The sequence below is a fragment of the Flavobacterium sedimenticola genome (assembly GCF_030053345.1).
Classification (GTDB): domain Bacteria; phylum Bacteroidota; class Bacteroidia; order Flavobacteriales; family Flavobacteriaceae; genus Flavobacterium; species Flavobacterium sedimenticola.
On the sequence record NZ_JASGBP010000010.1, the window covers coordinates 1 to 57,671 of the forward strand.

Annotated in this window: 55 protein-coding genes and 1 pseudogene (1 of these 56 running past the window's edge); 20 read left to right on the forward strand and 36 right to left on the reverse strand. The window is 38.8% G+C overall.

Annotated features, from left to right (window positions below):
- Nucleotides 1-1,601, forward strand: a 1,601-nt coding sequence (locus QHT84_RS12375) for a T9SS type A sorting domain-containing protein (RefSeq protein WP_283239879.1), incomplete at its 5' end; no start/stop codon positions are given.
- A 74-nt stretch (nucleotides 1,602-1,675) separates the two neighbouring features.
- Here QHT84_RS12375 and QHT84_RS12380 read toward each other — a convergent pair.
- Complete coding sequence (locus QHT84_RS12380; protein WP_283239880.1) at nucleotides 1,676-2,617, reverse strand: TerC family protein; 942 nt, start codon at nucleotides 2,615-2,617, stop codon at nucleotides 1,676-1,678.
- A 205-nt stretch (nucleotides 2,618-2,822) separates the two neighbouring features.
- Here QHT84_RS12380 and QHT84_RS12385 point away from each other — a divergent pair, with 205 nt between their 5' ends.
- The 5 genes from QHT84_RS12385 (at nucleotide 2,823) to QHT84_RS12405 (ending at nucleotide 8,518) form a co-directional block, all read left to right on the forward strand.
- Complete coding sequence (locus QHT84_RS12385) at nucleotides 2,823-5,012, forward strand: glutamine synthetase III family protein (protein WP_283239881.1); 2,190 nt, start codon at nucleotides 2,823-2,825, stop codon at nucleotides 5,010-5,012.
- Nucleotides 5,013-5,114: 102 nt separating this feature from the next.
- Complete coding sequence (locus QHT84_RS12390; RefSeq protein WP_283239882.1) at nucleotides 5,115-6,002, forward strand: OmpA family protein; 888 nt, start codon at nucleotides 5,115-5,117, stop codon at nucleotides 6,000-6,002.
- 1 nt (nucleotide 6,003) lies between these two features.
- On the forward strand, nucleotides 6,004-6,774 hold the full coding sequence (locus tag QHT84_RS12395) for an OmpA family protein (protein ID WP_283239883.1): 771 nt from the start codon (nucleotides 6,004-6,006) through the stop codon (nucleotides 6,772-6,774).
- Between the two features lie 127 nt (nucleotides 6,775-6,901).
- Nucleotides 6,902-8,080, forward strand: coding sequence for an AIR synthase related protein (locus tag QHT84_RS12400; protein ID WP_283239884.1), 1,179 nt, complete (start codon nucleotides 6,902-6,904; stop codon nucleotides 8,078-8,080).
- 9 nt (nucleotides 8,081-8,089) lie between these two features.
- Entirely contained in the window at nucleotides 8,090-8,518 is a 429-nt protein-coding gene (locus QHT84_RS12405; protein WP_283239885.1) for a hypothetical protein, read from the forward strand.
- Here QHT84_RS12405 and QHT84_RS12410 read toward each other — a convergent pair.
- The 8 genes from QHT84_RS12410 to QHT84_RS12445 all read right to left on the reverse strand — a co-directional run bounded on the left by QHT84_RS12410 (nucleotide 8,515) and on the right by QHT84_RS12445 (nucleotide 13,888).
- A complete protein-coding gene (locus QHT84_RS12410; protein WP_283239886.1) occupies nucleotides 8,515-8,790 on the reverse strand; it encodes an ATP-dependent Clp protease adaptor ClpS in 276 nt (91 codons plus the stop codon). The two genes, QHT84_RS12405 and QHT84_RS12410, sit on opposite strands and share 4 nt — an antisense overlap.
- 56 nt (nucleotides 8,791-8,846) lie before the next feature.
- On the reverse strand, nucleotides 8,847-9,707 hold the full coding sequence (gene prmA / locus QHT84_RS12415) for a 50S ribosomal protein L11 methyltransferase (RefSeq protein ID WP_283239887.1): 861 nt from the start codon (nucleotides 9,705-9,707) through the stop codon (nucleotides 8,847-8,849).
- A 63-nt stretch (nucleotides 9,708-9,770) separates the two neighbouring features.
- Nucleotides 9,771-10,238 carry a hypothetical protein gene (locus QHT84_RS12420; RefSeq protein WP_283239888.1) on the reverse strand — a complete coding sequence of 156 codons (468 nt, stop codon included), beginning with the start codon at nucleotides 10,236-10,238 and terminating at the stop codon, nucleotides 9,771-9,773.
- Between the two features lie 147 nt (nucleotides 10,239-10,385).
- The gene (gene tpiA / locus QHT84_RS12425; protein WP_283239889.1) at nucleotides 10,386-11,138 is read right to left on the reverse strand and encodes a triose-phosphate isomerase; all 753 of its coding nucleotides are present in this window, start codon (nucleotides 11,136-11,138) and stop codon (nucleotides 10,386-10,388) included.
- On the reverse strand, nucleotides 11,138-11,635 hold the full coding sequence (locus QHT84_RS12430) for a TlpA family protein disulfide reductase (RefSeq protein WP_283239890.1): 498 nt from the start codon (nucleotides 11,633-11,635) through the stop codon (nucleotides 11,138-11,140). Before QHT84_RS12430 ends, tpiA begins: the two co-directional genes overlap by 1 nt.
- A gap of 18 nt (nucleotides 11,636-11,653) precedes the next feature.
- A complete protein-coding gene (locus tag QHT84_RS12435; RefSeq protein ID WP_283239891.1) occupies nucleotides 11,654-11,986 on the reverse strand; it encodes a hypothetical protein in 333 nt (110 codons plus the stop codon).
- Nucleotides 11,987-12,229: 243 nt separating this feature from the next.
- Complete coding sequence (locus tag QHT84_RS12440; RefSeq protein WP_283239892.1) at nucleotides 12,230-13,321, reverse strand: MauE/DoxX family redox-associated membrane protein; 1,092 nt, start codon at nucleotides 13,319-13,321, stop codon at nucleotides 12,230-12,232.
- 24 nt (nucleotides 13,322-13,345) lie between these two features.
- Nucleotides 13,346-13,888 carry a DUF1599 domain-containing protein gene (locus QHT84_RS12445; RefSeq protein ID WP_283239893.1) on the reverse strand — a complete coding sequence of 181 codons (543 nt, stop codon included), beginning with the start codon at nucleotides 13,886-13,888 and terminating at the stop codon, nucleotides 13,346-13,348.
- A gap of 124 nt (nucleotides 13,889-14,012) precedes the next feature.
- Between QHT84_RS12445 and folP the strand changes: the two genes are divergently transcribed.
- Together folP and QHT84_RS12455 are read left to right on the forward strand one after the other, a co-directional pair.
- Complete coding sequence (gene folP / locus QHT84_RS12450; protein ID WP_283239894.1) at nucleotides 14,013-14,867, forward strand: dihydropteroate synthase; 855 nt, start codon at nucleotides 14,013-14,015, stop codon at nucleotides 14,865-14,867.
- A gap of 2 nt (nucleotides 14,868-14,869) precedes the next feature.
- Complete coding sequence (locus QHT84_RS12455) at nucleotides 14,870-15,502, forward strand: hypothetical protein (RefSeq protein WP_283239895.1); 633 nt, start codon at nucleotides 14,870-14,872, stop codon at nucleotides 15,500-15,502.
- Here QHT84_RS12455 and rlmH read toward each other — a convergent pair.
- The 5 genes from rlmH to QHT84_RS12480 form a co-directional block, all read right to left on the reverse strand.
- A complete protein-coding gene (gene rlmH, locus QHT84_RS12460) occupies nucleotides 15,496-15,969 on the reverse strand; it encodes a 23S rRNA (pseudouridine(1915)-N(3))-methyltransferase RlmH (RefSeq protein WP_283239896.1) in 474 nt (157 codons plus the stop codon). The two genes, QHT84_RS12455 and rlmH, sit on opposite strands and share 7 nt — an antisense overlap.
- A 6-nt stretch (nucleotides 15,970-15,975) precedes the next feature.
- On the reverse strand, nucleotides 15,976-16,716 hold the full coding sequence (locus tag QHT84_RS12465) for a shikimate dehydrogenase family protein (protein WP_283239897.1): 741 nt from the start codon (nucleotides 16,714-16,716) through the stop codon (nucleotides 15,976-15,978).
- The gene (locus tag QHT84_RS12470) at nucleotides 16,717-18,117 is read right to left on the reverse strand and encodes a tetratricopeptide repeat protein (RefSeq protein WP_283239898.1); all 1,401 of its coding nucleotides are present in this window, start codon (nucleotides 18,115-18,117) and stop codon (nucleotides 16,717-16,719) included.
- Nucleotides 18,118-18,248: 131 nt separating this feature from the next.
- Nucleotides 18,249-19,433: an aspartate aminotransferase family protein gene (locus QHT84_RS12475; protein WP_283239899.1), complete on the reverse strand. Its 1,185-nt coding sequence runs from the start codon at nucleotides 19,431-19,433 to the stop codon at nucleotides 18,249-18,251.
- A gap of 75 nt (nucleotides 19,434-19,508) precedes the next feature.
- Entirely contained in the window at nucleotides 19,509-21,155 is a 1,647-nt protein-coding gene (locus QHT84_RS12480; RefSeq protein ID WP_407649247.1) for an OstA-like protein, read from the reverse strand.
- A gap of 171 nt (nucleotides 21,156-21,326) precedes the next feature.
- Between QHT84_RS12480 and QHT84_RS12485 the strand changes: the two genes are divergently transcribed.
- Nucleotides 21,327-23,207, forward strand: coding sequence for an alpha-amylase family protein (locus QHT84_RS12485; protein ID WP_407649248.1), 1,881 nt, complete (start codon nucleotides 21,327-21,329; stop codon nucleotides 23,205-23,207).
- A gap of 57 nt (nucleotides 23,208-23,264) precedes the next feature.
- On the opposite strand, the pseudogene QHT84_RS12490 reads toward QHT84_RS12485, so the two are convergent.
- From QHT84_RS12490 to QHT84_RS12570, 17 genes and pseudogenes are all read right to left on the reverse strand, one after another.
- A pseudogene (locus QHT84_RS12490) lies at nucleotides 23,265-23,402 on the reverse strand (adenylosuccinate synthetase); the annotation flags it as partial.
- Nucleotides 23,403-23,581: 179 nt separating this feature from the next.
- A complete protein-coding gene (locus tag QHT84_RS12495; protein ID WP_283239900.1) occupies nucleotides 23,582-24,685 on the reverse strand; it encodes a DUF2931 family protein in 1,104 nt (367 codons plus the stop codon).
- 43 nt (nucleotides 24,686-24,728) lie between these two features.
- Nucleotides 24,729-25,322 (reverse strand): hypothetical protein, encoded by a 594-nt coding sequence (locus tag QHT84_RS12500; protein WP_283239901.1) that lies wholly within the window; start codon nucleotides 25,320-25,322, stop codon nucleotides 24,729-24,731.
- 5 nt (nucleotides 25,323-25,327) lie between these two features.
- Entirely contained in the window at nucleotides 25,328-25,666 is a 339-nt protein-coding gene (locus QHT84_RS12505; protein WP_283239902.1) for a hypothetical protein, read from the reverse strand.
- A 267-nt stretch (nucleotides 25,667-25,933) separates the two neighbouring features.
- Nucleotides 25,934-27,046: a DUF2931 family protein gene (locus QHT84_RS12510; protein ID WP_283239903.1), complete on the reverse strand. Its 1,113-nt coding sequence runs from the start codon at nucleotides 27,044-27,046 to the stop codon at nucleotides 25,934-25,936.
- 173 nt (nucleotides 27,047-27,219) lie between these two features.
- The gene (locus tag QHT84_RS12515) at nucleotides 27,220-27,963 is read right to left on the reverse strand and encodes a hypothetical protein (protein WP_283239904.1); all 744 of its coding nucleotides are present in this window, start codon (nucleotides 27,961-27,963) and stop codon (nucleotides 27,220-27,222) included.
- 231 nt (nucleotides 27,964-28,194) lie between these two features.
- Complete coding sequence (locus QHT84_RS12520) at nucleotides 28,195-29,466, reverse strand: adenylosuccinate synthase (RefSeq protein ID WP_283239905.1); 1,272 nt, start codon at nucleotides 29,464-29,466, stop codon at nucleotides 28,195-28,197.
- A gap of 44 nt (nucleotides 29,467-29,510) precedes the next feature.
- A complete protein-coding gene (locus QHT84_RS12525; protein ID WP_283239906.1) occupies nucleotides 29,511-29,963 on the reverse strand; it encodes a Fur family transcriptional regulator in 453 nt (150 codons plus the stop codon).
- A 96-nt stretch (nucleotides 29,964-30,059) separates the two neighbouring features.
- Nucleotides 30,060-32,279, reverse strand: coding sequence for a RelA/SpoT family protein (locus tag QHT84_RS12530; RefSeq protein ID WP_283239907.1), 2,220 nt, complete (start codon nucleotides 32,277-32,279; stop codon nucleotides 30,060-30,062).
- An 88-nt stretch (nucleotides 32,280-32,367) separates the two neighbouring features.
- Nucleotides 32,368-33,912 carry a serine hydrolase gene (locus QHT84_RS12535; protein WP_283239908.1) on the reverse strand — a complete coding sequence of 515 codons (1,545 nt, stop codon included), beginning with the start codon at nucleotides 33,910-33,912 and terminating at the stop codon, nucleotides 32,368-32,370.
- A 20-nt stretch (nucleotides 33,913-33,932) separates the two neighbouring features.
- Complete coding sequence (locus QHT84_RS12540) at nucleotides 33,933-34,724, reverse strand: TrmH family RNA methyltransferase (protein WP_283239909.1); 792 nt, start codon at nucleotides 34,722-34,724, stop codon at nucleotides 33,933-33,935.
- A gap of 33 nt (nucleotides 34,725-34,757) precedes the next feature.
- A complete protein-coding gene (locus QHT84_RS12545) occupies nucleotides 34,758-36,089 on the reverse strand; it encodes a DUF58 domain-containing protein (protein ID WP_283239910.1) in 1,332 nt (443 codons plus the stop codon).
- 2 nt (nucleotides 36,090-36,091) lie between these two features.
- Nucleotides 36,092-37,096 carry an AAA family ATPase gene (locus QHT84_RS12550; RefSeq protein ID WP_283239911.1) on the reverse strand — a complete coding sequence of 335 codons (1,005 nt, stop codon included), beginning with the start codon at nucleotides 37,094-37,096 and terminating at the stop codon, nucleotides 36,092-36,094.
- Nucleotides 37,096-38,295 carry a DUF4350 domain-containing protein gene (locus QHT84_RS12555; protein WP_283239912.1) on the reverse strand — a complete coding sequence of 400 codons (1,200 nt, stop codon included), beginning with the start codon at nucleotides 38,293-38,295 and terminating at the stop codon, nucleotides 37,096-37,098. Before QHT84_RS12555 ends, QHT84_RS12550 begins: the two co-directional genes overlap by 1 nt.
- Entirely contained in the window at nucleotides 38,292-39,053 is a 762-nt protein-coding gene (locus QHT84_RS12560; RefSeq protein WP_283239913.1) for a DUF4129 domain-containing protein, read from the reverse strand. The genes QHT84_RS12555 and QHT84_RS12560 overlap by 4 nt, the downstream gene beginning before the upstream one ends.
- Nucleotides 39,046-39,987, reverse strand: coding sequence for a hypothetical protein (locus QHT84_RS12565; protein ID WP_283239914.1), 942 nt, complete (start codon nucleotides 39,985-39,987; stop codon nucleotides 39,046-39,048). The genes QHT84_RS12560 and QHT84_RS12565 overlap by 8 nt, the downstream gene beginning before the upstream one ends.
- A complete protein-coding gene (locus QHT84_RS12570; protein ID WP_283239915.1) occupies nucleotides 39,987-40,955 on the reverse strand; it encodes a stage II sporulation protein M in 969 nt (322 codons plus the stop codon). The genes QHT84_RS12565 and QHT84_RS12570 overlap by 1 nt, the downstream gene beginning before the upstream one ends.
- Nucleotides 40,956-40,975: 20 nt before the next feature.
- Between QHT84_RS12570 and QHT84_RS12575 the strand changes: the two genes are divergently transcribed.
- A complete protein-coding gene (locus QHT84_RS12575) occupies nucleotides 40,976-41,719 on the forward strand; it encodes an RDD family protein (RefSeq protein ID WP_283239916.1) in 744 nt (247 codons plus the stop codon).
- Here QHT84_RS12575 and QHT84_RS12580 read toward each other — a convergent pair whose 3' ends face one another.
- Complete coding sequence (locus tag QHT84_RS12580) at nucleotides 41,720-43,453, reverse strand: gliding motility-associated C-terminal domain-containing protein (protein WP_283239917.1); 1,734 nt, start codon at nucleotides 43,451-43,453, stop codon at nucleotides 41,720-41,722. It lies immediately after the preceding gene.
- Between the two features lie 174 nt (nucleotides 43,454-43,627).
- Here QHT84_RS12580 and QHT84_RS12585 point away from each other — a divergent pair, with 174 nt between their 5' ends.
- The 6 genes from QHT84_RS12585 (at nucleotide 43,628) to QHT84_RS12610 (ending at nucleotide 51,253) form a co-directional block, all read left to right on the forward strand.
- Nucleotides 43,628-44,605 carry a GNAT family N-acetyltransferase gene (locus QHT84_RS12585; protein WP_283239918.1) on the forward strand — a complete coding sequence of 326 codons (978 nt, stop codon included), beginning with the start codon at nucleotides 43,628-43,630 and terminating at the stop codon, nucleotides 44,603-44,605.
- Entirely contained in the window at nucleotides 44,602-45,681 is a 1,080-nt protein-coding gene (locus QHT84_RS12590) for a DegT/DnrJ/EryC1/StrS family aminotransferase (RefSeq protein WP_283239919.1), read from the forward strand. The genes QHT84_RS12585 and QHT84_RS12590 overlap by 4 nt, the downstream gene beginning before the upstream one ends.
- A gap of 3 nt (nucleotides 45,682-45,684) precedes the next feature.
- Entirely contained in the window at nucleotides 45,685-47,154 is a 1,470-nt protein-coding gene (locus QHT84_RS12595; RefSeq protein WP_283239920.1) for an O-antigen translocase, read from the forward strand.
- Between the two features lie 2 nt (nucleotides 47,155-47,156).
- Nucleotides 47,157-47,885, forward strand: coding sequence for an acyltransferase (locus tag QHT84_RS12600; RefSeq protein WP_283239921.1), 729 nt, complete (start codon nucleotides 47,157-47,159; stop codon nucleotides 47,883-47,885).
- Nucleotides 47,886-47,971: 86 nt separating this feature from the next.
- Nucleotides 47,972-49,258 carry a hypothetical protein gene (locus QHT84_RS12605; RefSeq protein WP_283239922.1) on the forward strand — a complete coding sequence of 429 codons (1,287 nt, stop codon included), beginning with the start codon at nucleotides 47,972-47,974 and terminating at the stop codon, nucleotides 49,256-49,258.
- Nucleotides 49,259-49,264: 6 nt separating this feature from the next.
- Complete coding sequence (locus QHT84_RS12610; protein WP_283239923.1) at nucleotides 49,265-51,253, forward strand: S8 family serine peptidase; 1,989 nt, start codon at nucleotides 49,265-49,267, stop codon at nucleotides 51,251-51,253.
- Between the two features lie 54 nt (nucleotides 51,254-51,307).
- Here QHT84_RS12610 and QHT84_RS12615 read toward each other — a convergent pair whose 3' ends face one another.
- Nucleotides 51,308-52,435 (reverse strand): glycosyltransferase, encoded by a 1,128-nt coding sequence (locus QHT84_RS12615; RefSeq protein ID WP_283239924.1) that lies wholly within the window; start codon nucleotides 52,433-52,435, stop codon nucleotides 51,308-51,310.
- A 142-nt stretch (nucleotides 52,436-52,577) separates the two neighbouring features.
- On the opposite strand from QHT84_RS12615, the gene QHT84_RS12620 reads away from it, so the two are divergent.
- Both QHT84_RS12620 and QHT84_RS12625 read left to right on the forward strand, forming a co-directional pair.
- Complete coding sequence (locus QHT84_RS12620; RefSeq protein ID WP_283239925.1) at nucleotides 52,578-53,663, forward strand: glycosyltransferase; 1,086 nt, start codon at nucleotides 52,578-52,580, stop codon at nucleotides 53,661-53,663.
- Nucleotides 53,660-54,073 (forward strand): sugar 3,4-ketoisomerase, encoded by a 414-nt coding sequence (locus tag QHT84_RS12625; protein ID WP_283239926.1) that lies wholly within the window; start codon nucleotides 53,660-53,662, stop codon nucleotides 54,071-54,073. Before QHT84_RS12620 ends, QHT84_RS12625 begins: the two co-directional genes overlap by 4 nt.
- On the opposite strand, the gene QHT84_RS12630 is transcribed toward QHT84_RS12625, so the two are convergent.
- From QHT84_RS12630 to QHT84_RS12640, 3 genes are read right to left on the reverse strand one after another with little or no spacing between them, the layout of a single operon-like run.
- The gene (locus tag QHT84_RS12630) at nucleotides 54,050-54,976 is read right to left on the reverse strand and encodes a glycosyltransferase family 2 protein (protein ID WP_283239927.1); all 927 of its coding nucleotides are present in this window, start codon (nucleotides 54,974-54,976) and stop codon (nucleotides 54,050-54,052) included. The genes QHT84_RS12625 and QHT84_RS12630 overlap by 24 nt on opposite strands.
- A gap of 3 nt (nucleotides 54,977-54,979) precedes the next feature.
- The gene (locus tag QHT84_RS12635) at nucleotides 54,980-55,723 is read right to left on the reverse strand and encodes a class I SAM-dependent methyltransferase (RefSeq protein ID WP_283239928.1); all 744 of its coding nucleotides are present in this window, start codon (nucleotides 55,721-55,723) and stop codon (nucleotides 54,980-54,982) included.
- Entirely contained in the window at nucleotides 55,716-56,612 is an 897-nt protein-coding gene (locus QHT84_RS12640; protein WP_283239929.1) for a glycosyltransferase, read from the reverse strand. The genes QHT84_RS12635 and QHT84_RS12640 overlap by 8 nt, the downstream gene beginning before the upstream one ends.
- 56 nt (nucleotides 56,613-56,668) lie before the next feature.
- On the opposite strand from QHT84_RS12640, the gene QHT84_RS12645 reads away from it, so the two are divergent.
- Together QHT84_RS12645 and QHT84_RS12650 are read left to right on the forward strand one after the other, a co-directional pair.
- Nucleotides 56,669-57,502, forward strand: a complete 834-nt coding sequence (locus QHT84_RS12645; RefSeq protein WP_283239930.1) for a 2OG-Fe(II) oxygenase — start codon at nucleotides 56,669-56,671, stop codon at nucleotides 57,500-57,502.
- Nucleotides 57,499-57,671, forward strand: partial view of a glycosyltransferase family 39 protein gene (locus tag QHT84_RS12650; protein WP_283239931.1) — the 5' end (the start) only. It continues 1,087 nt past the right edge of the window; only the first 173 of its 1,260 coding nucleotides appear in the window; it begins with the start codon at nucleotides 57,499-57,501; the stop codon falls past the right edge of the window. The genes QHT84_RS12645 and QHT84_RS12650 overlap by 4 nt, the downstream gene beginning before the upstream one ends.

The window sequence follows — 57,671 nt, forward strand, 5'->3', positions numbered from 1 at the left end:
GCGGATGTGCTCCAAGCGGCAGCTTCACCGGACAACCGGTAGCACCAAGCTTGTGTGAGGGCGGCACCACTACAGTAGTTTACAATGTAAGTGATAAATGCTACAGTGGTTCGGTAACCAGAACCTTTACCATTACAGTGGCTCCTGCATTAATTGTCAATTCACCGGATTCAGCAGTGGTTAGTTCTTGTGATTATACCGACCAGGCAGCATTGGATGCAGTATTTGCCACATGGTTAAGTCAGTTTAATGTTTCCGGAGGTTGTGCGCCAGTAGGTAATTATGGTTCACCAATAGCTCCGCCATTATGTAGCGGAGGAACAACTACGGTAACTTACGTTGTGAATGATTTGTGTTCTTCTCCTGAAGTGACTGAGTCGTTTACTGTGATACCGGCACAAAAACTTGAGATTAACTGCCCAGCAGACAGAACAGTAGCTTGCGGTGAAGATGCTAATTTCATTTTCAATGAATGGAGAAATTCATTTGGTTACACCGGAGGTTGTGCCAATGCAACAGTAACTGACTTATCTCAATTACAATTACCTGAACCTGGAGTACCATTGGTAGTTACATTTACAGTGACTGACAATTGTCAGGTTGTTTCTTGTACCGCCAGATTCATGGTGGCACCATGTGCTAATTGTACGTATACTCAAGGATATTATGGTAATGTGAATGGCGCTGCTTGTACTCCGGAGGGAGAGACTTCAAATGCTAAAACAATCATGATGAATGCGGTTAATAGTGTAGGAGGAACTGTAAACTTTGGTAGTACTGTAACCGGTAATTATTTCACGTTGACAATAGATAATATTACTAGTAATAATATCTTTAAAATGTTGCCGGGAGGTGGTACGCCGAGAGCTTTAGTTGGATTTGCTACTTATGACGATTATTCAACATGGTCAGACAGCAATCCGTTGAGTACTAACAGAGCAAAAAGAGGCGGAATTAACAATGTGTTGTTGAGTCAGACCATGACCTTGTTCTTCAATATGCAATTGAATGGTGAAGATTTAGCAGACTTTAATTTGTCAAGTACTTTTGTAACAGCTGATACTCAAACATGTGGTTCTAGTGTGCCGGTTGCCGGAACTGAACAACTGTTTACCATTCCTCAGGCTGTCATCAATTACTTAAATGCGAATGGTGGAGCTAATGTGGGTAATTTATTAGTATTAGCTAACAGAGCCTTAGGAGGTGAGAGTATCGGAGGTTTAACACCATCTCAGGTGAACCAAGCGGTAGATGCTATCAACAGAGGATTTGACGAATGTAGAGTATTTGTCGGAACTTCAATGCCTTCTACAGAAAGACAAGAAGATGTAAAAACAATTGCTAGCGTTGAAGCCGGTATGGGTGTTAGAATATATCCTAACCCTTATTCTGAGAACTTCAATGTAGTCTTGACGAATGCTAAAACAACTAAAGTGACTATTGCAATTTATGATATGGTAGGTAGACTTATCGAAACCAGAGAAGTTAATCCTGCTGAAACATCAGAAATTAAAATAGGTGAGCGTTATCCGTCAGGAGTTTATAACGTAGTTGTTGGTCAAGGTGATGAAGTAAAAACACTTAAAGTCATCAAAAGATAAAACTTTCCGACTATAATTTAACAAAAAAACCTCTTCATTATGAAGAGGTTTTTTATTTTAAAAGGTATTGCAACCTATTTTGATTCGCTTCTTTTGATGGAAACAATAATTCCGATTAATAACGAGAATGCGATGAAACCTAAGGAGACCCACTCCGGAAATTTATAGTAATGAATAATGAGCATTTTAACGCCAACAAATGTCAATATAGCAATCAAACTATATTCCAAATAGCTGAATTTTTCGAGCATGTTGGCCAAAAAGAAATACATCGACCGAAGTCCCAAGATTGCAAAAATATTAGAGCTAAACACTAAAAAAGGATCAGAGGTAATCGCCAAAATAGCAGGAACACTATCCAATGCAAAAAGCATATCCATTACTTCGATAACAATCAATGCAACAAAAAGTGGTGTTGCTGCAGTGATGTGTCTTCTTTTTACAAAAAAATGTTCCCCATCGGCATGACTCGTAATCGGCATTATTTTTCTTAGATTTCTGTATACAAATGATTTTTTCGGATTGAACTCTTCTTCCTCTCCTTTAAATAACATTTTGAAAGCGGTAAAAATTAAAAATGCTCCGAATAAATAAGTCATCCAAGAGAATTTATTAATCAGAATTACGCCAAAGAAAATCATCAATCCTCTAAAAACAATAGCGCCAATAATTCCCCAAAACAATACCCTGTGCTGGTATTTTTGCGGAATTTTGAATGAAGCAAAAATGACCGCAATCACAAATATATTGTCCACACTCAACGAGAGTTCTATCAAATAACCCGTTATAAACTTCATCGACGCTACCGCTGGCTTAATACCGGTTGGATTGGCAATGTACTCATTGCTGTATAGCCAATTCACTACAATACTGAATATGAATGAAAGTGTAACCCAAATGGCGGTCCACATTCCGGCCTCTTTGGGTTTAATGATGTGTGGATTTTTATTAAAAACACCCAAATCGAGAGCCAGAAAAAGAAAAATAAAGCCAAGAAAAATAATCCAAACGGTCATAATGTATCTATTTAGTTGCTACAAATATAGTGGTTTGTATTTTCAATGCTGTACAATTAACGAGTCCTAAAGAAAATAAATGGACACAAAAAATGTTTAAAATAAAATACCCCTAAAAAAAATAGGGGGTACTTTATTTTTAAAAACAAATATTGCTATATTTGCATCAAAATATTAAGGGTATAATTAAAAAAAAATAATTTTTATGTCAACTTTACGTTTCCAAGCATTAAAAGATGCAGCAGACAGAAAGCCTGTGAAATTTGAAGAAACCGATAAAAAATCGGTTATCTTCGGTTCTAATGTGTTTAATGATAAAGCCATGAGGCAGTTTTTAACTCCCGATGCTTATAAAGGTGTAAAAGATGCCATACAGCATGGAACTAAAATTGACAGAAAGTTAGCCGATTATATTGCCATGGGTATGAAAGAGTGGGCAGTGGCCAAAGGTGTTACACATTATACCCACTGGTTTCAACCCTTGACCGGAACAACTGCAGAAAAGCATGATGCTTTTTTTGAAACTTCCTACGATGGTTCCGACCCGTTAGAAAAATTCGGTGGCGGACAATTGGTACAACAAGAGCCGGACGCTTCTTCTTTCCCGAACGGCGGTATCCGAAATACGTTTGAGGCTCGTGGGTATACGGCTTGGGATCCAACGTCACCGGCGTTTATCTTTGGCACAACCTTATGTATTCCAACGGTATTTATCAGTTATACCGGCGAGGCTTTAGATTATAAAACACCATTATTGCGCGCCTTAAATGCAGTGGATGAAGCCGCGACAGAAGTGTGTAAGTATTTCGATAAAAATGTAAAAAAAGTAACCGCTACTTTAGGTTGGGAGCAAGAGTATTTCTTGGTAGATAGTTCATTGGCCAATTCTCGTCCCGACTTACTGTTAACCGGGCGTACCTTGTTGGGTCATACTTCTGCTAAAGGACAACAATTAGACGATCATTACTTTGGGTCTATCCCGTCTCGTGCCTTAAATTTTATGCGAGAATTAGAGGAAGAGTGTATGTATCTCGGTATTCCGGTAAAAACCCGTCACAATGAAGTGGCGCCTAATCAGTTTGAGTTGGCTCCTATTTTCGAAGAAACAAATTTGGCCGTAGATCACAATTCTTTATTGATGGATGTAATGTCGAAAGTAGCAGAGCGCCATGACTTTAAAGTGTTATTCCACGAAAAACCTTTTAAAGGAGTAAACGGTTCCGGAAAGCACAACAACTGGTCATTGGCTACCGACACCGGTGTCAATTTATTGTCTCCGGGCAAAACACCCATGAGCAATTTGCAATTTTTGTCTTTCTTTATCAATACCATCAAAGCGGTACAAGAATATGAAGAATTATTAAGAGCTTCTATTGCTACGGCCAGCAATGACCACCGATTGGGAGCTAATGAAGCACCTCCGGCCATCATTTCGGTATTCATCGGAGCGCAGTTAACCAAAGTTCTTGAAGAATTGGAAGGTGTTACCAAAGGAAAACTGTCTCCGGAAGAAAAAACCGATTTAAAATTAAATGTAGTAGGTAAAATTCCGGACGTATTGTTAGACAATACCGATCGAAACCGAACCTCTCCGTTTGCTTTTACCGGAAATAAATTTGAATTCCGCGCCGTTGGTTCTTCAGCCAACTGTGCCAATGCCATGACTACCTTAAATTCTATTGTGGCCAAACAATTGAAAGAATTCAAAAAAGAAGTGGACACTTTAATTGAGAAAAAAGATTTAAAGAAAGATGAGGCTATTTTCAACGTGTTGAGAGAATACATCAAACAAACCAAGAATATTCTTTTCGAAGGTGACGGCTATAGTGATGCTTGGGAAAAAGAGGCTAAAAAACGCGGCTTAAGTAATCATAAAACGACTCCGGCTGCTTTAAAAGCGAAGGTTTCTAAAAAAGCATTGGAATTGTTTCACGATTTGAATGTGATGAATCATGTAGAAGTGGAAGCGCGATACGAAATTGAATTGGAAGAATACACCAAAAAAATCCAAATTGAGGGTCGCGTTCTAGGGGATATTGCTCGTAATCACGTGATTCCAACCGCTATCCGTTATCAAAATACGCTTATCGAAAATGTGCGTGGCTTAAAAGAAATCTTTGGTAAAGATTTTGAGAAAATTGCCAAAGAGCAAATTTTCTTAATCAAAGAAATTTCTGCCCATATCGAAGGTATTAATACGAATGTAGAAGCCATGACTGAAGCTCGTAAAAAAGCCAATGCTTTAACCGATGCTCAAAAAATGGCCGAAGCCTATTGCGATAAAGTCAAGCCTTACTTTGAAATTATCCGCGAGCATTGTGATAAATTAGAACTCTTGGTTGACGACGAAATTTGGACATTAACCAAATACAGAGAACTGTTGTTTACCCGATAATTTTTCTGATTCTACAGCTTATACACCCGACAGTTTTTAAAATTGTCGGGTGTTTTTATATTAAAAATGGCGTAACTTCGTTATACTAAATATCTCTAACCCATGTTACGCAAAATCAGTATTCTTTTTATTCTTATTTGCGGTGTAGAATTGTCTGCCCAAGAACAGATTAGTTTCTATTTCGACAGCAATAAATTTGAGCTGAATAAAAAGGAGACGAATAAGTTAAACCAATGGATTTTAACCAATAACAACAATAAAATTGTTGCCATTCATGGGTTTACCGATGAAGACGGTACCACCGGATTCAACGATACCTTGGCCCGCAAAAGAGTCGATTTTGTTTACGGAATTGTCAAAGGTCAAATCAAAATTCGAGACGATTTTAAAACCTTGAGTTTTGGTGAAAAGTTTCAACAGTCGGCCAATAAAGCCGAAAACCGAAAGGTTACCGTCTATTATATTTTAGAAAAAGATATTCTTCGGGAAAATGAGATTTTGGGAATTCAAGAAGAAAAAGCACCGGAAGAAGCCAAGCCCGAAATCAACTATCCCGAAACCTTGGTTTTTGAAAATCCCAACGGCACCAAGTCAGAGTTTAAACTCGATCGTGCGTTTATGAACAAAGTCGGTCATGCACAACCCGGGGAAAAACTCAAAATTGACAACCTCAATTTTATCGTGAATACTTTTGCGGTTGTCCCCGAATCCCGTGGAAAAATGTATGAACTGCTATTGGTATTGCAAAACAATCCGCAATTGAAAATAGAAATTCACGGCCATTTGTGTTGCATGCCTACTGATCGCCTCGATTTGTCTACGCAACGGGCTAAGGCCATTTATAATTTTTTGGTGGCCAATCAAATTTATCCGGCGCGTCTTTCCTATAAAGGTTTCGGAAGTACACAGCCCATTTATCCGTTACCCGAGAAAAATGAAGCCGAGCGAGCCGCCAATAGACGTGTGGAAATTTTAATTGTAGCGAATTAGCATGAAAAAAATCGCGGTTATATGGATTTTATTGCTGCCGCTTTTGGGATTTTCTCAAAAGCAGTTTGTAGTTTTTTTCGATTTCAACAAAGATTTTCCCAATCCGAGTTCGATACTCGAGCTCAATCAATGGATAGCCAACCATAGAAACATTGAAATTACCAAATTGCAAGGGTTTTGCGATAGTATCGATACCAAAGATTACAACAGGAAGTTGGCCGAACGACGCATCGAAAGTGTGCGCGAACTTTTGGAAAAAAGTGGTTTGAAATTCAGTCAAGTATTAGAAAAAGTAGCGTTCGGAAAAGAATTTAAGCAATCTAAAGTCCAAGCCGAGAACCGAAAAGTCACCATTTTTTACACTGAAGCAGCGCCCGTAGTTCCCGAAAACGAATTGATTAAAAAGATAAAGGAATCCAAAGTAGGCGAGACCATCAAGTTACCTAACCTATACTTTTTTAATAATTCGGCGCGAATTGTGCCTAAATCAGAAACTACCTTGTATGATTTGCTCTGTGCGCTCGAGGAAAATCCAAACATCAAAATCGAAATCCAAGGTCATATTTGTTGCCAAACGGTGGAAGACAGAAATGACGTTTCTACGGCAAGAGCGCGAGCGATTTACAATTATTTGCTGCGCAATAAAATCGACAGAAAGCGAATGAAATTCAAAGGCTATGGCGTTTCACGTCCGATTCATCGTATTCCCGAACGAACCGAGGCGGAAGCGGATGAAAACCGCCGTGTCGAAATTTTGATAATTGAAAAATGATTTGAGAATCGGAGGATTTGAGAATTTGAAAGTAATATCCATTCAAATAAATGAAATTTCATCTTCAAATCTTCCAATTGACACATTTTCAAATTATCTTTGCGCCACAACAACACAACACTACACAATGAGTTCTGATAACAGCAAACGCTACAATCTGCGCGGAGTTTCGGCTTCCAAAGAAGATGTGCACAATGCCATCAAAAACATCGATAAAGGATTATTTCCCAAAGCTTTCTGCAAAATTGTTCCGGATTATTTAACCTATGATGAGGATTATTGTTTGATTATGCATGCCGACGGAGCCGGAACCAAGTCGTCTTTGGCGTATCTGTATTGGAAAGAAACCGGGGATATTTCGGTTTGGAAAGGAATCGCGCAAGATGCCCTAATCATGAATATCGACGATTTATTGTGCGTAGGTGCTACTGATAATATTTTGTTATCCTCTACTATCGGAAGAAATAAAAATCTAATTCCGGCCGAAGTCATTTCGGCGATTATCAACGGGACTGAAGAGCTAATCGCAGAGCTTAAGGCATTTGGAGTAACCATCCATTCTACCGGTGGCGAAACCGCCGATGTGGGCGACTTAGTGCGCACCATCATTGTCGATTCTACTGTAACGGCACGCATGAAGCGCAGTGATGTGATTGATAATGCCAACATCCAACCCGGTGATGTGATTGTGGGTTTGGCTTCTTTCGGTCAGGCTCAATACGAAAAAAGTTACAACGGTGGTATGGGAAGTAATGGATTAACTTCGGCGCGTCATGATGTTTTTGCGAAATATTTGGCCCAAAAATATCCGGAGAGTTTTGATGCGGCTGTACCGACCGAGTTAGTATATTCGGGAACTACTAAATTAACCGATAGCGTGGAAGGTTCCCCTATCGATGCCGGGAAATTAGTGTTGTCGCCTACCCGAACCTATGCGCCGATTATCAAAGCTATTTTAGATAAATATACCCCAAAAGACATCCATGGCATGGTACATTGCAGTGGTGGTGCGCAAACTAAAGTGCTGCATTTTGTCGACAATGTTCATGTGATTAAAGATAACTTGTTTCCGGTACCGCCGTTGTTCAAATTGATTCAAGAAAATTCCAAAACCGATTGGAAAGAAATGTACCAGGTATTCAATTGTGGACATCGCATGGAATTATATGTACCGCAGGAAATAGCCACTGATATTATAAGTATTTCAGAGTCCTTTGGTGTCTCAGCCAAAATTGTTGGAAGGGTAGCGGCTTCTGAAAATAAAAAACTCACCATAAAAAGTGAGTTTGGAACCTTTGAATATTAAAAGTAGGTTATGACAATCCATCTCAAAAACGGTATCGAAAAGTTACTTTTCGGAATGCAACAAAACCATGTGGAGGCTATTTACGGCAAACCCGATAAACAGTATAAGGATGAAGATGGGAATGTGATAGTAATGTACAACACGTTCCAATGGAGTTTGACTTTTTATGCCGATGAAGATTTTCGTTTAGGCTATATCAGTTGTTCGAACCCTGAAGTGACTATTTTAGAGCAGCAAGTAATGGGAAGAAAGACTGAAGAAGTGAAACAATCATTGCCTTTTAAAGCCTGGTCTGTTGAAGATTTTGACTCTTTTGAAAATCATTTCAACGAAAGCAATTGGCTTATCTTACAATCAGAGTACGGAGTAGTTATTCGAGTAGAAATCGGAGCCATTATCAAAGACAACGACGAATTTGACTGGAAGTTTAAAGCCTAAATAATCTCGGCACTCAAACCGGCTTCCAATAATTGGGTGCATTGTGGTTTGAGTTCATCATAAGCACCTGTTTTTACGGTACATTTTCCTTTATAATGTACAATTATAGCACATTGCTCGGCTTGTTCGGCAGTGTGTTGGCATACGCGAATTAAGGTGTCAATTACATGATCAAAAGTATTTACATCGTCATTGTACAACACAATTTCGTTGTTGGTACCCACTAATTCTTCTACTAATACGTCTTCTTGTACTTTTTCTATCGTGTTCATGTATTCGGTTTCGAGTTTAAGGTTTCGGTTCGATTGGCTAAACTAGGAACGTTCTGTTAATAACGGTATTTCAGAGAAACCCAATTGTTTTTTTCGAATTGCTTAACAAAAGTCAATCCTTTTTCGGTACAAGACGTGTCAATAAAAGGAATGTCTTCAGTGTAAAATCCACTCAACAACAGGATACCATTTGGGTTCAAACAATCCACATATTGTTGCATGTCATTTAATAAAATATTGCGATTGATATTGGCAATAATGAGGTCGTATTTTTTACCTTTCAGTAATTCGGCATCACCTTCGTACACGGTTATTTCTTGGCAATTATTGCGTTCGGCATTTTCGATGGAATTCAAATAACACCAGTTGTCAATGTCAATGGCATCAATAGGTTTGGCGCCTTTCATTTCGGCTAAAATGGCTAAAATAGCTGTGCCGCAGCCCATGTCTAAGGTTTTCATTCCGGTAACATCGGTTTCTAACAAGTGCTGAATCATCATGTGTGTAGTTTCGTGATGACCGGTACCGAAACTCATTTTCGGTTCAATCACAATATCAAACTCGGCGTTGGTTTTAGGATGAAAAGGCGCACGGACGTGGCACTTGCCGTCCACATCAATGGGTTCAAAGTTTTTTTCCCATTCTTCGTTCCAATTCACTTGATCGATTTCTTCAATAGTGAATGAAATGGTAAACTCGGGAGAAGTTAACAGAAAAATGTCATCAAGAATATCTTCAGTCCAAAGATCTTTCTGAATGTAGGCACTAAAACCATTATCGGTTTCAATAAAACTTTCAAACGGTTTTTCACCCAATTCTGCGATTAAGATTTCCGAACCCAATTGCTTCGCCTGTTCGCGATTGCTCGGGTCTTTGGGTTCCACCGAAAAATGATACCCTAAATAGCTATTTGACATGATTCACTTTTTTGCAAAGGTAACTATCAACGCCATTTGTGTAAAGTCATTTGCTAAAAACTTTTAATCCGTTTTTACGATGGCCTTCAAGCTGGCATTAGGGAATTCATCGGGTGAAACAGTAAAGATCATTAGTTTGCGGTACCTTTTATTATCGGCATCATACAAGTACGTAATGGTGTTTTCTTTAGCGTTGTACGTTAATTTGGCTCTCATATATTTGGAACGAATGAGCCAAGTACCTTCATTTTCACTGGTTTGTGCAAACTCATATATCGAGCCGTGATGCAACCGAGCGACACCGTTATCAATCATACTGATTACAATGTAACCGTTGGTTTTAGAACCGATTTCCCGAATGTCAATCACCGTGTTTTCGTATTCGGTTTCAATCATTTCGTATTTTTCATGCTCAGCACTCCAAACATAGTACTTTCTGGAATCAGACTGGAATCGCTTTTGGGTATCAATTTGAGCCAATACGGTACCACTAATGGATAGAAAAAGAAACAGCAAAAGTTTTGTTTTCATTGTTTTGTGTGATTTAGGGTGCCGTAAAAATAGAAACATAATCGATTAAATGCAAATAAAACCGATTAAATACATTAAAATAATTTTAAATATAAAAAAAACCTTTCATTTTATTGAAAGGTTTATGTTTAAAAGAGGTAGGCTGTATTATATAGCGCTGACGATAGCGGCAAAGTCATCGGCTTTCAGTGCGGCACCACCAATGAGTCCACCGTCAACATCGGGTTTAGAAAAAATTTCTTTGGCATTCTCCGGTTTCACGCTACCACCGTACAAAATTGAGACATTTTCGGCAATATCGCTACCGTATCTTTTACGAATGGTTTCACGAATAAATTCGTGCATTTCCTGAGCTTGTTCTGGCGTAGCAGTTTCTCCGGTTCCAATGGCCCATACGGGTTCGTAGGCCAAAACAATTTGTTCCCAATCGCGGTTTTCAATATGAAAAAGGCCATCGCGTAATTGGTTTTCCACTACATTAAAGTGTTGTTTGTTTTGTCGGTCTTTTAATTCCTCTCCAAAACAAAAAATAACGTTCATATCGTGTTTGAGTGCGGTGGTTACTTTTTGAGCCAGGATAGTATCCGTTTCATGAAAATAAGCTCTTCTTTCGGAGTGACCTAGAATCACAATATTAACTCCAACGCTTTTCAGCATATCGGCAGAGATTTCACCGGTGTAGGCACCGCTTTCATTTTGATGCATGTTTTGTGCGGCCACGCCTATATTGGTAAACTCCAAATGGTCGACAGCAGAAGCCAAATTGATGAATGTTGGCGCCACTATGATTTGTGCTTCCACATCGTTGGGTAGTTTGTCAATTAATTCATTCAATAAATCTTCGGTCTCTTCGGCATTTTTGTGCATTTTCCAATTACCGGCAACAATCTTTTGTCTCATTATTCTAACGTTTTTAGGGTGGCATTGATTTGATCGAAATCAGTTTCGATAGCTCTGTACGTAATTATTTTTCCTTTTTTATCTAAGATAATGTATCTCGGAATCCAATCTAAGTCGATTGATTTTCCGAATGCTCCTTTCATACCATCGGTTGCCCAGTAATGTGCTCCTTTCAATTCGTGTTTGGCAATACCGTTTTTCCATTTATCAAAAGCTTTGTCCATGGAGATAAAAACATAGTCCACTTTTGGGTGATTGGCTTGCATGTCTTTTACTTTGGGCATGGCTTTCACACAATCGCTGCACCAAGAAGCCCAAACTTCTATGACGGTCGTTTTTCCTTTGTGTTGGGCTAAAATCTCTTTAAAAGTTATTTGTGTGCTGTCGGACGTTATGAGTTTTTGACTTAAACTCTCTTTGGAAAATTCTGTTTTTTGTTTGTTAGTGAAAGCAAACACTGCGACTACAGCAATAATTATAAAAAGTACTTTTTTCATTTTCAGTCAGTTATTTGGTTAAAGCGACGCATTCGTTTTGGTCTTGCTTTTTGATCGGCTTCGGTTGGAGTCCTTCAGATAAAAAAGCTTATGATTTCTCCGTTTTCGCTCTTTTCGTTCTTTTCTTTTTTTGTTATCATACATGTATTTCAAAATCAGAATAACCCCAAGGATGGAAAGGAAGGTCAGGGCACTTCCGATTAGAATGTAAATAGTGTTTCCCAGAGGCGGATCTTCTAGGGTAGAAACGTGATTCAGCACAAAGTAGCCCAAAACAAAAACAATAATGCAAAGACCAATACCGATGAGGCCTCTTTCATTTACTCTTCGGGACATTATATATTTTATCATACAGTAAATATTAAAATTATTTACGAAACAGTTTTTAGTCGATTAATTCACTTCAGCAAAGCAACCTTTTTATAAAAACACCTGACAAACCAATCAGTATTTAAAATGGAATTCCGGCAATTTTAGTTTCATCGGGGCTCATGGTAATCAAATAATTCCCAATACCATGAACAGCAATGCCATAAAAATATTAAAATAAATCGAAGCTTTTTTTACAATATTAACTTCAATCTTAAAATGAACTTACTTTTTTAATTCAGAGTAGGTCTTATGAATTAGTTTCTCATAATCTACCGGGTCAAATTTGTTGTCGTTAATTCCCCAATAGTATTTGTATTCATTACCGTTCCACAAATATTTCACACCCGGTGTATCTTTGCCCGAACCCAAGACTTTCCAAAACGGAATTACCTCTATAATCTTGTACGGATATTCGGCTCCGGCTTCTTTGAAGAAGGCCGGAATTAAATCGGCTTCTTCATTCATAAAAATAATAGAGATTTCCGGAAAGTTTTTATTTTTCTTTTTGAGTTCGGTAAGTTCTTTGGCAGCCACTCGGCAATGATCACAGCCCGGCACAAAAAAACAAAGTGTTTTTCGACCTTTGTCAATATGAGAGAAATAGGAAGCATACCCCGATTTTTTCGGAGCGGGTTCAGTAGGTTCCGCTTTCACTTCCACCGCTTTTTCGATTTCTTTTTTTGCTGTGTCTATAGTAGGTTTTTCAACCTCTTGTGGTAGGGTTACCGGGGCCGTTTCGGTAGTGTCTGCTACTGTTTCTTCAGGTGTTGAAACCGAAAAATCAGATTCCACCGGTTGGATAGGAGCCAACATAAAAAGCATCAATATAGCCGCGAAAGTTGTGGTGGTAAGGACCCAAAAGTTATCGTGTCTTTCGTTGGATTTCGGCATAATGATGACCAACCAAATCAATAAAATGATAGCAACTACGTTTTTGACGATAGCCTCTATAGGAGTCATTGGTAATAGGCTTCCAAAGCACCCGCAGTTCCCCGAATTGCCACCGTTTTGAATGGTTTCAATCATTAAATGCGTGGTAAAAACTGCCAACAATAAAATCGTGGCCGGGATGACGATGCTTCGTAAAAAGTTTTTTTGCAGAATTAAAATACCCAAAGCGAATTCAATTCCGATTAAGATTCTGGAAAAGAAAGGGGCAAATCCTTCTGAGAACCCCATCGGGTACAATTGTTTTACTTCAAAAGTGGAAATCGCAAAGTAAGGCGACGGATATAACTTGGCTACTGCCGAAAGTAAGAAAAGAATAGCAATGATCCATCGTATTCCCCAAGCAATGTTGTTTTTTGAATTCATAGTGTTATAATTTGGTGCGTATAGTTATTGTCCGAAACCCATCAAAATTAAGGCAAAGACCGAATAGTTTATCATGTCTTGATAGTTGGCATCGATGCCTTCCGAAACCAGGGTTTTTCCCTGATTGTCTTCAATTTGTTTGACCCGCAAAAGTTTTTGTAAAATCAAATCGGTGAGCGAACTTACACGCATGTCTCGCCAAGCTTCCCCATAATCGTGGTTTTTGGCTTCCATAAGCGATTTGGTCAGCGCCACTTTGGCATCATATAACTCCGTAGCTTTGGCCACATCCAAATCGGGTTGCTCTACCACGCCCAAATCCAGTTGAATTAAAGCCATAATGCAATAGTTAATAATCCCAATAAATTCTCCGGTTTCATCTTCATCCACTTTGCGGATTTCATTTTGCTGTAAGCTGCGAATGCGTTGTGCTTTGATAAAAATTTGATCGGTAAGCGACGGTAATCGCAAAATGCGCCAAGCACTACCGTAGTCTTTCATTTTATTGATGTAAAGTTGTCTGCAAATTGCAATAACCTTATCATATTCTTGAGCAGTTTTACTCATTTCAGTGTATCTTTGTGTCAATTTTTTAAAAGGATATCTTCCAAAAAGAGAAGGTACCGTGTCAAAAGTAAAGAATAAAGATTGAAGTTCAAAGGACTTCATCTTATAACTAACTTAATTTGTGATGACCATTAACTGTCGCGGAAAATTAATCGATTTGTCGTTGCCCAAAGTCATGGGGATACTGAATGTGACACCCGATTCTTTTTTTGACGGTGGAACATACAATAACGAAAAAGCCATACTCCAACGTGTCGAAAGTATGCTGGCAGTCGGTGCAACTTTTATCGATATTGGTGCGTATTCGAGTAAGCCCAAGGCCGATTTTGTTTCGGAGGAAGCCGAAATCGAAAGATTATTACCCATCGTAAAATTGGTGTTACAGCACTTCCCTGAAGCCTTACTTTCTGTGGATACTTTTCGTGCTGCGGTGGCCCAACAAGCCTTAGATTATGGCGCTTGTATGATTAATGATATTTCAGCCGGACATTTAGACGATACCATGTTGTCCACGGTCGCGGCCTATCAGGTACCTTACATTATGATGCACATGCGAGGAACCCCGCAAACCATGCAGCAGTTCACAACCTATGATGATATCCTGAAAGAGATGTTGTTTTATTTTTCCGAGAGAATTGCGACAGCCAGACGTTTTGGTATCAACGATTTGATAATTGATCCCGGATTCGGATTTGCCAAAACCACCGCGCAAAATTTTGAAGTGATGCATAATCTCGAACTATTTCAAAACCTTCATTTGCCTATGTTGGTGGGTGTTTCGAGAAAGTCCATGATTTACAAAACGTTACACGGAACCCCCGATTCGGCACTTAACGGCACTACCTTTCTCAATGCCGTTGCGTTGCAAAAAGGGGCACAAATTCTCCGTGTGCATGATGTGAAAGAAGCAGTAGAATGTGTTACTTTGTTCCAAGAATTATCCCGAAACTTCGAAGCCCAAACAGAAATCCCAAATTGATTATGAAGAATATTGCCTTACTACTAATTACAATGCTGTTCCTTTCTTGTGGTGACGATAAGGAAGTACTATTGCCGGTAGCCAAAGAGACTTTGGTGGCGGATGTTAAAGACCATTCGCCGATTTATTTCTTTTTTAAATTAGAAGAAAAAGATACCATAGTCGATGTAAACCGAAACAACTCCATCAGTTCCACCAACTGGTTGTTTAACATCGACAAGCGATTGCCGTTGCGCAAAGTTATTTTGGAGGTTAAAAAACTACAAAACAAAAAAGAAGGCAGTGCCCACAAAAATACCCTTTCTGAAAATTATTTTACGTACACCGACACCGTGAAAAAGAGCTTGGCTTTTATGCCGTTTACCAAAGTTCATTTCAAATTGGAAAAACCCGATTTTAACATCGTATATTTTCATTTGGATCGAAATGACTTGGTGCATTTTAACGAATTGGTTTTTGCTAAAAGTCAGCTACAGGAATTCATCAATAAGTTACCCAAACAAAGCCGAATTTATTTTTCTTTTGACAAAGGCATGTCTTTCGGAAAATACATCGAATGGACTTTCTTTGTGAAGCAACTCGATTACAAGGAAAACAGCATCAAAGTCAACGAAAAAAGAGTCTACATTTATTGATGATGGTAAGGTTCGTTGCGCAATATGGTGAAGCCGCGATACAATTGTTCGATAAAAAATAAGCGCACCATTTGATGTGAAAAGGTCATAGCGGATAGCGAAATTTTGCCTTGCGCTTTTTGATACACCGCTTCGCTAAATCCATACGGTCCGCCAATCACAAAGACCAAGGTTTTGATGCCTGAATTCATCTTTTTTTGCAAATAATCCGAAAAGCCTACACTTGAAAAAGTTTTGCCGTTTTCATCCAACAGAACCAACTGGTCTGTTGGTGTTAACTTGGCCAAAATCAATTCGCCTTCTTTTTCTTTTTGTTGGGCTTCCGATAGATTCTTGACGTTCTTGATATCGGGAATGAGTTCTAAATCAAATTTGATATAAAACGACAATCGCTTGGTATAATCGTCAATCAGCGTTTGTAATGCTTTGTTGTCAGTTTTGCCTATGGTGATTAATTTGATGTTCATAGCGACTTATTTATTCCAAATTTTCCATGCTTTTTCGGCTTGTAAAACCAACATTTCATAACCGTTTTTGACAATTGCACCATGTTGTTTGGCCTTTTTCAAAAAAACGGTTTCCTCGGGATTGTAAATCAAATCGAAAGCAATGTGTTTGTCCGTGAAATAGTCATACGGAATAGGAGGAAAGGCTTTCGTATCGGGACTGGTACCCAACGGTGTGCAGTTGATGATAATGTGGTAATTGTCGAAAGTAGTGGCATTGATCCGATTGTAATCCATATGACCTTCTCCGGCATTTCGGGAAACAAAAGTGTACAAAATACCGAGTTCATCTAACGCAAACGCCACCGCTTTGGCCGCGCCTCCGGTACCCAATAGCAGTGCTTTTCGATGATGCGATTGCAACAAAGGTTGTAACGATTTCATAAAGCCGTAGTAATCCGAATTATAGCCTTTCAGCTTTCCGTTTTTAGTAAAGCGAATGACATTGACCGCCCCGATTTGGGCCGCTTTTTTGGAAAGTTTATCCAAGTAGGGAATGACCGATTCTTTGTACGGAATCGTGACATTTACTCCTTTTAAGTTGGGATGATGCGCTACGATTTCGGGAAATTCTTCGATAGAAGCGATGTCAAAGTTCTCATAAGTGCAATCGGTAAGTGCACCCGAAGCAAACTTTTCGGTAAAGTATTTTTTGGAAAACGAATAGGAAATGTTTTTTCCAATCAGTCCGAATTGTCGTGTCGACATTTATTCCGGTTTTGTGTGTTTGGCAATATATTCCTGTACTGATGGTCGTTCCCACACCATCGGAAACAATTCTTCCAATACGGTTTGGTGTTTCGAATTCAAACGCAAGGCGTTGTTCAGGTGAAAGTTTCCTTTTTCGGTTTCGTTGAGCATTAAGTGCAATCCGGCCATACGGTATTCTACCTCGGCTTCCTCCGGAAAATATTCGGAGGCCTGCATTAAGGTTAAAATAGCGTTGTTGTATTCGCCCATGTTTTGCATCATGTCGACCCAAAACAACCAAGTGTCTAATTGGTAATCGCCAAACTCCACGGCTTTTCGGTAGCCGAACTCGGCTTCTTCAAACAGCTTCATGGCCTTATTGATGGAGGCAAAACGCTTCCAATACAAACGGTTTTGGTCGTCTATAGCCAACGCTTTATTGACATAAAACAAGGCTTTTTGGTAATTTTTTTGACGTACATAAAAATCGGTAATGGCAATCCAACCTTTGTCTAACAGCGGATCTTCGTGTACCGTTTTATTGAAAAATTTTAAAGCTTCGGCTTTGTTACCCAATTTTTCATGACATTTTCCGATGCGCAACAGCGCGTAAGAAGTTGGATCGTCCAACTCGATAGTTCGGTTATAGCTTTCAATAGCTTCCTCATATCTTTTTAAGCGCTCTAACGATTTTCCTTTTTCGAGATAGGCTCCGATGAATTCATCATCAATATAGGTGGCAAACTCAAAAGCACGCACGGCATTTTCATAATCTTTCACGCCATAATATAAGCGTCCCGATTGATGCCAGGCGATTTCGCTGTACGGATTTCGATCGATGTAGGTTTTAAGGTATTCGATAGCTTCTAAATTTTGGTCTAAAAATTCAAAGCAATATACCACGTTGTATAGGGCGGATTGGTCTTCAAAGTCTTCTTCCAAACATTTGATAAAGTTTTCTTTGGCCAACTCTAAATTGTCCATAAAAAGATATTCCATGCCGATTAAGTTATACACATCGGCATAGTCTTCCGTATACAAAAGGGCCGTTTGCAATAACTCAACGGCTTTTTCGTGATGGTCTCTTTTGGAGTAAATATTGGCTTTTTGGATAAAAATTTCCTCGTTGGTCGGTTCGATGGCGTACAATTCGTTTAATAATTTCTCGGCCTGATCCAATTTGTCTTCATACACCAACATTTCTACTTGCACTAATTTTAATCCGGTAGATTTCGGGTGTTGCTCCAGTCCTAATTTCAAGGCTTTTTTGGCCAAATTAGCTTTCCCTATGTCGAGATAATGCAGTATGATTTCCTCGAATTCCTCTGAATCGAAAAATAAAACTTTGTTGGTTTTTAACATCGATTCAAATTTCGCTAAGGATAAGTTGTAATCTTCTTCGTCGTGATCCAGGTGCATAACAGTAGGGTTTAAAATTATCCTTAATAAAATTAGGCAAACACAATTCTTTTTTTATTTCGGGCAGGTATTGTTGTAAACAATTTAATTAACAATTTTTTTGGTTTTGAATCCGAATAGAATTCGGAATTCTAACCGGCCATTATTTCATTCATCGCTTCGATGATAATACCACAACCCTCTCTGATTTCGGCTTCGGAAATCGTAAGCGGAGGCGTGATTCGGATGGCGCAACCTTCAAACAAGAGCCAGAATAAAATCAATCCTTTTTCTTGGCATTTGAAAATCACTTGATTGGTGATTTCCGGATTCTCGGTCATGGCGGCCAGCATTAAGCCTCGCCCTCTTACTTCGGTTATCAAAGGATGTACCAAAAGCTCTCTAAATAACTTTTCTTTTGCTAAAGATTGCTGGGCATAATCTTTTTCTAAGATTTCTTCTAAGGTAGCCAAACACGCAGCGGCAATTACCGGATGTCCGCCAAATGTGGTAATATGACCTAATTTCGGGTCATGACTCAACAAATCCATGTGTTGCGCATTGGCAATAAAACCGCCTACGGGCATACCGCCGGCCATTCCTTTACCTATAATAACTACGTCGGGAACCACATTATAGTTTTCAAAACCGAATAATTTTCCGGTGCGACCAAAACCCGGCTGGATTTCATCGATAATCATTAAAGCCCCGACTTCTTCACACCTTTTTTTAACCTTTGCCAAAAAGTCATGTTGCGGTTCGATAAAACCGGCACCGCCCTGAATGCTTTCTAAAATGATACCCGCGGTTTTAGTGGTAATTTTTTCCAAATCGGCTTCGTTGTTAAATGTGATAAAATCCACATCGGGAATCAACGGGCGAAAGATTTGTTTGCGCTCTTCAAAACCCATAACGCTCATCGAGCCCATAGTATTGCCGTGATAGGCGTAGTGACAGGAAATGAGTTGACTTCGGCCGGTCACACGACGTACCAATTTCAAAGCACCTTCGGTAGCCTCGGTTCCCGAGTTCACTAAATATACTTTGTTCAAACTAGGCGGGAGATTTTCGACCAACAATTTACAGTAGGCTACGGCAGGATGCTGCGCATATTCGCCATACACCATTACGTGAGAATACCGATGCAATTGGTCGATAATGGCTTGATTGACTTTAGGGTGTTGATGGCCTAAACTACAAGCCGAAACACCGGCTACAAAATCTAAGTATTTTTTGTTTTGGGTATCGTAAATATAAGAACCTTTGGCATGAGATACTTCCATACCTAACGGATAAGGTGACGTTTGCGCTTGGTATTTTAAGAAATCTTCTTTCATCAATGGGTTGTCAGTTGTCGGTTGTCGGTCATGAAATAAATGTTGAAATCTGTTGACATTGACCGAATACGGTGACTATTTTACCTTAGGTTTCGGGTTGTTTTTATCGTATTCCAACGTTTCCTTGGAAGGCTCTAAAGGTTTGTCTTCTTTGGCTTTTTCAGCGTTGCTCTCAGCCTGAATCTTGGCGTCCAATTCGTTTTCTTCCGGCGGAAAAATATCGTCTTTCGATTTGATGCGTTCGTCGCCACGCCAAATGAACCCGCGCAATTTCCTTGCATTTTCGGGCAGTTCGGCTTCCGGATAAATGTCGCCATCGACTTGATTGTAATTGGTAATGGTTTCTATGGTATTCTTATCCAGAATCATATTGATTTTACTGCTCACACTTTTGTTGATACCGATTAATTCTTTTTGGTCATTGCGCATGTAGTAAATGACTTCGGTGTTCTTGATAATATCGACTTCCTTGAGCTTATTGTCTCTGAATTTGCCGTAAAGATTTTGTCCTTTGACCTGATTGTAGCCGGTACTCAGCGTGTCTTTAGAAATGATAAAGGCATTGTTCAACACCTTAAGCGAATCCAATTTTTCTGTTTTTTTGTCGCCTATCAAATGCATGATATCACCGGTCATTTGGTTTTCGTAATTCCAAAGAATCGGATTTTTGATGAGTTTGGTTAAGGCTGTTTTTTGATCCGAATGAATGGAGTCGCATTTCCCGCTCATGTCGGTTTTGTAAAAGCGAACGTTGTTAAAGGCACGTACGATGCGTTCACCCGGTTTTCCGGTGATGAGCATTTTTTTGCCGTGTACATACATCGAATCGTTTTCCACCAAAGTAATGGCTACGGCTCGCTTGGTAATCATCATCGAATCTTTCTCGGTTTTCAGATTGCGAAATATTTCGGCATAATGCCCTTTGATGATGCCTTTGTTGATGGAATCGGTAATTTTTACATTATTGGTGGCCGAAGCAAATTCACGGTTGCGATCGTAATACAAACTGTCGCCTTCAATGCGGCGGTCTTTGTATTTGATATAGGATTTTCGTTTGAAATAGGCCAGGTTTTTTTTGGTATCGTAGAATCCTTTTTCGGTGTAAATGTAATTCTCTTTGCTGGTGATGGTAGACGGCCCAAACAAGTACGAATGCCCCGAATTGGTGTAATAGTCCAAATGATTTGATTTAATCGTGTATTTCGGATTGGTAATAGTTACGGCGGTCAGAAAGCGAAACTTTTTTTCGTTGGCATAGTAACGCCCCGATTTGCTTTTCAAAGTGTTTTCACGATTGGTGATGGTGCCGTACGTATTGTAAAAAGCTTCCTGTGTATTGCGGTCAAAGTTAATGGTGTCGGTCACTAAGGTCGATTCCGGAGAACGCATAATGACATTTCCGGTGGCAAAAGCTTTTTTAACTTCACCATTGTATTCGGCGTATTTACTGTTGAGATAAAGCGTGTCACCTTGCACCATTTGCACGTCGCCAAAGGCTTTGATGTAGTTTTCTTTTTGAAAATAATAAGCTTTATTGCAGGTAAAAACCACGCCTTCATGACTTACCCGAACGTTACCGCGCAACAACAAGGCGTCCGGAATTTCCGTTTGATTGATATCGGCAAAATCAGAATATTCAACTTGGATAGGCGATTTTTTTTGAGCCACTGAAACCAGAGTGGAAAAAAAGACCAGTGTAAAATATAAGTGTAACTTTTTCAAGTGTTTAATTTTATTTTGTAGCATTACTGCCAAAACGGTAATAAGCCTGCAAATTTATGAAATTAGCCTCAATGAACACGGTTATTAAGAATAATTTATACCTTTCTAATTACAATCATTTCTTTATATTTGTCCATAGGTCTTGTCACTCAAACGACAGCTGTTTTTATTATGAAAAAAAGTATTCTAATAGTATTGTGCGCCATTGGTACTCAAAGTACCATAGCCCAAAATAACATCAATGTCCCTATGATCAAAAATACCGTGACCATCAATCAGCCTAAGAAGACTGTTGTGTATCAAGTTTTTACCCGTTTGTTCGGCAATAAAAACACCACTAACAAACCTTGGGGAACTATTGAAGAAAACGGGGTAGGGAAGTTTAACGATTTTACCGATAAAGCCTTGCAGGAAATCAAAAAGCTGGGCGTAACCCACATTTGGTATACCGGAGTGCCGCATCATGATGTGATTCGAGATTACACGAAATACGGCATATCCAACGACGATCCCGATGTGGTAAAAGGACGAGCCGGCTCGCCTTATGCCGTGAAAGACTATTACAATGTGAATCCCGATTTGGCGGTTGACCCGGCCAAGCGTTTGCAGGAATTTGAAGCCTTAATTGCGCGTACCCACAAGAACGGATTGAAAGTGATTATCGATATAGTGCCTAATCATATTGCCCGAAATTATAAAGGATTGACTAATCCGCGTGGTGTGAGAGATTTTGGTGCCGATGATGATACTTCGGTAGAATATGCGCGTAACAATAACTTTTATTACATCCCGGGAAAAGCGTTTGAAGTGCCCACCTCGCCCGATTATAAACCCCTCAATGGGGAACCGAATCCGTTGAGTGACGGAAAGTTTTCCGAGTTTCCGGCCAAATGGACGGGTAATGGTTCTCGTGCGGCCAAACCCGATATCAACGATTGGTACGAAACGGTAAAGGTGAATTACGGGATTCGTCCTGATGGGAGCAAAGATTTTCCGGAATTACCGGCCGGTTATGAAAACAAAGGCTATAAGGAGCATTTCGACTTTTGGAAGGATAAAGACGTGCCGAATTCCTGGAAAAAATTCCGCGACATTGCTTTGTATTGGATTGGCAAAGGGGTCGATGGCTTTCGTTACGATATGGCCGAAATGGTACCCTATGAATTTTGGAGCTACATGAACTCGGCTATCAAAGTGAAAAATCCCGAGGCGTATTTGATGGCCGAAGTCTACAATCCGAAAGAATACCGCAACTATATTAAGTTGGGTAAAATGGATTATTTATATGATAAAGTAGAAACGTACGATCATTTAAAAGCGGTGATACAAGGCAATGCCTTGCCCGATGCCCTTTCGGAAATTCAGGAAAGTATGGCTGATATCGAACATCACATGCTCCATTTTTTAGACAATCACGACGAGCAGCGTTTGGCCAGTCCGGAATTTGCCGGTACACCCGAAAAAGGGAAACCGCTTATGGTGGTTTCGGCAACCATCAGTTCCTCGCCAACGATGATTTATTTCGGACAAGAAGTCGGTGAACCCGGGAATGAAGATGCCGGATTCGGGAAACGCTCTCGCACCAGTATATTCGATTATATCGGTGTGCCACACCACCAACGTTGGATGAATGGCGGTAAGTTTGACGGTGGGCAGTTAACGCCTAAAGAGAAAGAATTACGCGATTTTTATAGTCGTTTGTTAAACTTTACCTTAACGAGTGATGCGATGACCGGAAAGTTTGAGGAAATTCAGTCCTTTAATCGAAGAGAGACCGAAAATTACGATTCGGGTTTGTACTCCTACGTTCGGTATACTCCGAAAGAGAAGCTCATCATTACAGCCAATTTTTCATGGGTTACCTCGAGTACTTTTCAACTGAGAGTGCCGTCGGAGATTTTGAAAAAATGGATGCTGAAATCGGGAGAATATCCCTTAACCGATCAATTGTACGGAAAAAAATATACCATGCGAATTGATGAAAATGGCGTTGGACTGATTAAAATGACGTTGAAACCGAGTGAATCTTTGATTCTGAAATTAGAATACTAAGTAAAAAGCCTTCTGTATAAGAAGGCTTTTTTGTTTATGAATTGAATATCTTGATTCTTATCGCACAATGGTTTGCTTTCTATCCGGTCCAACCGAAACAATTTTTATCGGTACTTCGACAGCTGCTTCAATGAATTCGATGTAGTCCTTTAACTCTTTCGGTAAAGCTTCATAACGGGTCATTCCGGTTAAATCGGTGACCAATGATATTCTTGTCTAATACTAAAACCAAACGAAAAGATTCGTTCGTTATCGCGGGAGTCCGAAGCTCGTTCTTAGGCTGCGAGGACTTGGAAATGATGGAAAGTTGGTTTTGAGAGGGATTTGGGAGTTTTGAGGATAGCACGGATTGCAAATCCGCGCTATCCGGGGTATTAATAATATTCTACTTCTGTGGCGTAACTGCCCCTATTAAGGTATTTACCTCTCTCATCTTTCAAGGATGGTTTACCTTTAAATCTCATTATCTTCTCTTGTCTTCCGGGACCATCAAGCCAAACAATACAGTGTTCTCCATCTTTTTCAACACCGAACACTATTCTGTTATAGTTTGACTTCTTTTTTGTCATCGGATTTAGGTATCGTTTTGAAAATTTTTGAGATAAATCTGCTGATATGGTAAATTTTGTATCAAAATGTTTATTTTCAGATTGCCATAATATTTCAACATCAACCGGCATAAAGAACTCATGAGTTTTCTCGTACTCATTAAATTGTTGATAGCTGGAACCCAATAAATCAGGTTTTTCCCCAAAAGGTTTCCCCCATTTAGTGATGTCTATTTGTTGGTTGAATATGGCATTTCTTACTCCTTCTTTTGAAATTGTATAAATAGCACCAAGCTCAGCAACTGAATTTTCTGAACAGAAACCATAGTCTAAAGAATATCTTTTGTCTGGATGCTCCCAATTTTTATAATTTATCGGATGGTGTTTTAAATAATTCATAATCTCAGTGCTATCCTCAAAAATCATAACAGGGGATTCATGATATGTTTCAATTTGATTTACTTTAAAACGTGTGATTTCTATATGATTGACCCAAACACAAACTCTTCCACCAGGAGCTAAACCTGTTGTTATACAATTAAATTTATTTTTCTCACCATCAAAAACATACCCAACTTCAAACAATTTCTTGATTCTTTCAACAGGCAGTTTACCTCCTCCTTCAAAAGTACACATCTGAAGCTTTTCATTAAGACCACCATAATTTACGGCTATGCTATCTGGGAATAGATCTATAAGTCCAGTACTTATATTATTTGTTGGATAACTCCATCCAAAATTTCCAATATCCGTAAGTGTTTCACTTATAGCTATTACTTTTCCTCTATGGAAATAAACTACTTTAGGACCTTCTATCGGATGAAAAACAGGACGGCTAATGGCTGCATACCATTCTGTTATAACTTCTCGTTTTTTACAAGAAACCAAAGTTATAACAGTGAGAAAAAAAATAATTAGCTTCAGTTTCATAGATCAATTTTAAAATGCTGATAAGACTTTTTTGTGTTATCATTCAATAAATATAGTCAAATATACTTTCTATGTCTTGTAGTCTAGGCAAAGGTCTAATGAGTTTTTTTTCTTTATGTATGGTGGTAGTTTCTTTTTCGGTATGAAAAGTTTTTGTTATATAACGACCGTTAGTGAGGTTAAAATCGACAGTCGTTTTTTCCTCAGCAGTTTCATGAAATTGGGTAAAACCTATCAATTCAAAATTTTCGTTTTGAAATCTGAATTTGTGTTCAAAATAGCCTTTAAGTGTTTGGTATCTAAAAGTGATAACCCCTTTTTTTGCAGTGACGCTTTCAAAACCACCGGGTTCTTTATATTCACCTTTGCCGTTTTGGTATTGGGCTTCAATTACATTAGTCGAGGAAACTGTTAATTTGAAGGTACCGTCTGTTTGAGCAAAAAATATTTGTAGGCTAAAAGGAGCATAATTATCAATAGTGTCCTGAGTAACAATAACTTTATCCTCCAATTGGTCTTTATTTAAATCACCCTTCACCTCTGAAATAAGAACTGAAAAGTTCAATTCTAAGCTATCGCTTTGTGCTAATGAACTCAACGGTATTAATGCTAAGATGGAGTATAGTATTTTTTTCATTGTTTTTACCGTTGTTTTATCAAGACAATATATTTTGTGCCACATTCTCCCAAAATAGTATAATAATTCATCGAGTTGCCGGTGTTTTGGATATACAAGGTGTCTTTACCTATAAATGCCGATATGTCTTTTGGGTTGTCTCTATCATTTTCGTCACCGCTCCATTCGTCATCTTTTAGTTCTTTATTGATGTCTCCGGCATATTCGTCCCAAGGAATTCCCTCTAAGATGAGGTAATGATTGTTTGGGCTGTCCGATTCAAAATGAATTTTTCCTTTTACATTTCTTTGGGAAGTTTTTAATTGATAATAGTATTTTTCATCCTTGTTAGAAATACGCAGCATAATATTACAATCAGTAAGAGAAGCGGATTCTGTTTGTTAAACTCCTGATATCGTATCTTTTTTAGGAACTTGATTAGCCGTTACTTTATTAGTTTGAATAACGGAGCTTTTTTGATTGCATGAAATTGCAAATAACAGTAGGAGGAGTGCGCTTTTCATTATTGTTTCAGATTTTTCTTTACAGCTAATGTACAAAAAAGCAGTAAAGCAAGAAACCATCTCGCCAGAGGCTTTTGGATTAATAGGGTTTAATGATATAAACTGCTGTTAGCCATTCGATTTTTTGAAAAGATATTCAATTTCAGGATAATAGAATTCTGAAGTATCTCCATCTTCTTTAGAGATATATTTCCCTGCTTTGAAACTTAGGATTTTTTCCTTCTTCCCAGGACCTTCAAAATAAACTGTTCCATGAGTTCCATCATTCTCTATTCCAAGAACTATCATTTGATAGTTAGAACTTTTACCAGTTTCAGCATTTATATAAGGTTCAAGAAAAAATCCTTGGATATCTTTCGATAAAATAATATTAGCTTGATAAAAATCTTTTCCATATCTCCATACATATTGAAGTTCCTTGGGCATAAATTGGCTCTCATTATCTAAAATAATTCTATTAGTCTCATTTTCTTTTTTTAAAACTTCATCAAAATTAAAAGACTTATTCCGTTCTCTTTTTTTAATCATTTGCTCATAGATAATTTTCCTGGCTCCTTGGTTTGAAATTACCCAGAAAGCACTAGATATAACAGACTCATTTTCTGACGTAAATCCAAAATCTATATCATGTTTTTTTTCTGGTTTTTCCCAAATACTATAGTCAATCGGATGATGTTTTAAATATTCGTTAACCTTTAATTTATCCAAGCTATCTCCAAAAAAAATGATAGGTTCTTCACTATAGACATCAACCAAATTAACTTTAAACCTTTTGATTTCAACAAAATCTACCCAAACACATACTCTACCTCCGGGAGCTAAACCTGCAGTTATATAATTAAAATTATCCTCTTTGCCATCACACACATATCCTTTATAAAATAACTCTTTTATTCTATTTACAGGTAATTTAGCTCCTCCCTTATAATGGCACATTTGCAATCTATCATTCAGACCGCCGTAAGCAACACTTATGCTGTCCGGAAAAGCGATTCCATATCCGGAATTTCTTGCAGAATCAGGATGTCCCCAACCAAAATCACCTATTGAAGTCAGAGTAGAAGTACTGTTTATCAATTTCCCTTTTAAATAATAATTAACTCTTGGACCATCAATCCTATAAGAATATGGAGCACTCATTGCTGCAGACCATTCCCTTTCCTTAACTTCATTTTTGCAGGAAATAACGAAGAAAAAAAATAAAAGTGTTGTATATTTCATTGTCTTTTTTTAGATGGTTGTCAAAACTGACGGCTAACTCTCTGATATGTGTTAGCACCATCTATTCTAATGCTAATATACAAAAAAACACTACAAAAATAAAGCTCTCTCGAGGCTTCGGGACTGAAAGGGTTTATTGTTACAAAACTACTATCACTAGTACTTTCTATTCTTTATAGATTTCTCATATTGATTTCACGGAAGATTTCCTTGTAAAGTTTGATTTCGTCAATAGAATCATAATCTCTGTAAGTAGTTTTGTTTATACTATTGCCAATTGACATAATCACAACTTCATTATTTTTATTTAACCAAAAGGTTGATATGTAAGTTTCATCACCTAATTTAACTTTTTTTAAAGTAATGATTTCACCTTCTCGCTTAACAATAACATCTTCTACGTAAACTAAAGGAACGTTCTCTATATAACCTGTAAGTTTGAATGAATTAATAAGATTTAGCGTGGCTATTTTCCCTTTTCTTGAATAGTCGAGTGTTGAAAGGTAATATGATAAAAATGAAAAAGGGATTGTTGGAAATTTAGTAATAAGTGTATCAACTTTGGTTCTGGATTTATAAGTCCAAATTTGAAGGCTATCTTTTTGTTTTACATTTACGTAAATGCTGTCCAACCTCATAAGTTCTCCTTTTTGTGCAAAGATTTCATAATCTATTTTATGTGTAGTTAATGAAGTATTATTATAACATTCAATACTTTCAGTCACTGTATATTTAGTATCTTCTAATATGTTTTCAGAAACCATTATCGATTTTAAGGACAGAGAATCTTTCGAAATATTTACTTCCCCTTTGCCGGATTTATCACTATATGATTTCAAAGTATAGCGACTAACGTTTGATTGGCCAAAAGCAAATTGAAAGAACATAAAAAAAAGGATTATCATTTTTTCTTTCATAAAGTTATAGAATTATTGTTAACTAACTAGTATGAAGAATTCTCCATCTATCCTGGATACTAATATACAAAAAATTAGGACAAAAAGAAAAACCCTCTCTCCCGAGGCTTCGGGGCTAAAAGGGTTTCTAAATTAGCATTGTCATTTTGAACGCAGTGAAAAATCACATAACACCAAGTTAATGAGATTTCTCTCCCGAAGTGTCAGGATCGAAATGACAAAGAGACTGTTTTATCTGGTAATCGTCTGTTTCCTATCCGGTCCAACCGAAACTATCTTGATGGGCACTTCGACTTCACGCTCTATGAATTCGATGTATTCTTTTAATTCTATCGGTAAAACTTCGTAACTGGTCATTCCGGTTAAATCGGCTTGCCAGCCTTTGAATTCGGTATAAATCGGTGTTACATTTTCTTCTTCTATATTGTAAGGTAAATGGTGAATCACTTGGCCTTTGTAGTTGTAAGCGGTACAAACTTTCAGCGTGTCAAAACCCGAAAGCACATCGCCTTTCATCATCATTAATTGCGTTACACCGTTGATTTGGATGGCGTATTTTAACGCTACTAAATCCAACCAACCGCAACGTCTTTTTCTGCCGGTTACCGAACCGAATTCGTTCCCTACTTTTGCCATGATATCGCCGTCTTCGCCGAAATCCTCCGTAGGAAACGGTCCCGAACCGACACGGGTCGTGTAGGCTTTGAAAATACCGTATACTTCTTTGATTTTATTCGGGGCAATGCCCAATCCGGTGCATGCTCCGGCAGCTGTAGTGTTGGAAGAAGTAACAAAGGGATAGGTACCAAAATCCACATCAAGCAAAGAACCTTGAGCGCCTTCACAAAGAATGGATTTGCCGGTTTTTTGAGCTTGTGCCAAATATTCTTCACTGTCGATGAAAGTGAGTTTTTTCAAATCTTCAACCGCTTCGAAAAATTCTTTCTCCAATTCGGATAAATTGTATTGAATATTCACGTCGTAAAACGCAATCATCGCTTCGTGTTTGTCGGCCAAAGCGCGGTACCGTTCTTTAAAATCGTCCAATTCGATATCGCCTACGCGGATTCCGTTGCGACCGGTTTTATCCATATAGGTTGGCCCGATTCCTTTTAACGTAGAACCGATTTTGGCTTTGCCTTTGGCGGCTTCCGAAGCGGCATCTAACAAACGATGCGTGGGTAAAATTAAGTGCGCTTTGCGCGAAATCAATAATTTCGATTTAATATCCATATTGAATTTCGCCAAACCGTCAATCTCACTTTTAAAGACTACCGGGTCAATTACGACGCCGTTGCCTATAATATTGATATTTTTGGAGTGAAAAATTCCCGAAGGAATTGTTCTCAAAACATGTTTAATTCCGTCAAATTCTAAAGTGTGTCCGGCGTTGGGTCCGCCCTGAAATCGTGCAATGATGTCGTATTGTGAAGTGAGAACATCTACGATTTTTCCTTTTCCTTCATCGCCCCATTGTAATCCGAGTAGTAAATCTACGGTCATTGTGTTGTTGGTGTTGATTATTTGTAGTTAGTAGTTGTGATTTTTTATTCTTTTTTATTCGCATAGAAATACAACGAGTGGTTGTGAATTTCAATCCCGAAAATTTCTTCGATGGTTTGTTTGATGGTTTGAATTCTCGGGTCGCAAAATTCAATGACTTCGCCGGTATCAGTCATAATAATATGATCGTGTTGCTTGTCGAAGTATGACTTTTCGTAATGCGCTTGGTTTTGACCGAACTGGTGCTTGCGAACCAAACCGCAATCCAGTAAGAGTTCAATGGTATTGTACAACGTAGCACGCGACACACGGTAGTTTTTGTTTTTCATTTTGATGTACAAATTCTCGATATCAAAATGTTCCTCACTATCGTAAATTTCCTGAAGGATAGCGTAGCGTTCAGGGGTTTTGCGATGTCCGTTATTTTCCAGGTACATCGTAAAAACGTTTTTTACAATCTCCTGATTTTTGGCGTTATCGTTAGCGATTAATGTCATGTGGCAAAGGTAATTTTTTTGTTTAAGGTTTCAAAGTTTCGCGTTCAAAGTTTCGGGTTTCGGATAGAACGGTTACTAACCGCTACCGGAACCTGCTTAATTGGTGTACACTCGGGTTACTTTATCCACGCCGTCTATTTTTTTAATGTTATCAATGAGTTTTTTCAAAATACTGTTGTTTTGAACAATCACCGAAACCTGTCCGTTAAAAATTCCGGCTTCACCACTGAGCGAAATACTTTGAATGTTCACGTGCATGTTATTGGAAATTACTTTGGTTAACTCGTTGGTCAATCCCAAACTGTCCATTCCGGTAATTTTCAGAGTGGCTTTAAATTCTTGTTGGGTCGAATCAATCCATTTGGCCGGCATAATGCGATAGGCGTAATTGGATTGTAATGTGATGGCGTTCGGGCAATCTTTTTTGTGCACTTTGATACCCTCGTTGATGGTAATAAAGCCAAACACATCATCGCCCGGTATCGGGTTGCAACAGTTGGCCAATTTGTAATCGAGTTTGTCTTGTTCGGTTCCGAATACCAATAAATCGTAATTTTTACTCAATTCCGGTTTGTTAATTTCATCCGGATTCGTACTTGGCGAACGCTTGATTTTACTTTTGAAGAAGTTCATCAAGGTGTTGCTTTTTTGCGCGGCAAAATCTTTCAATTGTTGGTTTTCAATAGAACCGATACCTACGCGGTAAAACAAATCGAGACTGGTTTTGAGTTTGAAGAAATTGACCAATTCATTGACCACCGATTCGTTGAGAGTGATTTTGAGATGCTTTAATTTTCGCGTCAGCAACTCTTTACCGTCTTCAGCAATTTTTTTGGTGTTTTCGTTGAGAACATTTCTGATTTTATTCTTGGCTCTTGATGTCGTCACATAATCCAACCAGTTGATGGTTGGTTTTTGATGCGGCGAGGTAATCACTTCAATTTGATCCCCGCTTTTCAATTCGTGGTTCAGCGGAACCAACTTTCCGTTCACACGCGTTCCTCTGGTTTTGATGCCGATTTCCGAGTGGATGCTGAAGGCAAAATCCAGAGAAGTGGCACCTTTGGGCAGCGATTTGATTTCGCCTTTCGGGGTAAAGACAAAAATTTCTTTAGCATACAAATTCATTTTGAAGTCTTCCACAAAATCAACCGCATTGGTTTCCGAACTTTCGAGTGCTTCTTTCAACAAATTCAACCAAACATCCAATCCGCTTTCTTCGGTAGCACCTTGTTTGTATTTGTAATGGGCTGCGTACCCTTTTTCGGCAATTTCATCCATACGCTCGCTTCGTACCTGAATTTCAACCCAACGGCCTTTAGGACCCATCACGGTGATGTGTAGCGCTTCATAACCGGTTGATTTGGGCGACGAAATCCAATCGCGCAAACGGCTCGGGCTAGGACGGTAGTGATCGGTGACAATCGAGTAAATCTTCCAAGCCAAAAACTTTTCGTCGTGCAAGTTCGATTTGTAAATGATGCGCAAGGCGAATTTGTCATAAACTTCGTCAAAAGTTACATTTTGTGCGGCCATTTTTCGACGGATGGAATAAATCGATTTCGGTCGGCCTTTGATGGTATATTCAACGCCTTCTTCGTCTAACGATTTCTTCAATACATCCGAAATGGTTTTGATGTAAGCGTCTTGTTCTTCTTTGGTTTCTTTGATTTTACTGACAATATCGGCGTAAACTTCGGGTTCGGTATATTTTAATCCTAAGTCTTCTAATTTGGTTTTGATGTTATACAATCCCAAACGATGCGCCAAGGGCGCGTAAATGTACAAGGTTTCGGAAGCAATTTTGACCTGTTTGTAATCGGGCATCGAATCCATGGTTTGCATGTTGTGCAAACGATCGGCAATTTTGATGAGAATCACCCGAACATCATCGTTCAATGTCAGCAGCATTTTGCGGAAATTTTCCGCCTGCATCGAAATGTTCATGTCTTTTTTAACCTGAGCAATCTTGGTTAAGCCTTCCACCAAATGGGCAATCTTAGGATTGAACATACGCTCAATGTCTTCCAAAGTCACATCGGTGTCTTCCACCACGTCGTGCATTAGGGCTGCTGCGATACTGGTGGCGCCCAATCCGATTTCGGAGGCCACAATTTTGGCTACACCAATCGGATGAAAAATATAGGCTTCGCCCGATTTGCGGCGTTGGTCTTTGTGGGCATCAACGGCAACGTCAAATGCCTTGCGAATCATTTTTTTATCGGCATCTGTCAGGGTTTGGTAACTAATGCGGAGTAATTCTTTGTATTCTCGGGCAATGGCTTTTTTTTCTTCTTCTAAATCAATCTCAGTCATAGCATATTCTTCAATTCTCTAAAAATAAGAATTATTGGTTAAAATTACAACAATAAAATTCTTAAATCCGTATTAAATTCTACCGGGATTAATTGACCCGATTGAAATCCAAATCATGAAAATCGTAACTGAAATCGGTTAGTGGTGAGATGGCTTTCATTGTAAAATGCGAAACGGATCCGTTATCCGATTTATCGAAAAAAATATGGGCATCGGCGTTAAAACTTCTGACATTCCATTTTACCACAAAATTTTGGTCTTTATAAAAGAATATTTCACCGGTTAATCGAGGTGAACGTTTGGAAGCGAAATACAATTTTCCTTTTTTCTCGGTAATCACCACTTCTCCGAACCAATTATCTTTGAAAGTTCCGATATAAGGAGTGAAGTCGATTTTACTTTTTTTATCGTTCAAATTTCGACTCACTACAGCCCAAACTTCATCCGTAATTTTGTCGGCATTATCTACCTTTTCTCTTCTTTCCTGACCCAAATAAGCCAAGTGATCAAATTTCGGCAAACCCAAATAACGGTCTTTTATGGTGTTGGAAATCACATTAAAAGCAGCTCCGGTTTGTTGGTTGGTGAGGACTATGATGCCCAATTGTACATCGGGAATCATTAGGGTTTGCGTCACAATGCCATCCAAGCCGCCGGTGTGTGAGACTTGCAAATGACCGTTGAGGTCGGTGAGTTGCCAACCCAACCCATAGCATTTAAAATTAGAAGTATACGGATAGGGATTTCCGGTCGGCAAAATGGTCTGCGGTTTCCACATTTCTTTCCATTGTTTTTCACTGAATAACCTTTGGCCGTTGCCGTATTTTCCCTGATTCATCTGTACAATCAACCACTGACTCAAATCGTTTACCGAAGCGTATAAGCCGGCAGCGGCGTCAAAAATAGGGTTGGTGTAGCGCGGAATTACTTCCAGTTTATCTTTCATGGGTACATGAGGGACAATAATGTTGGTGGTATCTTTTAATCGAGACCATGATGCAGCGCTTCGGTTCATGCCAATGGGCTTCATCAATCGTTCCTCCACAAAATCACACCAACTTTGGCCCGATACTTTTTCGATGACTTCTCCGGCAATCACATAGAGTAAATTATCGTAGTCGTATTTGGTTCGAAAACCCGAAACGGGTTTCAAGTAACGGATGTTTCTAACGATGTCCTTAGGTGTAAAATCGTGGCCGTCGGGCCAAATCATCAAATCACCGGCGCCTAAACCGAGTCCGCTTTTATGGGTGAGTAAATCGCGAATCGTAAATTCGGCAGTCACATACTCGTTATACATTTTGAATTCGGGCAAGTAGGTAACCACTTTATCGTCCCAATTGATTTTTCCTTCATCCACTAAAACAGCCAAGGCGGAAGCCGTAAAAGCCTTGCTGTTGGAGGCAATACCAAATAGTGTATTGGCATCTGTTTTTTGTTTTGTTTTGATGTTACGCACGCCATAGCCTTTGGCTAAAACCAATTTGCCGTCTTTTACAATACCTACCGCTATTCCGGGAATATTGAAGGTTTTCAGCGTGTTTTCAACCAAGGTGTCGAGTTCGGATTCCCTAATTTGGGCATGGAGCGATAGGCTTGTCAGTGCAAGCAGCAACGATACTTTAAAATTCATACGTTTTAATTTACATAATGCTAAAACCCTCTTTGGCGTTTGGCTTCAAAAATCAGGATGGCAGCCGCCACAGACACATTCATGCTGTCTATTTCGCCCTGCATCGGAATGATAATGTTTTGGGTCGCCTTATCCCGCCAAAGTTGGGACAGTCCGGTGGCTTCTGTGCCAACAACCAAGGCCGTAGGAGTAGTGTAGTTTTGGGTATGGTATGCCGTGGCATTTTGCAGCGTAGCACTGTAAAATGAAATGTTGTTTTGAATCAGATACGAGATAACGTCTTCGGTGGATGCCACAGCAATTTGATTGGTAAACAAGCAACCCACGCTCGAACGAACAATATTCGGATTGTATAAATCGGTTTTGGGATTCGCCAAAATTACCGCATCAACCCTCGCGGCGTCGCAAGTGCGTAATAGCGCGCCGATATTCCCGGGTTTTTCGATGTTCTCCATCACGACAATGAGCGGATTTTCGGGAAGTCGTAAATCGGATAGTTGCAACGACTTGGTTTGGGCTACCGCCAATAGTCCTTCGGTCGTGTCGCGATACGCTAATTTCTGATAGACTTCTTTAGAAATCGCAATCACTTCGGCCGGGCCGGAGCCGATAATTTTTCGGAGTTGAGATTCGGAAATCAATTCGGGCCAAAACAGCACTGTTTCCAATACATAGCCGCCTTTGAGTGCCAATTCGATTTCGCGTTGCCCTTCAATTAAAAAAGTCCCGGTTTGCTTACGAACCTTGGCTTTTTCTTGTAAAAGCACTACCGATTTAATAAAAGGATTTTGAGCGCTGGTGATTTGTTTCATGATTGGCAGCAAAACGTCAAAGGTACTGACTTTTTACAAAATACCGCGGGCTTTGATTTCGAGATACTTGTTGATGGTATCCAAGGTGAGGTTTTCGGGTTGGGTAAGTACCGAATGGATGCCGTATTTTTTCAGTTCGGTGACGATGAGTTTTTTCTCGAAAATAAACTTCTCGGCAATGACTTTATCGTACACTTCCTGTATCGTTTCGGCTTTTTTATTGGTGATTTGGTTAAGCTCTGTATTTTGAAAAAACACCACGACCAACAAGTGACTTTTGGCGATACCTTTCAAATAGGGCAATTGACGGTGCAAACCATCCATCGTTTCGAAATTGGTATACAAAATAATCAAACTGCGTTGGTTGATGTTTTTCTTGATATCGGCATACAATCGCGAGTAATCGCTTTCGAAAAAATCGGTTTTTACACTGTAGAGGTTTTCCAGAATTTTTTGCATTTGCGAAGTGCGTTTCTCAGCCACTACGCGATTCTCCACTTTTTTGGAGAACGAAAACATACCGGCTTTGTCTTGTTTTTTCAGAATGACATTCGACAATACCAGCGTAGCATTGATGGCATAATCCAATAAGCTCATTCCGTTAAAAGGCATTTTCATAACACGCCCTTTATCGATAGCCATGTAAATATTTTGCGATTTTTCGTCCTGGTATTGGTTCACCATCAAGCTGTTTTTCTTAGCGGTGGCTTTCCAGTTCAACGTTCGGATATCGTCGCCGGGCACGTATTCCTTAATTTGTTCAAACTCCATGGTATGCCCGATTCTCCTGATTTTTTTGACACCGTATTGGAATAAATTATTGGAGAAAGCAATCAAATCGTACTTCCGCAACTGAATGTATGACGGATAAGTAGGCACCATTTGGTTGTGGTCAAATCGGTATCGTTTAGAAACCAATCGCAATGGCGAGGCCACATAAATGTTGAGGCAACCGAAAAAATATTCCCCGCGCTCGGTAGGACGTAAATAGTACTGAAACTCGTCCTGCGCCGCATTTTTTATCTTACGGATAATTTCAAAATCCCTTATCTGAAACTGCTCGGGAATTTCATCAATTACTTTCGCCTGAATTGAAAAGGTGTAATAATTTTTAAGGGTGATAACTATAGGATTGGTATCGCCGTTAGACAGCTTTTCGGGTGTGGTTCGATGCGCTTCGATTCCTTTTTTATTGCTGAATAAAATCAAGACATCCAACACAAAAAAGACCAAAATGATAAATAAAAGATACCAAGTAGCGCTGTACAACACCGGAAACATAAAGGCACAGCAAAACAATACTATGATGCCGATAAGCAAATAGAAAAAGAAATTGTTGAGGTACAGTTGTCTAAAAAAGTTCAAAACTATCTTGGGATTTCGATGCTTTCAATAATTTGTTTGATGATTTCCACGCTGGTTAAACCTTCCATTTCGCGCTCCGGCGTTACAATAACACGGTGCTGCAATACCGGAATCGCAGCGTCTTTGATGTCCTCGGGTGTTACAAAATCGCGTCCTCTGATGGCCGCAAAACCTTTGGCCGCATTCAAAATGGCAATCGAAGCTCTCGGCGAAGCACCCAAGTACAAAAACGCATTTTCACGGGTATTCACGACCAACTTGGCAATGTATTGCAATAGGTTAGGTTCTACTAAAATTTGTTTCACCAAACCTTGATAGTTCATAACATCGTCAGCACTCAGTATCGGTTTGATATGATCTAACTTACCTGTATTTTGAAGGTTGTGTTCTCTGTGGATGATATCGATTTCTTCATTTAATTTCGGATAATCAATGTTGATTTTGAATAAGAAACGGTCTAATTGGGCTTCCGGTAAACGATAGGTTCCTTCTTGCTCAATCGGATTTTGCGTGGCCAATACAATGAATGGTTTGTCGAGTGTATAACAATGCCCGTCGATGGTAATTTGACGTTCTTCCATGACTTCAAACAAGGCCGCTTGTGTTTTGGCCGGCGCGCGATTGATTTCGTCAATTAAAACCAAATTCGAAAATACCGGTCCTTTTTTGAATTCAAATTCCGATTTTTTCAAATCGAATACCGAAGTTCCCAGGATGTCTGAAGGCATCAAATCGGGTGTAAACTGAATCCGGCTGAAATCGACCGAAATGGTTTTGGCAATAATTTTGGCCGTCATGGTTTTGGCCACGCCCGGAACACCTTCAATAAGCACGTGTCCGTTGGCTAAAATAGACACCAACAATTGGTCGATCATTTTATGCTGACCTACAATGACGGTTTCCATTTCGGCTTTAATTTTATCTATGCTTTCACGAAGCGGCTCAAGGTTTAATCTTGACTGAAAGTTGACACTTTCATTGCTTTCGAAGTTTTCTGTATTTTCCATTAGTTGATAATTTTTTCTATTGCATTATTGATTTCAATTAAATCACTTTCTATACTTTGATGGTAGCTTTTTCGCTGATAATTAATCAAATATACCAAGTGTTCTATATCTTTTAGGTCTTTTCCAGTTTTTAAATGTAATTTTTTGATAAAATTTTCATCCAAAACCGTAGTGTCAATCAGGTATTCGTTGCGTACTCTTTCCAAAAAGTAAATGATTTTTTTATCAATCAAGTTTTGATGATTGCCTTCCTGATAGTATAAATTACCGATGGTTTTGGTAAAATCGACGGTAGTATTGGGCAACGGTTTAATAATCGGGATAACGCGTTGTCTTCGTTTGGCGTTAAAAATCATAAAGACAACAATACCTATCAAGAAAGTATACCACGCATACCGCAACGCCGGTTGGCTTAAAATATAGCGGAACGGTGAGCCCGATTCGGAGATGCCGGTTTGGGCTTTGGTAAACCAAAAGAGGTCACCTTTGGGTACATAAGAAAGGACTTTACTCGCATAGTCGGCGTGATTGTCTTTGAGCAAATGGTAATTGGTAAAAGCCACCGGCTGTAAGTGAATGATAAAGTTTCCTTTTTTGTACGGGATTTTGATGAAATTGACTTTTTTATTGGCATCGGTTCCCTGATACCCTAAAACCGTGGTGGTTAAGGTGTCAAAGCTCGAGAAGAAATACGTGCCGGCACCTTTGCTGAGGTCGTATTTCTGATTCCCCAATTGGGTATTGGCCAACCAACAATCGGTTTTGTTATCGATGTTGAATGCTGATTCTAATTTTATCTTTAGCGAATCGGTGAAGATTTTAGGCAAATGTTGGACACTCAAAAAAGCCGTGTTTCCGTGACTCACAAAGTAGAACATCTCATTGGTTGATTCGTCGTCAATGACATATTCATCGCAGATATTCATCAGTGTTCCCTTTATTTTATACCCATTTTGGTTGTCGTAATCGTATTGACGGTCCAAAAACTCATAAAAGGTGTTGTTGATTTTTTTAATCTTAGTACCGCCCAAAACGTTTTCGGCTTCCTGATCAAAAACATACAACCCGAACGGCACTTTGTCTTTAATGATATAGCTTGGTCTCCAATCTACCGGTTTGGGTCGTACCGCATCAATATAAATGACAATGCCCAGCAGAACCACCAAAAAGAAGATGTATATTTTTAACGTTCTGCTCATAGTCGTAGGGATTGTATGGTGGTTTCAAACGCTTTCTTTGCATGGCGAAACGTAGGCTCGGTCATCTCAAATTCACCGTACCAAATGTAATTGTACAGGTAGGATAAATATTGGAAATCGGATCTCAAATCGGACGATTGAATTTCGTATACATAATCGGTGTTGGTTTTATCGGCATGCCATTCGATAATACTTTTTTCCGACATCCGTTTTAAAACCCAGAGATAGTAATAGCGCACCGCCAAACGATTGTTGCCTTCTTTTAAGGTTTGAGCAATCAATTTTTCGAAGTCAACGTGCACTAAGTTTTTCTCAATATCGTCATCGTGAATGATTTTTTTGGTGGTCGATTTGCCAAACACCCATTGTCCTTCTTTGTTAAGAATGATTTTTACAATAAGGTAAATCACATAAATGACAATCAGCGCTGCAATGACTTTAAGCGTGATTTCGACATAATTTTTGGAAACGTTCATGTCCGATAGCCCGAAAATCTTACGAAACCAGTAGGCAAGCCATTCTTTAAATTTATCCCAAAGACTTTTCTCTTCTAATTGTACTTCGTATTGAAAGTCACTGTCTTTGTATTTTTCCTTGTAATCGGAAGGGAATTTTGTGGGGATTACCACGGAGTTTTGGTCAATGCGAATATCATTTTCGGTATAGGTTACAGTTTTCTTTTCGGCGGTAGCCAAAGAATCTTGCGCCCATAAAGGAGCGGCTGTCAGTAACCAAAAAAGAAAAAGAAATTTATTCACTGCCGATTAAATCTATAGAATGATCTGCGCTTTTGTTTTCATTGTGTTCGATTCGGCTGTAATACACCAGGCCTTGGTTTATCATCAAAATGTTGTTCATGATGTAACTCATCAAAATAGAAATCACCATCACTATGGTCATCATAATGCGGAAGGTAGAAAAGGCATCACCGTCAGCCTCCATGTTTTGGGTTGATGATACCATAGAGACAATTCCGAACATGTACGGAATCATCGTAAAAACGGACATCGTAATTTGAATGATGATGTAAATTACCATGGTCGAACCTACAATAGGGAAGTATTGACTTAAAATACTGCGAAACCCTTGTCCGTAGGCTGAAAACAATCCTTTGTCTGTATTTAAATATTCGAAGAAACTCAAGGTAATCCAACTGAATGCCGTAGGAATGGCAAACAACAATAGCGGAATCCCAATCAAAATAAAACACAATAAAATCAATACAACAAATACTAAAATGAGTAACGGCGTGATAATAAAAAGTGTTCCCAAGAAGAAAATCAGAATTTTTCCGAAACGACTTTTGAACTGTTGTAAAATTTCTTTGGAACTAAAAGAATTGCCGTTATGTTTATCGTATAAATCAAAATAAATTACCGGTATCGCATAGCTGAGCATACTCATAAATACCAAGAACAGGAAAAAGAACAGGGCTACGGCAACCACCACTAAAAAGTTATTGGAAAGGTAATTTTCAAGATATTGTGAATTATCCATACCGTTGCGATCGAAGCGCAAGACAAAGTCGAAATACACTTGGAACAGGAAATACGATAAGACCACCATAATCAAAAGCAGCGGACCACTAATGGTAAAATAATTTTTCAAATAGTGCTTGCCGGTTTGTCTGAAAAAACCAAAGGTATCGCTCACGTAATCGCCAAAATCTCTTCTTTTAAAAAGTGTAAACATCAGGTAGGAGGATTTAATTTTTTAAACACAAAAGTAGGATATACCAAAAAGTAAAACCCGATAATCGATAGCGTGCCCAAAATAATGACCACATTCAACCAGCCCGGCATTTCGATGGCATATCGGGTGATAAAACCTTCCAAAAAACCGGCGGCTATGGTAAACGGTATGGTACTTAAAAATATTTTTAGACTGTCTTTAAAGCCAATTTTAAAGGAGTTCAGTCGGGAATACGTTTTCGGAAAAAGAATAGAAGCGCCCAAAATAAAGCCACATCCGGCTTCAATCACCATTCCGAAAATCTCCATGGAACCGTGAATCCAAATACCGCTCACACTTTGCCAAAAAACACCTTGTTGGTAAAAGAAATATTGGAAAGAGCCAAGCATAATGCAATTTTGAATCAACACCAAAAAAGTACCGATTCCTCCGAAAACACCATAAATATAACACCGCGCTCCTACATAAAGGTTATTGAGCGTAATTCCGATAAAGCTTCCCCAATTGCTGCCCGACTTATACACCGCAACCGGATTGCCTTCTTTGATGTTTTCCAAAGTCATGTTGACATAACTATCGCCCAAGATCAAACGGACAAAGTTTTCGTCGTATTTGGCAGAAACCACGCCAATAGCTACGGAAGCAAAGAATAAAATAAAGGCATATTTAAGGTATCTTTTGTATTGGTATACCAGCAACGGTACTTCGGTCGAAAAAAAATAAACCAATCTATTTTTCTCTTCGCGCTTGGTTTTGTATATTTTCTGATAAATTTGTGACGCTAAATAATTGAGGTAAACAACGGTCTTGCTTTTAGGGTAGTACGTTTGTGCGTAGGACAAATCGTTAACCAAATGAATGTACAAACTGGCCATTTCATCCGGATTTTTTTTAGCTTTACCAAAAATAGCTTGCTCAAAGTCGAGCCATTTTTGTTTATTTTGTTTTATGAATGCAACTTCCCTCATCGAATGCTAAAATAGGAATTATGACACAACTTTCCATAAATACCACTCAAAATGTTATTATAAATTTTACAGCGGCTTCTGTAGGGGAACGTATCGGTGCCTATGTGCTTGATTTTCTGATTAAAACAGCCTATATCATAGTGGTTTTTTATATATTCTTTTACACACTCAACCTCAATCTGATTATTGAACAACTCGACAGATGGTCGCAAATGGCCATTTATATGATGTTTTTTTTGCCGGTTGTATTTTACTCTTTAGTGCAGGAATCGTTGTTGGAAGGACAAACGTTAGGCAAAAAATTAGTCAAAATAAAAGTGGTGAAAATTGACGGCTATCAGGCCGGTTTCGGTGACTATTTAATTCGATGGTTATTTCGTTTGATTGATATTACCATGGCCAGCGGCATTATCGGGTTGGTTTGTATGGTGGTCAACAAGAAGGTACAGCGTTTGGGTGATATTTCGGCCGGAACGGCAGTCATCACGCTTAAGAATAAAGTCACCATCAACAGCACCATTTTGGAAGAATTGGAAGAAGAATACAAACCGAAGTATCCTTTGGTTATCAAGCTTTCGGATAATGATGCCCGAATTATTAAGGAAACGTTTCATAGCGCCGTTAAAAATGCCGATTATGTTATTTTAAACAAATTAACGGCAAAAATTGAACAAGTTACCGGCATCAAGAATGATTTGGGAAGTACTCGTGAGTTTATTCAAACGATACTGAAAGATTACAATTATTACACGCAGAACATGTAATTAGTGAATAATATACAGGTATCCGGTTAAAGGTTCCGGATAATCGGGGTCATTGAGAAAAAGTACATAAAAATACGTGCCGTCGGGTGCATTTTTACTGCCCAAGCCTTCCTTGATATAACCGTCCCAATTTTCGGTATTTTGATCTCCGGTCCAAACTAATTTTCCCCAACGGTTGTACACTTCCAATTTGAAATTGACAAATATGTCGCGCAAACCGGCGATGTAAAACGTATCGTTGAGTGAATCATTATTGGCCGAAACAAAATTGTATACGGTAGGCGGACAATTTCGGGTGGTCAATAGAAAAGAAGTTACCGCATAGCAATTTTCATTATCAATGCGCACAAAAATTTCTTTGGGTGTCGTTACAGCCACATAACTGGTTGTGTTTAGTATTGGGTTTAGTCCAATGGCTGCGTCTTCAGCGGTTTCATAAAAATAAACGGTGTTCGCAAAATCGGTTTTGACCGCATCTTCATAGGCTGAAAAATCAAAGGTTCCTTGTGTAAGGCCTTCATTACAACTCACTAAATTTTCCAAAATGTTGAAAGTAGGCGAAACGCCCAAAACTTCATTCACGGCAAAGGCATTATTGTTCTCAATCATTTCAGTGACTATGCCGGTACCGTCGCCTTTGTCATCCACTACAATGCGAATTTCAAAATTGGACGGAATCGTATCAGGCAGCGTCAAACTGATTTGGGAACTGATGGATCCGTTAACCGGAATGACCACTTCGGTTTCCAAGAGTAACATTAGTTGTCCGTTAACGTAAATGGCAATCGGAGTGCCCACCGGTAATGGGCCGGTACAATTCAAATTAGACACCGTATAATTCACATTAACGGTTCTCGAATCACATTGTTTGTTCACAGAGTCAATGGTAACCGTTCCGTCAGGAAGCTGACTGTTTAATTTGGTTACCACGGTATTGATCATCACAAAATCTTGAAAAGAAGTCAAGGTGATTTCCGCTGAAGTATCCCCGATAGCAATATTGTTTTGAATGTTGTACACATCCAAGTCCATATTGTACAAGGTAGTACTGTTGTTGAAAGAATTGGTGCCGTTAAAAACATTCGTCGGCGGATTTAAGCTGTTGTTGAGCAAATCGCCGTTAATACGAAATTCCTCTGTAGCCAAACCCGAATCGCCTTCCCACGCCAAAAAACCCACTTTAGAGTTGGCGTTGTCCACCACATACAAATTACTTAATGTAATGTCTAATTGATCAGGAACGCCCTCCAAACCATCATATACATTAATTTGATTTTGAGGTAACGCGGTATTTCGGTAAATAATCAATATGGCCCAACCGGCAAAATTAGTACGTCTGGTGGCATGCAAATCTTCAAAAGCGGTAATGTCTAAATCCGATAGCGTATAATTGCCGTTTCCGGTATTTTGAATAAAAGCCGTCACATCTTTAAAAGCACTGAAATAGGTAAACGTCACGCCATCAAATACTCGGGCATACCCAAATGTTCTGTCGGGCGTCATGGCTGTCGAATTTAAGGTGACATTGAAATCGCCGTCGCCACTACCGGCCCAGTACAGATACGCTTTTTCAATACTGTCATTCGGTCCCAAATTCAAAGACGCCGAAGACGATGTTCCGGTGACTAAACTGAGTGTCGAATTGTTTTCCACACTATTCATTGTGTTCCCGAAAAAGGTAAAATCAAACGGACCGTTGAACTGCTGGTATAAGGTAATATCCTGCCCGCTCATACCGTAAAAGTTGAGAAACAAGGCAATAAAACACAGCAATTTTCGTTTTAAAATCAAGTATACATTGAGTTTAATTAGGTTAAAAGTAACTATTTATTTTGAAATTCTTATTTTTCTGGTGTTGAATGCTATTAAAAAATAAATGTTTAATTTTCCAAAGTCTAAATTGAACTTGTGAAAAACTATACGGTAAGGCGTTATTCTTCTAATGATTTTGAGCTTTGGAATACTTTTGTAAGCGAAGCCAAAAACGCTACGTTTCTCTTTCATCGCGACTTTATGGAATACCACGCCGATCGTTTTGAGGATTACTCTTTGATGGTTTTCGCCGCCGATGATTTGGTTTCCGTTATTCCGGCGCATCGTGTGGGGAATCGTGTGTTCTCGCATGCCGGATTAACCTATGGAGGTTTTGTTTTTAACGCCAAAATTAAATTGGGAGAAGTCATCGTCATTGCACAGTCGGTATTAGCTTTTCTGCATCAGCAGCAAATTCAATCCCTGCAAATCAAAATGGTTCCAACCATTTACCATACTTTTTTTGCCGACGAAATGGCTTATGCTTTGTTTTTGACGAAAGCCCAATTGATTCGAAGAGATTGTCTTTCGGTCATCGATTTGCAGAAACCGTTTTCCATAACCAAAACCCGCAAAGTAAGTATACGTCGTGGCGAAAAGAACCGTTTGGTTATTAAAGAGGAATTGGAATTTGATTTGTTTTGGAACGAAATTTTGATTCCGAATTTACAAAGAAAATACGGTGCTCAACCGGTGCACACCGCAGCGGAGATTCGCCAATTGCAACACCGTTTTCCTCATAATATTCGTCATTTCAATGTGTATTATGAGGGGCAGATTGTCGCCGGAACTACTGTTTTTGTGACCGATACCGTCGCGCATCCGCAATATATTTCGGGGAATGTCCAAAAAAACGAGTTGGGCAGTTTGGATTTTTTATACCATCATTTAATCACTGATGTTTTTCCCGATAAAACTTATTTTGATTTTGGTCCGTCACACGAAGAAAACGGTCAAAAAATCAACGAGGGCATTTTGTTTTGGAAAGAAAGTTTCGGCGCCAAAACCACCGTTCAGGATTTTTACGAAGTAGCCACCGCCCATTACCCATTACTTGAAAACGTCTTGATATGATAAAGTTTCTCGATTTACATACCATCAATCTGCCGTATCAAGAGGCATTTCATCAAAAAATGCAGCAGGTATTGGATAAAGGCTGGTTTATATTGGGTGATGAAGTCAACGCCTTTGAAACCCGTTTCGCCGACTATGTAAACGCCAAACATTGCCTCGGTGTAGGCAATGGGTTGGAAGCCATGGTGCTTATTTTTAAAGGCTATATCGAATTGGGAATGCTGCAAAAAGGCGATGAAATTTTGGTTCCGGCCAATACCTATATTGCCAGTATTTTAGCCATTTTACAAGCCGAATTGGTTCCGGTTTTGGTAGAACCCAAATTGGAAACCTACAACATCAATCCGGATGCTATAGAAGCGCAAATAACTTCCAAAACCAAAGGCATTTTAGTCGTGCATTTGTACGGTCAGTTGGCCGAAATGGAGCGTATTATGGAAATCGGCTACCGTCATAATTTATTGCTGGTAGAAGATGCCGCGCAAGCGCACGGACTTTCTTTTAAAGGCAGTCACGCCCGTGCGTTTAGTTTTTACCCCGGAAAAAATTTAGGCGCTTTGGGCGATGCGGGCGCCATTACTACCAATGATGACGCGTTGGCGAGAGTTATTTCGGCATTGCGAAATTACGGTTCCCAGCAAAAATATTACAACGAATACCTCGGTGTCAATTCGCGCTTAGACGAGATTCAGGCCGCTTTTCTGAATGTCAAGTTGCCACTTCTGCCAGCCGAAAACGACCGGCGCAGGGCAGTAGCACAGCGCTATCTTTCGGAAATTCAAAATGACAAGATAGTGTTGCCCGACTGTGCAAATTTGGACCAACACGTATTTCATTTGTTTGTGATTCGAACGCCAAACCGAGACGAGTTGCAAGCCTATTTGAAACAAAATAACATCGAAACGTTAATTCATTATCCGGTACCGCCGCACCAACAACAAGCCTTATCGCATTGGAACCATTTATCGTTTCCGATTACCGAAAAAATACACCGCGAAGTATTGAGTTTGCCGATGAGTCCGGTGTTGATATCCGATGAAGTCAGTCGGATAATTCGCATTTTAAATCAATATTGATTTATGACGGACTCCCAATCATCATACAGGCAAATTATTAAATCAACTTCTGTTTTTGGAGGAGTACATGTTTTTAATATTGTTATTTCACTAATCAAATCAAAATTCATCGCACTTTGGATTGGTCCGGCTGGAGTAGGTATGATTGGTCTTTTCAATTCGACACTTAATTTAATTTCGAGTTTTACCAATGCAGGCATTGAAACGAGTGGTGTAAAAGCCATATCTGCATCTGAAAAAGATCCCGGTTTGTTGGCTAAAGAATTTTCTATTTTGAAAAGGTTAGTGTGGATTTCGGGTATAATTGGTGCAGTACTCGTGGCTTTATGTTCACCTATTTTGAGTCGGATATCCTTTGGTAATGAAGACCAAACATTGGCTTTTGGTTTAATTTCTCTGACTTTGTTGTTTAAGCAGCTTACAGCCGGACGACTTGTTTTACTGCAAGGACTGAGTAAAATCCAATTTTTAGCCAAAGCCAATTTGTATGGAAACATTATTGGATTGCTGATATCATTGCCGTTGTATTATTTCTTTAAAATTGACGGAATCGTTCCATCAATTTTATTTTCTTCATTTGCAGCCATGATTGTTGCTTTTTATTTTAGTAAGAAAATAACAATCGAAAAGGTAAAACTATCTAATAAAGAAGTCATAATAGAAGGGAAGCATCTCATATTATTAGGATTTTCATTGAGTTTTATAGGCTTGTTAACTACTTTATCTTCTTACTTGTTACAAGTGTTTATCAGCAATTATAAAGATATAGCAGAAGTAGGTTTTTATAGTGCTGGAATGACCATTTTGAATACTTATGTAGGTATCATTTTTACGGCAATGGCAACCGATTATTATCCGAGATTAGCTAAGATTTGTTCTGATAGTATTCAGGTAAAAAAAATGGTAACACAGCAATCAATTGTTGCTGTTTTACTTTTAACACCAATTGTAGTTGCATTTCTGATTTTTGCCCCCTATGTCATTCAAATACTCTATTCTAAAGAATTTTTGCCGATTGTTCCCTTGGTTTGTTGGGGAATTTTGGGTATGATTATCAAGGCTGTTTCATGGTCAATGGGTTATATTTTAATTGCTAAAGGCGATTCTAAATTGTTTGTCAAAACCTCAATTGGATTTAATTCTATATTTTTAATAACTAATGTTTTGGGATATTATTTTTTTGGTTTGTTTGGGTTAGGAATCACTTTTTTAGTCAATTATGGAATCCATTTTTTTGGATTAAAGGTCATTGTTTCAAGGCAATATGGGTTTGGTTTTGATAAAACATTTTATAAAATATTTGTATGTTGTATTGTACTTTGTGCTGCCACTTTTTTAAGTTTAAACGTTGAATTAACTGTTTTAAAGTATATCTTGACCTCGATTTTATTCTTAACTTCAATCTGGTTTTCCTTTACTGAATTAAATAAAAGATTGCATTTTAAAGATTTTCTGTCAAGAAAAAACAAATAAAAATGAGATTTAGAGACTTTTACCATAGATTAGTATTCATTTTCTCCATCAATTGGACAAAAACATTGTATTTTAATTTTAAAAAGTTTCCATTTGCCGTAGCCAAAAAGTGTCCGATTTATTTTTACGGAAGAGTAAAGTTTAAAAATATTTCAGGAGAAATAATCATCAATGCCCCGATACAATCCGGGATGATAGGTTTTGGGCAATCTTACGAAATCATTTCTAGCTCAAAAGGAACGGCAGAATTAAACTTAGAGGGGAGAATAATTTTCAACGGACACACTCAGTTCGGAAAAGACTATTTTATATACATTGCGCCTAAAGCTAGTTTGCAAATGGGTCACATGTCATCATTAGGATATTCCGGAAAAATTATTTGTTACGAAAAAATTGTGATGGGGGATTTTGCCAGAGTAGGCTTTGAATCGCAACTGATTGATACCAATGCTCATCAAATGATTAATACTTTAACCCGAGAAAAATATCCGATGACAGTACCCATTCATATCGGAAATTATAATTACATCAGTAATCGTGTTACAATTTTATCGAATACTATTACACCCGATTATTGCACCATCGCTTCCAATAGTCTTTGTTTAAAAGATTACACAACTTTCGGACAAAATATTCTTATCGGTGGAGTTCCGGCTCAACTTCTGAGAGAGAATATATCTAGGGATTGGTCAGATGAAATGGCTCAGCTTGAGCGCTGGTTAAAAATATGATTTTTAAGTTATTTCTCATTTTTTTTTCATTTTTATAATGTTATTTGGATTACCTTTATATAAGTTTAATCTTAAATTTATATTATATGAAAAAAAGTGCTCTTATTTATGGTTTATTACTTAGTGGTATTTTTGGATACGCACAGAACACATTTCCAACAGGTGTTGGTACTAATGTAGGTATAGGAACTACATCACCTTCTACAAGGTTACAAATTACCAGTGCCACTGCCGGTACTTCCGGAGTTAGATTGACAAATATGACTAGTGCTACAGCTACAACGACAGGAAATAGTAAAGCCCTTAGTGTTGATTCAAATGGTAACATTATTTTAACCCCGGTTTTGAATACAGCTTCATCTGCCCAAAACATTTATAATACCGATGGGACTTTAACAAGTAACAGAAATATTTCATTAAATAGTTTTAATTTAAATTTCAATGTACCAACTGCAGGGAGTAATTTGTTCATCAATGGTACAAATGGAAATGTTGGAATTGGGAATGTTTTACCAACAACAAGACTTGATGTCACCGGGGGGATCAAAGCAAAAACACTTTGGGCATCAAACACTGCGACTTCAGCAACTTCATTCCCGACTTCCTTGGATTATATGAAGAATTCCTATGTTTTGGGCGCTGGTTATGAAATGACTGACCCTAATTTTTCAGGCGGAGTAAGAAGAATGATTAATTTTTACGATTATCATGCTTGGAGTCCAGAAATTTCAGCTAATGACGATTTGTTTAGTTTAAATATAGTTGATAGAAATAATAAAGAAAGATTAGTGTTTTATGGTAATAAATCAGGTGGGCCATCAAATGGTCAATCAAATTTTATCATTCAAAATAAAAATGCGCAAGAAATTTTCAAATTAAGAGATGACGGAAATGATAATATCTATCTACAAATGGGCAGGGCAAATTCAAGATTTATTCTGGGAGGTTATGGGGATTATGCTCCAGGTGTGGGTCATAAATTATCAGTCCAAGGCGGAAGCGCATTCATAGAAGGGAATATTATAACGCATGGAAATATAGGAATAGGTAGTACAACTTTTGTCGACGGATCTGATAGTTATAGGCTATCTGTAAAAGGAGCATTAAGAGCAGATAGAGTAAGGGTATATACTACTTGGGCGGATTATGTTTTTTTTAAAGATTACAGTCTGCCGAGTTTAGAGGAAGTTGAGCAGCATATAAAGGTTAAAGGTCATTTAAAAGATATTCCCTCAGCTAAAGAGGTAGAAGCAAACGGAATTGAATTAGGAGAGATGAATAAATTACTGCTTCAAAAAATCGAAGAATTAACTCTTTATATGATAGAGATGAATAAAGAAATCACTGCTCTTAAAAGCCAAATTAAAAACTAGTTGACTATGAGAAAGATATTTTTTTATTTGTCTATCTTTTTTTTAACAACCGATGTCTTTTCACAGGAAACATATGTGTTTTTAGTTGAAGTAGCTGATAAAAGCCAAATGCCAAAATTTAGTTTAGAAAATGGCATTTTAGTATACTCAGGTGATGATATCAAAGAAAAAAGTTTTTTTGAAAATTATAAAGTTTTGGATTTTCAACAAGCCTTTCCAGACTCAAAAAGACAACAGACCCTCAATGTTTTTACTTTCATAACCTATGATAAAACACTAATGGAAGAACTGATGAATAATTTTCCAGAAAAATACATTAGATATGAGGATGTGAGTGATTTTAAAGGTATACTGTTGGATACATATCCAAATGATTATGGCACTACAAGTCCAATTCTCAATACAGGGATTAATGCGAGTCTAAAAAATTTCGATTATATTGGAGTTCCAAAGGCATGGGATTTTGAGCCACATTATGGTAGTTTAAATGTTAGTATTGGGATATCTGACAGTGCAATTGATACTGCCGATATTGATTTTAAGGAGAAGATAACTTTGCTTCCTGGTTATTTTGATTGGAGCTATAATCCACCTTATAGTTTAACCAATGACTCTTGGCACGGTACCGGAGTTGCAGCAATTGCAGCAGCATGGGGTAATAATTATCATGGTACTGTGGGTATATGTGCTAACTGCAAAATAATTTTCACAAAATTTTTGTATGGAAATCCGGGAACAGTGCTTAATCCTACTCCAAATTTTAATAGATTATTGCAGTTAGCAATCAATGGAGCAAATGTTATAAATATGAGTTGGCGTCATATCATAACTACAAATAATAACGATTCTTTTTATCAATGGATATTTGATGAGTTGTACGAAGATTATAATGTTGTTTGTGTTGCAGCATCAGGAAATGAGACATCATTCGATGCAGCTTATGCTAACAATAATTACATGTTATATGATTATCCGGCATCATATAATCATGTTATTTCGGTTGGAAGTGTAAATCATCTAAACAAATGGGGAGATGTCACTGTTAATGAGCCAGGTTGGGGACAAGTAACTAGATTTGCGGAAGACCAAATATCACCATCAGTTGTGATGGATTACCAAGGTAATGGTCCTTACTCATTTTCTAATGCAACTCACACAACTAATGATAAAATTGATATTATGGCGCCTGGATATAATTCCTTGATTTATCCATGGTATGTACTTGGAAATGTAGATTCTCATGGGAATAATCTTTATTATGGTAGTGGTACTTCACAGGCTGCGCCACATGTATCGGGTACTGTTGGCCTAATGCTATCAGTAAACCAATGTTTAATAGTTGATGAGGTTGAAGATGTACTTCAACTCACTTCGAAGAATCTTGAGCATATTCCGGGAAATGAGCCTTATTTAGGTCGTTCGGGTGCAGGCAAACTTGAAACAGGCGATGCAGTGGAATTTACCTATGAAATGATGAATGCTTCAGGAAATGCATTAATTGACGGGCAAGATTTTTGGAGGTTTGATTTTGATTTGCAACATATAAATAACAAGCTAACCATTTCCAATCAGATATTTAGAGATAGTAATACTTCTAATTTTGTAGCCAAAAATGAAATTGAAGTGCTTCAAAACTCTGATTTCAGGCCAAATAACAATGGTTTTGTAGATTTAAAAATTGATGGTAATCTAACTGTATGTCTTCCAACTTCAAAATCTTCAGGAATTACGAAAGATATAAAAGAACCCGCAAAGGTTAACAAAGCTATTCTTTACCCTAACCCTAATCAAGGTTCATTTTCGATATCATTAAACAACACTAATCTGAAAGATATAAGTGTTACAGTTTTAGATGTTTCAGGAAAAATAATTTATCAAACCAAAGTGATTCAGAATGATTTTGAGCTAACCATCCCTAATCTTTCTACAGGAATATATTTGGTAAAGCTATCTTCTAATGAGTTTAATGAAACTTTAAAATTTGTAAAGCAATAGATGTAAAAGTTGAATTTAATTTTTGAAAAGGATAGTAGTACTACTATCCTTTTTTTACCAAATTTTTAGGTATTTCTCAGCTATTTTTAAATAATCGTGTTCCTTTTCAATAAAAGCACGGGCGCGTTTACCGATGGTTTTTATTTCTTCCGGATTTTCAATTAAAAAAGACAATTGCGCCACCAAATAGTCCACATCGGGCAACGCATTAACCGCTACTTTTTCGGTTATATGATAGTGCTTTTCAAATACTTCCGAAGCGTTGGTAAACACCACTTTTCCTTTAGCCATAGCTTCTAAAGCATTGTAACCTTGGTCGTGACCGTACAACTGATCCAAAACAATATGCGCTTGGTTATATCGGTTAATATAGTCTTGGTACGGTACATCTCGGGTGACCAAAACAGAGACTTTTTCGGGGTATTTTTGCTGAATGATTTGCAAAGCCTTTTCAAAAAAATCATTTCCTTTTTTATAATAACTGCCGCTGTTAATGCCGTGAAAAATAATAATACGATCGCTGATTTTGATGTCGCTTTTCGGAAATTTCGACCAATGAATCGGATTGGGAATCAACCCCAAATATTTCGGATGATGTTGCAACGGAATGTGATAATCAATGTCGGTTGCCATCACGCCTTGTATGTTTTGATAGATAAAATCGTGTAGTTTTTGAAACGATTTTCTCCTGAATTTCAACACATTTTCAAAATCTTTATCGGCAATTTTCCCGTTGATATACGGTTGCACAATCGAAGGGTTATCGGGATGTTCAAAGTTGTAGTTTACATAGCTGTAATCGTCGCCGCAAGACAGCAAAAACACTTTTTTATTGTGTTGAAACAAGTATTTCAGGATTTTGGTTTCAAATCCATAACTACAAAAAAAACTGTGTTCGTTGATGAGTTGTACCACGTCAAAGCCTTGGCAATGCTTTTGGTATTTTAGAAATTGTAAATAGGTGAAGTACGAAGTCATGTCGAAACCGGTGCAACGTAAAACCGCCAATTTCAGTTTCTTCCGCCAACCGCGGTCCCATTTTTTTACCAACGGAAAATCAACCGGATAGTTTTTAAAGCCATCCGTAAAACCCAACAAGGTAACTTGGTGTCCGAGTTCCTGCAAACCTTCTTTCAGCGAATTGTGCAGTCTGCTGTATTCTCCGATGAGTAAAATTTTCATGATCTTTCGGTATTTCCTCTTTAAATAGTATTCAATTCCGGATCGGAAGGAAACTCGCAGTCAATTTTCCGTAGCGTTTACTTATATTTACGCTGAAAATGGATTCCGTTTTGAAAAAATACTGCTGCAATATAAGTAAGAAATGAAAAACAGCAATGCCATAGCCATTGTTTCCTCGTCACTCGGTCACGGCGGAGCGGAGCGTTTTGCCAGTTTACTGGGCACGATGTTGCATCAGTTGGGTTATGACGTGCATCATATCATAATTAAAGATATTGTAGCGTATGAGTATAAAGGGCAATTGCTCAATTTGGGGAAGCTGTATTCGTCCTCGAACGGCGGCCTGAAACCATTGCAAAAAGGCCGGTATATTGCCCGCTATTTGAAGCAACATAACATCGATACTATTATTGATATCCGATCGCGCCCAATGTTATTGCGTGAATTATTCACAAAAATCATTTACGGGAAGCGTCGTGTATTTTTTATGATTCACAGTTCGAATCTTGAAATGTACCTGCCCAAATCGGTTTTTTGGGCCAAATTCTTGTATCAAAAAGCCGCCAAACTCGTTTTTGTATCGCGGGAAATAGAAGCCAAAGCCAAAGCACAATACGGTTTTACCAATACGCAAACCATTTACAATCCGGTTGTTTTTCCGGATAAAGTGTATGACAAACCTACCGATGCGCCGGCACAGTATTTTATTTTTTTCGGTCGATTGGAAGATGCTATCAAAAATATTTCGTTGCTTGTTGAAGCGTTTTCGCTATCCGAAGCCAAGGAGAAAAACTATCAGTTGTTATTGGTGGGCGATGGTACCGACAAAGAACGCATAGCCCAAAAAATTCGCGAGGTCAAAGCCGAAACGTACATCAAGATTTTACCATTTCAAAACCCAATCGTTCCCTATATTCAACATGCCAGAGCAACACTGTTAACGAGCTATTTTGAAGGCTTTCCGATGTCGTTAGTGGAGTCGTTGGCTGCGGGAACACCGGTCATTTCGGTAGATTGTGAAACCGGGCCGCGAGAAATTGTGCAACACCTACGAAACGGATTATTAGTGCCCAATCACAACGTTCAAGCTGTGACGGAAGCCATCAATCAAATGATAACCGATGATTATTTGTATCAAACTTGTAAAAATAACGCTCAAAAAAGTGTAGAACACTTATCTTTGGATACCATTACCCAACATTGGCAACAATTAGTAAAGCAAGCATGACCACCATCAACGACATTAAAATTCTGAAAATACCCAAGATTCACGACACGCGCGGCAATCTTTCCGTGATTGAAGGGGAGGTGATACCGTTTCCCATAAAACGCGTGTATTATTTATACGATGTGCCGAGTGGTGCTGAGCGCGGCGGACATTCGCATCAAAAACAATCGGAGTTTTTGGTAGCGTTAAGCGGTAGTTTTGACGTGGTGCTAACCGACGGCAACGAGCAGAAAACCGTGACACTCAAAAAACCCGATGAAGGCTTACTCATTCCGAACGGCATTTGGCGTGAGCTCAATAATTTTTCTTCCGGTTCGGTCTGTTTGGTTGTGGCTTCGGATGTGTTTGATGAAGCCGATTACCTCAGAAGTTATAAAGCATTTCAGTTATCTAAAAACCGACTTTCCTAAACCGCAGTCGGCCAGTATGGCTTTGAGACGAATCAGGAGTTTGAGTATTCCCGCGGGTAATCGGACCAAGATTCTTTTTTTCCAATTCAGATTTTGTGCATCTATTTGACGGAATAATTCCTCGGCTCTGGGGTCATTACCTATAATTTTGCATTTGATGCAAGCGGAAAACCGATTCAAGTCCATAAACTTTTTAAGCAGCGGATTTTCGCGTTCCAAAGCTTCGTATTTGGCAAAAGTATATTCCTCAAAAAAGTAATGATAGCCTCGCGAAATACTTTGGTGGTCATACACGTAACGCGCTAAAATTTGCCAAATAAACACCACGGGGAATTGCAATCCGATACGCATCCAAAGCTCGGTGTCTTCCCCTTTTTTGATCTGCTCGTCAAAAACACCTACCGTTTTTAAAACACTGCGATGTAGCGCTACGCCGGAAGTCCAAATAATCGATTTTTTGCTACTGGCCTCAAAATAATTTACGATTTCGTAGTCGCCGGTTTTGGCAACCGAATACTGCGCCGGGAAACTCGATTTTTCGGTTTCAATTTGTACGCCGCAAGTAAACACTTTTTGATTGGGCAATTGGTCGATATAACGGTGCATGACTTCTAAAAACTGTGGATACCAATAATCATCGGCATCCAAAAAACAGATGAAATCGGCCGAGGCTTTGTCAATTCCGAAATTTCGAGTGGCCGCCACACCTTCGTTGGGTTTAGAGAAATAGAGAAGGCGCGGATCCGAAAACGACAGCATTTTGGCTTCGCTGTTATCGGTAGAACCGTCGTTTACAACGATCAATTCGAAATCCGAAAAATGCTGCGCCAACACACTTTTTATGGTGTTTTCTACAAAATTTTCTTTGTTATACAGCGCTATGATTACGGAGAAAAACGGCATCGGTTAGGGCATTTTTTTGGTGACTACTAGTACGGTTTCCTGAGCGTTCAATCCGTTTACGGTATTTTCTTCAAAATGCGTTCGAACATCGACTTCAAAGCCACTTTGCTCCAATCGTTCCCGCAAACCCGAAACCGAATACACACGAACGTGATCTTCCTGCCCGAAATGTTTCAAACGCTCTTCAGCCGAAGTAATACTGTAATCTTCATAAATCGACCCTTCTTGAAACGGTGTTTGAATCAGAATTTTTCCATTGGGTTTCAGTACTCTGTAGAGTTCTTGCATGGCTTTTATATCATCAATCACATGCTCCAAAATATGGTAGCAAATAATCAAATCAAACTGATCATCCGGTGCTGCCATGTGGGTGATGTCGTATTGGGTATCGGCTATAAAATCGTTTGATAAATCGGTGGCTGTATACTTTATTTGCGGCACTTTTTTCAGTTTACGATACAAGCAACGCGAGGGCGAAAAATCGAGGATATGAATGCCCGGTCGGAGAAATTCGGTTTCCAGAAGCTGCCATAAGCGACGGTTTCTGGGTAAGCTGCCGCAATTCGGACACAACAGATTGCCGTTTTTTCCGGTGATAAAGGTACGCAAACCTTTGCCGCAAACCGTGCAGGTAAAGGTATGACCGCGGTAGCCTAAATACAACAGTCTACGTAACACCAATTCGCTTTTGAAAAATACCTTTCGCGGCAAAATAAAATGGATGAGTTGCTGGAGTACTTTATACATGAGTCACCGGTTTTGCAGCACACATATAGCCGAGTTTGTATAATTTGAAACACCACATGTTGGGTTGTTGTCGGAAAACCATTTTTTTCAAAAACGGCCCGAAGATTTTAAAAAGCAATGCCATCACAGGTAAGGCACCGTATTTTTTAAGAGTTAAATAGTAACGCGTAATAGGATTGATTTTGTGAATGTCTTTCAGGTCTAACATTAATTCGAGTTTGGCGTCTACCGCTTCCAATGATTTTTTAAAATAGATTTCATTGTTTTCCAATCCCAAATGATACACGGCATTGTCGATATGCTTTACTTTTTTGTGATGAATGAGCAGCTGATACGCAAAGTACGGATCGAGACCATAGTATTTTTCGCTTCCCTGAAAATTGTGTTGGATAAAATCGGCTTTGGTGATTAGAAAATTACCCGAAAAAACGTATTGATACGGGTTTTTATTGCGATCGGCAGCCGACTTTTCCTCGCTGGTTTTGCCGTACACATAGCGCAGTATTTTGTCCTGCACCGGGCGTTGGTTTTCGTATTGGTAGCCGCCAAAAACCGTGGCGTCTTCTCTGATAACGCCAACGTAATTTTTGATAAACGCAGCGCTGCCCGGCATGACGTCGGCATCTAAAAACAGTAAACGGTCGTACATGGCTTTTTCGCACAATAAGGCTCGGGTTTTGGTTCGACCCAAATTGATAGTGTTGCGTTCAAAGACACAATGGGGCAGCGCGTTGATTTTGCTGTTTTCAGCGGTAATTTCTTGGTCTTCCGAAGCATCGTCGAGTGCCATGATTTCATAAGGAATATCTTCCGCAATACACTGACGGTTCAATTCGCTCACCAAAGGCAGGATGTTGTAGTTGTATGTCGGAATTAAGATGGAAATCATTTAGGGAAACCGAATTAAATAAATACCTTTACAAAGAAAATTATTTTTTTGGCAATATGAGCAATTTGAACCGAATTGATTTGGCGAATCTTATTTTTGACAAACTCAGCGAAGCAAAAGAAACCTTAAAAGCGCAATTTCAAAACAATCCTACCGGAATTCGTTATTTTTTTATCGATGCTTTATTGCCCGAGTCGGTAGCACTCCAAATTGCCGAGGTTTTTCCGCAACCCGAGGCCATGGTTTTGAAGAAAAGCTTACGCGAAAACAAGTATGTGGCGGCTCAAATGAATTTATACCATCCGTTGCTCGAAGAGATTATTTATGCGTTTCAGGACAAACGCGTAGTGGAACTGATAGGCAACATTTGTAACATCTCCAATCCGATTCCTGATGAATATTTGTATGCCGGTGGTATTTCCGCTATGGGTAAAGATCAATTTTTAAACCCGCATTTGGATAATTCTCATGATAAAGACCGACAATGGTGGCGTGTGCTCAATTTGTTGTACTACGTTACGCCCGATTGGCAGGAAGAAAACGGAGGTAATTTAGAACTTTGGCCTAACGGACTTGAGGCTGAACCCATTACCATTTACAGTAAATTTAACCGATTGGCCGTGATGGAAACACACAACCAATCATTGCATTCGGTGTCGCCGGTGGTCGTGGATAATGTCAGACGCTGTGTGTCTAATTATTATTTTTCGGAAACGCCGTTATTGGCGACCGACACCTTTCATGTGACTTCATTTCGCGGTCGTCCCGAAAATAAACTCGCCGATGTGTTGTTGCGGGCTGATACGTTTTTGCGAATGTGTTTGCGCAAAGTATTTAAGAAAGGCGTGCGGGAAAATCCGCATGTATACAAGAAAGATCGTAACCCATGAGTGCCGTGTTCCGAAAATACCGCTACTATATATTCATTATACTGGTCGGATTAGGTAGTTTGGCAGTGCTCAACGGATTACTGCAACTCGACCAACAAACCATCATTTTTCCCGATTGCGACAACTATTTGCAGTCGGCTCAAAAAATGTATCACAAGTTTACCGGACA

Bases quoted from the DNA above. Each gene is read 5' to 3' on its own strand.
- QHT84_RS12380 (WP_283239880.1), bottom strand. From the start codon at position 2,617: ATGACCGTTTGGATTATTTTTCTTGGCTTTATTTTTCTTTTTCTGGCT.
- QHT84_RS12385 (WP_283239881.1), top strand. From the start codon at position 2,823: ATGTCAACTTTACGTTTCCAAGCATTAAAAGATGCAGCAGACAGAAAG.
- QHT84_RS12390 (WP_283239882.1), top strand. From the start codon at position 5,115: ATGTTACGCAAAATCAGTATTCTTTTTATTCTTATTTGCGGTGTAGAA.
- QHT84_RS12395 (WP_283239883.1), top strand. From the start codon at position 6,004: ATGAAAAAAATCGCGGTTATATGGATTTTATTGCTGCCGCTTTTGGGA.
- QHT84_RS12400 (WP_283239884.1), top strand. From the start codon at position 6,902: ATGAGTTCTGATAACAGCAAACGCTACAATCTGCGCGGAGTTTCGGCT.
- QHT84_RS12405 (WP_283239885.1), top strand. From the start codon at position 8,090: ATGACAATCCATCTCAAAAACGGTATCGAAAAGTTACTTTTCGGAATG.
- QHT84_RS12410 (WP_283239886.1), bottom strand. From the start codon at position 8,790: ATGAACACGATAGAAAAAGTACAAGAAGACGTATTAGTAGAAGAATTA.
- prmA (WP_283239887.1), bottom strand. From the start codon at position 9,707: ATGTCAAATAGCTATTTAGGGTATCATTTTTCGGTGGAACCCAAAGAC.
- QHT84_RS12420 (WP_283239888.1), bottom strand. From the start codon at position 10,238: ATGAAAACAAAACTTTTGCTGTTTCTTTTTCTATCCATTAGTGGTACC.
- tpiA (WP_283239889.1), bottom strand. From the start codon at position 11,138: ATGAGACAAAAGATTGTTGCCGGTAATTGGAAAATGCACAAAAATGCC.
- QHT84_RS12430 (WP_283239890.1), bottom strand. From the start codon at position 11,635: ATGAAAAAAGTACTTTTTATAATTATTGCTGTAGTCGCAGTGTTTGCT.
- QHT84_RS12435 (WP_283239891.1), bottom strand. From the start codon at position 11,986: ATGATAAAATATATAATGTCCCGAAGAGTAAATGAAAGAGGCCTCATC.
- QHT84_RS12440 (WP_283239892.1), bottom strand. From the start codon at position 13,321: ATGAATTCAAAAAACAACATTGCTTGGGGAATACGATGGATCATTGCT.
- QHT84_RS12445 (WP_283239893.1), bottom strand. From the start codon at position 13,888: ATGAGTAAAACTGCTCAAGAATATGATAAGGTTATTGCAATTTGCAGA.
- folP (WP_283239894.1), top strand. From the start codon at position 14,013: ATGACCATTAACTGTCGCGGAAAATTAATCGATTTGTCGTTGCCCAAA.
- QHT84_RS12455 (WP_283239895.1), top strand. From the start codon at position 14,870: ATGAAGAATATTGCCTTACTACTAATTACAATGCTGTTCCTTTCTTGT.
- rlmH (WP_283239896.1), bottom strand. From the start codon at position 15,969: ATGAACATCAAATTAATCACCATAGGCAAAACTGACAACAAAGCATTA.
- QHT84_RS12465 (WP_283239897.1), bottom strand. From the start codon at position 16,716: ATGTCGACACGACAATTCGGACTGATTGGAAAAAACATTTCCTATTCG.
- QHT84_RS12470 (WP_283239898.1), bottom strand. From the start codon at position 18,117: ATGCACCTGGATCACGACGAAGAAGATTACAACTTATCCTTAGCGAAA.
- QHT84_RS12475 (WP_283239899.1), bottom strand. From the start codon at position 19,433: ATGAAAGAAGATTTCTTAAAATACCAAGCGCAAACGTCACCTTATCCG.
- QHT84_RS12485 (WP_407649248.1), top strand. From the start codon at position 21,327: ATGAAAAAAAGTATTCTAATAGTATTGTGCGCCATTGGTACTCAAAGT.
- QHT84_RS12495 (WP_283239900.1), bottom strand. From the start codon at position 24,685: ATGAAACTGAAGCTAATTATTTTTTTTCTCACTGTTATAACTTTGGTT.
- QHT84_RS12500 (WP_283239901.1), bottom strand. From the start codon at position 25,322: ATGAAAAAAATACTATACTCCATCTTAGCATTAATACCGTTGAGTTCA.
- QHT84_RS12505 (WP_283239902.1), bottom strand. From the start codon at position 25,666: ATGCTGCGTATTTCTAACAAGGATGAAAAATACTATTATCAATTAAAA.
- QHT84_RS12510 (WP_283239903.1), bottom strand. From the start codon at position 27,046: ATGAAATATACAACACTTTTATTTTTTTTCTTCGTTATTTCCTGCAAA.
- QHT84_RS12515 (WP_283239904.1), bottom strand. From the start codon at position 27,963: ATGAAAGAAAAAATGATAATCCTTTTTTTTATGTTCTTTCAATTTGCT.
- QHT84_RS12520 (WP_283239905.1), bottom strand. From the start codon at position 29,466: ATGACCGTAGATTTACTACTCGGATTACAATGGGGCGATGAAGGAAAA.
- QHT84_RS12525 (WP_283239906.1), bottom strand. From the start codon at position 29,963: ATGACATTAATCGCTAACGATAACGCCAAAAATCAGGAGATTGTAAAA.
- QHT84_RS12530 (WP_283239907.1), bottom strand. From the start codon at position 32,279: ATGACTGAGATTGATTTAGAAGAAGAAAAAAAAGCCATTGCCCGAGAA.
- QHT84_RS12535 (WP_283239908.1), bottom strand. From the start codon at position 33,912: ATGAATTTTAAAGTATCGTTGCTGCTTGCACTGACAAGCCTATCGCTC.
- QHT84_RS12540 (WP_283239909.1), bottom strand. From the start codon at position 34,724: ATGAAACAAATCACCAGCGCTCAAAATCCTTTTATTAAATCGGTAGTG.
- QHT84_RS12550 (WP_283239911.1), bottom strand. From the start codon at position 37,096: ATGGAAAATACAGAAAACTTCGAAAGCAATGAAAGTGTCAACTTTCAG.
- QHT84_RS12555 (WP_283239912.1), bottom strand. From the start codon at position 38,295: ATGAGCAGAACGTTAAAAATATACATCTTCTTTTTGGTGGTTCTGCTG.
- QHT84_RS12565 (WP_283239914.1), bottom strand. From the start codon at position 39,987: ATGTTTACACTTTTTAAAAGAAGAGATTTTGGCGATTACGTGAGCGAT.
- QHT84_RS12570 (WP_283239915.1), bottom strand. From the start codon at position 40,955: ATGAGGGAAGTTGCATTCATAAAACAAAATAAACAAAAATGGCTCGAC.
- QHT84_RS12575 (WP_283239916.1), top strand. From the start codon at position 40,976: ATGACACAACTTTCCATAAATACCACTCAAAATGTTATTATAAATTTT.
- QHT84_RS12580 (WP_283239917.1), bottom strand. From the start codon at position 43,453: ATGAGCGGGCAGGATATTACCTTATACCAGCAGTTCAACGGTCCGTTT.
- QHT84_RS12590 (WP_283239919.1), top strand. From the start codon at position 44,602: ATGATAAAGTTTCTCGATTTACATACCATCAATCTGCCGTATCAAGAG.
- QHT84_RS12595 (WP_283239920.1), top strand. From the start codon at position 45,685: ATGACGGACTCCCAATCATCATACAGGCAAATTATTAAATCAACTTCT.
- QHT84_RS12600 (WP_283239921.1), top strand. From the start codon at position 47,157: ATGAGATTTAGAGACTTTTACCATAGATTAGTATTCATTTTCTCCATC.
- QHT84_RS12605 (WP_283239922.1), top strand. From the start codon at position 47,972: ATGAAAAAAAGTGCTCTTATTTATGGTTTATTACTTAGTGGTATTTTT.
- QHT84_RS12610 (WP_283239923.1), top strand. From the start codon at position 49,265: ATGAGAAAGATATTTTTTTATTTGTCTATCTTTTTTTTAACAACCGAT.
- QHT84_RS12615 (WP_283239924.1), bottom strand. From the start codon at position 52,435: ATGAAAATTTTACTCATCGGAGAATACAGCAGACTGCACAATTCGCTG.
- QHT84_RS12620 (WP_283239925.1), top strand. From the start codon at position 52,578: ATGAAAAACAGCAATGCCATAGCCATTGTTTCCTCGTCACTCGGTCAC.
- QHT84_RS12625 (WP_283239926.1), top strand. From the start codon at position 53,660: ATGACCACCATCAACGACATTAAAATTCTGAAAATACCCAAGATTCAC.
- QHT84_RS12630 (WP_283239927.1), bottom strand. From the start codon at position 54,976: ATGCCGTTTTTCTCCGTAATCATAGCGCTGTATAACAAAGAAAATTTT.
- QHT84_RS12635 (WP_283239928.1), bottom strand. From the start codon at position 55,723: ATGTATAAAGTACTCCAGCAACTCATCCATTTTATTTTGCCGCGAAAG.
- QHT84_RS12640 (WP_283239929.1), bottom strand. From the start codon at position 56,612: ATGATTTCCATCTTAATTCCGACATACAACTACAACATCCTGCCTTTG.
- QHT84_RS12645 (WP_283239930.1), top strand. From the start codon at position 56,669: ATGAGCAATTTGAACCGAATTGATTTGGCGAATCTTATTTTTGACAAA.